Source organism: Streptomyces sp. NBC_00483 (genome assembly GCF_036013745.1).
In the GTDB taxonomy this organism is placed as follows: domain Bacteria; phylum Actinomycetota; class Actinomycetes; order Streptomycetales; family Streptomycetaceae; genus Streptomyces.
Map to the genome: position 1 here is coordinate 4,727,293 of NZ_CP107880.1, position 57,671 is coordinate 4,784,963.

Below are 57,671 nucleotides of genomic sequence, written 5' to 3' on the forward strand. Positions count from 1 at the left end.
CTCCGACGGCGAGGAGGACGGCGCTGAGGGCACGACGAGTTGAGATCATGTCCGGCTAACGGTGGGGCCGGCGGGGCGGATACGGGGTTCGCGGAGCGCCCACCCGTGAGGGCCAATCGTTCGAGTGGGCGTCGTGCTGGTGCGGTCGACGGGTTTCTACGCCTCGGGGCTCTGCCCTGGACCCCGCGAGTCTCGTCCCGGAGCGGGGCTTGATTTTCCGGGGCCAGCCGAAGGTGAAGGACCGCCGGGGCTTGCATTGCCAGGGCCCGCCGGAAGCGCTGAAGCGGTGAGTAGCGTGTGGACCTCTTGGGCTCTGCGGAGGCCCGCCGGGTAGGGGAGGGCTTGGGCCAGGTGGGTTGCGTGGGTCAGGGCTTGGGCGGACTCGGTGGGGGCGAAGAGGTGGGACAGGGCGGCCGCGTGGGCCAGGTGGGCCTCCACCTCGGCCAGGCGTTCGCCGGTTTGTGCGGCGCGGGTGGCTTCCGCTGTCGCGAGTTCCAGGGCGAGGCGGGGGCGGCCCGCGTGGAGTTGGGCCCAGGCCGTCAGGGACGGCGCGGCGTCGGGGCAGTCGGCGAGGGCGCGGAGGGCGGCCTCGGGGTGGCCGGTGCGCAGGGCGAGTTCGGCGCGGGCGGTGCCGACCTCGTAGCGCGCCTGGCGGTCGCCCAGGTGGTCGGCGGCGGGGGCGGCGCGGTCCAGGAGCTCCGCGGCCGCCGACGTGTCTCCGGTACGGAGCCGGACCAGCGCCAGCGTCGCGAGCGCGTACGGCAGGCACCAGGCGCCGTCGCCCTCCGCGAGCGCCACGGATGCCTCGGCGAGTGCGGTGGCCTCGTCGAACTCCTCCAGCAGGAGATGGAGTTCGGCGAGGTTGAGGCGCTCGAAGGAGGCCGCCGTCGGGTTTCCCGAGCGGTCGGCGAGGTCGAGGGCGCGTTCGCCGCTCGCCACCGCCTCACGCAGCCGGCCGTGGCGGCGCGCGTTCTCCCGCAGGGTGGAGAGGACCGTGCCGAGCAGCGTCGGGTCGCCGTACGCCTCGGCCGGGGCGAGCGCGAGGTCGCCGGCCTCGCGGGCCTCGGTGAGCCGGCCCGAGAGGCCCAGGTTGGTGGCCTGGAGGGCGTAGGAGCGGGCGAGCAGGCCCTGGCCGTGCGGGCCGGGGACCTGTCGCGCGGCGTCCAGGGCCCGGCGGGCGGCGGCGTAACCGTCGTCGTAACTGCCCCGGACGCCGTGCAGCATGGCGTGGGACAGGTGGTGCACGGCGAGGGGTTCGGGGGCGGCTTCCGGGGCGGCCGGGTGGGCGCGGAGCGCGTCGGCGGCGGCGTCGAGGGCGCCGGTGCGCACGAGGGACTCGGCGAGCCGGGCCGCCGTGAGCACCGCGTCGTCGTGTGCGCCGCGCCGGACGAACTCGGTCAGGGCCTCGCGCAGTGACGCGGCGGCCTCTTCGAAGTGGCCCATTCTGGCCAGGACCTGGCTGTGGGCCAGGCGGGCGCGGGCCGCGTCGACGTCGAGGCGGGCGACGAGGTCGCGGTAGTAGCGGTCGGCGGTGTCGTTGGCGTAGAGGGCGGCGGCGCGTTCGGCGGCGCGGCGCAGGTACTCGGCGGCGCGCGGGTCGTCGGCGCGGGCGAAGTGCGAGGCGAGTGCGTCGACGGCGTCGGGGCGGCGGGCGAGGACGGCCCGCGCGAACGCGCCGTGCAGCTGCCTGCGGCGGACCGCGGTCAGCCGCTCGTAGCAGGTGAGGCGGACCAGCGGGTGCCGGAAGGCGAGCCCCGGTTCGGGCCGCCCGGCCACCACGACCTGGCGCTCCTCCACCAGCGAGGCCGCGATGGCCCGTTCGACCCCGTCGGCGGCCGCGGCCCCGGTCACCGGCGGATGCAGGCCGCGCTCGGCGACGTCGAGGAGTTCGGAAAGGGCCGCCTCTCCCCCGGCCACGGACAGCGCCTCGACCAGGCGCCGCGCGTCGGGGTCGAGGCGCACGAGCCGGTCCGCCACCAGCTCCCGCACACCCTGGGGCGCTCCGGCGCCGGCCGGTCCCTCGGCCGGGCCACGGGCGAGTTCGAGGGCGAACAGCGGGTTGCCGAGGGAGAGTTCCCACACCCGCTGTTCCTGCCCGGGACGTGGCGCCGCGTCCCGCGCCACCGCGAGGCACGCCTCCCGGTCGAGCAGCCCCAACTCCTCGCGTACAGCGAGCCGTTGACGTACCAGGAAGCTCAGGATGGCGCGCCGTGCGTCGTCGTCGGGAAGTTCCTCCTCGCGGTACGTCACCAGGAAGCGCAGCCGGATCCCGCGGTCCGCGGCGCGGCGGGCGAGGTGGCTCATGAGCTGGTACGAGCCGGTGTCGGCGGCGTGCAGGTCGTCGAGGACGGCGAGCACCGGACGGGCGGCGGCCAGGTCACCGAGAAGCGCGGCGCTCGCCCGGAACAACCGGTCGCGTTCCTCCTCGGGGCTGCGTTCGCCGGATGTGCGGATCTGGCCCAAGGACGGGAGGAACACGGCCAGTTCGGGATACTCGGCGCCGACCCGGGCCCGCTCCGCCGCGTCGTGCTCGGCCAGCCACCCGTCGAGCGCCTCCGCGAACGCCCCGTACGGCGTGTGCCCCTCCGCGTCCTGACCGCCACCCCACAGCACGGCCGTGCCGGAGGCCGCGGCCCGCCGCGCCACCTCGCCCACCAGGCGCGTCTTGCCGACGCCCGCCTCGCCGGTGAGCAGCGTGACCGGCGGCCCCTCGGCGGCGAGCAGCCGGTCGAGCACCGCGTCGCGGCCGTGCAGCGGGGTGGCGGGTGCGGCTCGCAGCGGCGACGGCAACGTTGTCGTGATCGGCACCGGGGCGGGCGCCGCCGCGAGGGCCGCCCGGTGCAGCTGCTCCGTTTCGGGACCGGGGCGGACGCCCAGTTCGGCGTCGAGCGCCTCGCGGCACGCGTGGTACTGGTGCAGCGCGCGCCGCCGCAGGCCCTGGCGCAGGGAGGCGTCGATGAGGACGCGGTGGGCCAGCTCCTCGGCGGGGCTGGTGGCGAGGACCTGCTGGGCCACGGCCGCCGCGTCCGTTGCCGAGCCCGCCGCGAGGTGCGCCTCGGCGAGGCCGAGCAGCAGCCGTTCCCGCAGCAGCGCGAGCCGCCCGCGGCGCTCATCGGCCCAGTCCACGTACCGGTCCTCGGGGAGCAGTTCGCCGGTGAACAGGGCGAGGGCGGCGGCCAGTTCGGCCACCGCTGCCCCCTCCTCGACCACCGCCTCGGTGAGCGCCGCCTCCGCCGCCGTCTCCGCCGCGTCGGCGTCGATCCATACGGTCGCCGGGTCGAGGAGGAGCATGCCGCCGTCGGACAGGAGGTACGACGACGCGGCGCGCGGGGCGAGTTCGGGTTCCAGCGCGTGGCGCGCGGCGTGCAGGGCGACGCGCAGGCTGCCCGCGGCGGCGGACGGGTCGGCGTCGGGCCAGCAGCTGTCCATGGCCTGCTCGCGGTGGAGGCGGTGGCCGGGCACGACGGCGAGCAGCTTCACCAGGGCGCGGGCGCCGGGGCGCGGCCAGCGTTCGGCGAGCGGGGGTCCGGTGTCACGGGTCGCGCTGAACCCACCGAGAAGGCGCAGACGCAGCAGTGGAGCGGCGGGTTCCGTCCCGTTCGTCTGACGTGTGCTCATGAAGGCGACACTGTAACCGAGCACGCCATGAACCCCCTGGGCGAGGCCCAGGGGGTCCGGATCGGTCAGGTCATCCGTCGGTCACGTGCGCGCGGGCTCAGGAGAGCTTGTACGTGGTGACCTGGTGGATGCCGTTGTCGAACACCTGGTAGCCGCCGCCGAGGTCCTCGGCCAGCCGGTCCAGGCCGTAGTCGTCGCCCTGGAGCGAGAGCACCTCGTCGGTGCCGTCGCCGTCGAGGTCGGCGGCCAGGAAGTTGCGGGTGCCGATGGCGTCGGCGTCGCCGAGGGCCTGCTGGAAGGAGTTGCCGTTCTCGAAGAAGTCCGCGTCCCCGGCGTAGGCGGAGACGGAGCCCTCGCTGCCCGCGATCAGCAGCTTGCGGCCACCGGGTCCGGTGGCGAACGCGCCGTTGTAGGACTGCCCGATCACCGAGGCCAGGGCGTCGTCGGTGCCCTCACCGGAGAACCTCCGGAAGGACGAGGTGCCCGCCTGGTACAGCTTGCCGTCGTCGGTGAAGAAGCCGCCGTGCGTCCACAGCCCGCCCATGGTCGTGGAGTGCACCACCTTGCCGGTGCGGCCGTCGCGGATCTCCATGTACGTGTGCGGGGCGCTGGAGTCGGTGGAGCCGACGCCCGCCTGCGACTGGATGTCCCAGGTGTAGACGACCGCGTGGCCGTCCGCGTACGGGATCTCCGGGGAGGCGAAGGTGCCCTTGTACGTGAGCGCGGCGTGGATGACCCCGTCGGTCGACACGTCGGGGACCGGCGGCGCGACGCTCCACTTCGCCTTGCCGTTCTTGGCGTTGAGCGCGACCGCGTTGGCCCCCGGGTCGGCCAGGTTGATCGAGCCGGCCTTGGAGTACGAGGTGTAGACCTTGCCGTCCTCGACCGACGGGTCGGAGAACACCACGTCGCCGAGGTCCTTGGGCGCCGCGTACGACCAGATCTTGTGGCCGTCGCCGTAGTAGGCGTTCAGGGTGTTCGTCGGGACGACGATGTCCTTCTCGCCGTCGCCGTCGAGGTCGGCGAGCTTGACCGAGTGGACGAACTGGCCGCCGCCGTCGATGGTGGCGAGCGTCTTGCCGTTCTTGGCGTTGAGGACGACCACGGCGGAGTCGGCGGCGACGACGATCTCGTCCTTGCCGTCGCCGTTGACGTCGCCCTTCTGCATGTCGTGCACCGCGCCGGGGACCGTGGCCCGCCACAGCTTCTCCGGCTTGCCGTTCATCAGCGAGGGACCGGAGTAGGCCCACACGCCGTTCGACGAACCGGCCATCACCACATCGGACTTGCCGTCCTTGTCGACGTCGGTGCTCTGCGCGAAGGAGATGTCCGCCTGGAGCGGGGTGATCGCCTGCTGCTTGCCGTTGGTGAGCTTGAACGTGCGGATGTTCTGGCTCTGGTCGATGACGCGGACGTGGGTGCCCGCGGCGTCGGTGAAGACGTCCTGGTACATCGGCGCGCCGGTCAGGCCCTTGTTCTGCCAGACGACGGCGCCCTTGCCCGAGTACACGGTCGTCGCGGCGAAGCGGCCGCCGCCCACGTTCTGCGACTCGAGGATCTTGCGGTCGTCGTCGCCCGCGGCGATGAGCTTGCCGTCGGCGACCTGGAGGCGCCAGGTGTTCGGCCCGTTCGAGTTGTTGTCGGCGTCGCGCTTGGTCGTCTGCGACCACAGCAGCTTGCCGGGGTCGGCGCCATTCAGCACGCGCACCGTGTTGGCGTTCACCTGGAGGTAGTTGTCCAGGGAGGACTCGGCGACCGCGTACTCGTCGCCCGCCTTGGCCGTGAGGTCACCGACCGCCAGGGCGGTGGGCAGCACGTTGACCCGGGTCTCCAGCGTCGAACGGTGGCCGTTCTTCAGGTCGTACGCGGCGATCTCGTACTTCACCGCGTCGTTGACGTCGGACTGCTCGACGACGACGAGGCGCCCCCGGCCGGCGTCGACGCGGATCTGGCGGCTGTAGAGCATGCTGTCGGTCTGCCAGGCGACCGAGCCGTCCGCCACGTTCATGACGAGGGTGCGGCCCCGGCCCTCGACGGAGTCGGTCTTGGCCCGGTCCCAGGAGACGACGATCTTGCCCTTGCCGAGGTCCTGGATGTCGCCCCAGACGGAGTCCCCGGTCTCACCGGTGTCGTACGTCCACGTCGACGACGGGGTCAGCTTGCCGTCCGCCGACGAGAAGCGGATGCCGGTCAGCTTCGTCGTGTCGGTGGCCGGCGAGTTCATGTTCAGGCTGGGCACGTCGGCGACGAGCAGCGTGTCGTCGACGACCTTGACCATGGTGGCGTAGTCGTACAGCTTCGACCAGGCCGTCTTGCCGGTCCTGCCGTCGAGGACCGTCACGAACGTGCCGTTGGGCAGCGACGAGCCGGGCGAGGTGAACGGGCGGTAGGACATGATGCCGACGCTCGCCGAGAAGACGATGTCGTCGACGCCGTCGCCGGTCAGGTCGCCCGTCGAGTAGCCGGAGTCGGAGGAGGGCGTGAACGGCGTGACCGCGTTGTAGCCCATCATGATCCGGATCGGGAACGGCTCGGGCTGGTACACGCGCAGCGGCTTGACCTGCCAGTCCTCGTAGTACGAGGTGTTGGTGCGCTCCCACTTGGACTCGCCGTCGGCGGAGTGCAGCTGTACGTTGCCGCGGCTGTGGACGGTGAAGTAGTCGCCCTTCTTGCCGGTCGGCACGGTGGCGCCCATGCCGAGGGCGCCCTCCATCGTGGACTTGCCGGTGAAGGTGACCTTGTCGGAGGCGGCCTTGGTGGTCTTGGCGGCCGGCTTCTTCGCCGTGTCGGCCTTCTCGTCGGCGTCGCCGTACGGGTCGAGGTTGACGTTGGCCTCGAGCTTCTTGGCCTGGGCGTCGGTCAGCTTCATGACGCCGCCGTCACCGCTGTCGGCGGCCAGGGCCGCCGGGGCCGCGCTCAGGCAGAGCCCGGCGGCGACGAGGGCGGAGGCGAGCCTGAGGCCGCGCCGCGTGTGGGTGGGTCTCATGATCAGGCTCCCTGGGTGAAGCGGATGGCCGAACCGCCGGTGACGACCGACTGGTTGAAGGAGTACTCAAGAGCGTCGGTGCCGGCCTGGTTCTGGATGCCGACGGTGGCGCCCGCGCCCTTGTCGGGGACCGACTGGTACTGCAAGGTCACGGAGCCGGTGGCCTCGTCGAAGACGACCTCGAAGGTGGCGCGGTCCGAAGTGCCGTTCCCGTAGGCGGCCTTGTTCCAGACGATCGCGAACTTGCGGCTGCCCTTGGTACCGGTGGTCGCCGTCTGCACGGACGACTTCTTGTCGAGGACGAGGTCGTCCCAGAGCGGCGCGATGAACCCGTTGGGGTTGTACTCGGTGGGCAGCGCGGTGTTCGCGTAGTCACCGACGCGCGGCGCCAGGAAGTTGACCATGCCGTCGGTGGTGACCGACGTGGTCGAGTACGGGACGCCGTAGTGCTTGACCGAGAATGGCAGCGAGATCGTCGTCGCGTCCTCGTCACCGGTCAGGGCGACCTTCTTGGAGCCGGCGATCCAGGAGTACGCGACCGGCTTGCAGCTGTTGCCGGTGGCGTCGGTGCGGGCCGGGACCTGGACGTTCTTCGTGAGGTCGGCGGTGGCGACGGTGAACTCGCCGTTGTAGACGCCGTTGCACACGAGCGGCGCCGTGGGCTTCACGGTCAGCGTGAACGCGCCCTCGGCGACCTTCGGCAGCGTGTACGTGCCCTTGGCGTCGGTGGTGACCGACGGCACCGGGGAGCCGATGACCTCGACGGTCGCGCCGGGCAGGGCCTTGCCGGAGACGTCGAGGACGGTGCCGGTGACCTTGTGCGTGGCGACCGGGGCCATCGCGACGTCCTGGGTCAGCGTCTGGCCGGTGGTGAGCTCGACACCGCCGATCTTGGTCTCGGCGTGGCCGTAGCCGCTGAGCGAGAAGTCGTAGGTGCCGGGAACCAGCGTGATGCGGTAGCCGCCGTCGGCGTCGGTGGTCGTGGTGCGGGTGCCGGTGGTGCCGGTGACCTTGACGACGATGCCCTGGAGCGCGGCCCCGGTGGCCTTGTCGGTGGCCCTGCCGGTGACGATGGCCGCGGTGTGCGGGGCCTTGTCGATCGTGGCGAGGGCGTCGAGCTTGCCCTCGCCCCACACGTTGTTCATGCCGGCGGTGCCGCCGCAGTGGGTGTCGTCGACGTCACGCGCACCCTCGTTGAGGAGCGCACGGGTCTCGTCGATCTTGCCGACCAGCGAGGGGACGGCCGCCCACAGCAGCGCGACGGAGCCCGCGACGTGCGGGGTCGCCATCGACGTGCCCTGGATGGTGTTGTACGCCGAACCCGGCCACGTGGAGCGGATATTGACGCCCGGCGCCGTGATGTTCGGCTTGGCCGAGCCGTCCAGCGGCGAAGGGCCGAAGCTGGAGAAGTTGGCGATCTTGCCGGCCGAGTCGTAGGCGCCGACACCGTAGGACGATTCCTGCGAGCCCGGCGGGTGGGTCGTCGAACAGGTCTTGCCGTTGCCCTCGTTGCCGGCCGCGAAGGCCGCGAAGATGCCCGCGGAGTCCCAGGCGTCGAGGATGTCCTGGTAGAAGGGGGCGGTCCCGTACGGGTCGCCCCACGAGTTGTTGACGATGTTCGGGGCGAGGTCCGGGCGCGGGTTCTGACCGTTGTGGTCGGTCGGCGCGAGGATCCACTGACCCGCGGCGAGCAGGTTGGTGTTCGAGCACTCGTCGCTCTCGCAGCCCTTGGCGGCGATCCACTTCGCGTTCGGGGCGGCGCCGATGCCGTTCTTGCCGACCATCGTGCCCATGGTGTGGGTGCCGTGGCCCGCGTTGTCGCACGGGGTGCCGTCGGAGGGGCAGGTGCCCGACGGGTCGTAGAAGTTGTAGTCGTTCGTGAAGGAGCCGTCGCCGTTGTTGCCCCGGTAGCTGTCCACGAGGTCCGGGTGGTCGTACTGCACACCCGAGTCGACGCTGGCGACGACGATGCCCTCGCCGCGGTCCTTGTACTCGTCCCAGACCTGGTCGGCCTTGATGTCGGAGATGCCCCACTCGGGCGTCTCAGCACTGTCGGCGGACGCCTCGGTCCCCGAGGCGGTGCGCGTCTTGGTGACCTTCTTGTCGGAGGTCTCCATGTCGTCGAGCTTGAACTTCCGCTCCTTGACGATCTGCTTGACGTCGGAGCGCTTCGCCAGCTCCGCGACGAGGTCCTGGTCGCCGGTCACCCGGACGGTGTTGGCGATCCAGTAGTCCGTGTGCCCGACCTTCTCCTTGTCGAGGAAGGAGTTCAGGGAGCGCTGCGAGTCCTTGGCGTGCGCGCGCAGCTCCTTGTAGGCGGCCTTCGCCTTGGCGGCGTGCGTGCGCTGCTTCTTGGCGCCGGACAGATCGGCCTGGTCCTTGAGGACGACGAAGAACGTGGCGTCGTCGCCCTTCGCCACGGCCTTCTCAAGGGCGGAGTCGACCTTGCCGGAATGCGCCGGGGCGGTCGTGTCGGCGACGGCGGGCAACGGACTGCTGAACAGGGCGGCAGTCGCGGTCAGCGACGCCGCCGCCCACACGGCGCGTCTGCGCCGGGACGGTCGGGGCAGGTGCATCGGGTGCGCTCCTCCGGGACGGATGACGGGGAGGATGCACGCTATGAAGGGGCCGTTACTGCGCCATTACTGCCGCCTGCGGACCGCCGTTCGCGCCCGCCGGGGGCAGGGCGGGGCGCACGGTGTGTACGCCCCGGTCACACCCCCACCCCACGCGCCCGCAGCCACGGCAGCGGGTCGATGCCCGAGCCGAACTGCGGCGTGATCCGCACCTCGAAGTGCAGATGCGGTCCGCTGACGTTGCCGGTCGCGCCGGAGAGGCCGAGGACCTCGCCCGCGTCGAGGCGGGAGCCGACCTTCACGCCGATCCGCGACAGGTGCGCGTACTGCGTGTAGTAGCCGTCGGCGTGCCGGAGGACCACCTGGTTGCCGAAGCCGTCGCCGCAGCCCGTGAAGACGACGGTCCCGGCGCCGACCGCGCGCACCGGCGTCCCGGTGGGCACGGCGAAGTCCTGGCCGGTGTGCGTGTGCGCCCACAGGCGGCCGCCCGAGCCGAAGCCCGCCGACAGCGGCGCGGGGCTCACCGGCTTCACCCAGGCCCGCCCCGTCCGCCCCTTGCCGGCCCGCTTCTGCCCGCCCACGTCGCCGCGCGCACAGTTCCCGCCACCCGTCGGCATCGGCCCGGCCGCGGGGACCCGCGCACGGGCCCGCCGCACCTCCGCCTCTGCCTTCGCCAGTTTCGCCTCGATGTCTTCGCGGGCGGCCGACCGGCGCTCCTCCTGCGCCTTGAGCCCCTTCACCAGGCGCGCGGACTCGGCACGCCGGTCGGCGACCCGGTCCCGGGACTCGGTGAGGCGGTCGGTGAGCTGCCGGGCGGCGCGGTCTCCGCGGCTCGCGCGGACGGTGGCGTCGAGGGCCCGCTGCGGGGAGGACGAGGTGAGCAGCGGCAGCATCGTGCCGAGGCCCGAGGCCCCTTGGTACTCGCTGCGCGCCTGGCGGCCGAGGGTGGCCCTGAGCACGTCGAGCCGGCGCTGCTCCGCGGCCTGCCGCCGGGCGACGTCGGCAAGCCGGCGCTCGCCCGTGCGCACGGCGTCCTGCGCCTTCTCGTGCGCCGCGACGGCGTTCGACGCCTCCTGCATCAGCCGGTCGGCGCGGGCCGAGAGCCGTCCGATGCCGGGGCCGTCGTCCGCGGACGCCGGGCCGGTGCCGGAGGCGAGGAGCGCGGCGATCGCCGCGGCCACGCATGCGGCCGTCCCCGTACGCCTCGTTGCGTTCCGTCGTACACATCGCATCGACCGAATGTCGCAAAAAAGACAAGCCGGATGGTTGGACGTCGCCGTGTCGACCGTCCGGAGTCCATCGGACGCACTACACGCGGCGGTGTTACCCGCGGACACCCCGAGATACCTGGAGAGAGATACCCGGGGATACGGAAGCGGCCGTGGGGCCGGTCCTGACACACGGTCAGTCCCGGCCCCACGGCCGCCTTTCTGCCACGCGGTGGCGTCAGCCGTTGCGGCGCCTCCTGACCGCGACCGTGACCAGGACGCCGAGGCCGAGGGCGAGCGCCGCGGCGATGCCGAGGGCCCACGTGGTGGCCGCGGAACCGGTGCCCGGGAGTTCACCGTGCGGCTGGTCCGCGTTCGGGGCCTGCGGGGTGTGCGGGTCGGGGTTCTGCGGGTTGGGGGTGGTGGGCGGGGCGGTCGGGCTCGGGGACGAGGGGTCGGTCGGGGTCGGCGGCTCGGGGACGTCCGTCGTGGTGTTGCAGTCGGGGTCCGTGGAGCCGGGCTCGCAGGTGGAGCCGTCGGGGCCGGTGACCGCGTTGGTCAGCTTCCGGTCGCCCTTGACGGGGTCGCCCACGGTCACGGAGTAGGTCACGGTGACCTTCTTCCCGGCCGGGACGGTGCCGTTCCAGGTCACCTCGGGCTTCGCGTAGGAGACGTCACCGGCACTCGCCTCGGCGTCGCCGTTGTACTCCGCGTCGTCGAGGACCTCGGTGAGGTCGTCGGTGAACGTGGCGCCGGTGTACTCGGCCGGTCCGCTGCTGCCCACGGTCACCGTGTACGTGACCTTGTCGCCCGGCTTCACGGAGTCGCTGGCGTCCGAGGACTTGGCGATCTCCAGGTGGGTCGGCTCGACGCGGACCATGTGGTCCTCGACCTCACCGGGCCCGCCGAAGCCGGTCGCCTTCATGTCCCGGGGAGCCGCGAGGGCCCGGTTGGCGGACGCCTCGCTGTCGTCCCCGAAGATCCGGAGGCGCGCGAAGGTGGTGGACGCCTTCATGGTGTCCAGGCCGTGCAGTTCGAGCGTGGCCTCGGTGGCACCGTCCGGGACGGTCGTCCTGACCATCTCGTCCGGCTCGAACGTGCCGTTCTCGTTCTTGTCGAGCCAGCAGGCGAGTTCGGCGTCCTCACCGGTGGTGTTGGTGACGGGCACCTTCGCGGTGTAGCTGTCCTGGTGCTGGTAGAGGGTGACGGTGCCGAGACCGTCGTCGTCCGAGGCCGAGCGGGCGTCGCGGTGCGGCGTCCCGTCGTTCTCGGCGTTTTCCTCGGAGCCGATCCTGAGGCCGTCGACGATCTCGTGGTACGCGCCCTGGTTCTTCCGCACGGTGCCGTAGCTGTCGGGCGCGTCACCGAAGTCGTAGGACGGCTTCGGCAGCACGGTGGTGCAGTCCGGGTCGGTGCTGTCCGGCGGGCAGTTGGAGCCCGGGCCCTCGACGCCGTTGACGTACTTGCCGTCGCCGCCGTCGCGCGGACCTGTCACCGTGAACGAGTACGTCACCGTGGCGGTGGCGCCCTTCGCCAGGTCCCCGGTCCAGGTCAGCTTCGGCTCCGCGTACGAGACGCGTCCGGAGTCGGCCTTCGCGTCACCGTTGTAGTCGGCGTCGTCGAGGACCTTCGACAGGTCGTCGGTGAACGTCGCGTCCGGGTGGTCCGCTTCACCGTCGTTGCGGACGGTGACCTTGTAGGAGAGGGTGTCGCCGGTCCGCGGCTTCTCCGGCTGGACGGTCTTCTTGATCTTCAGCGACGGAACGCCCGCCTCGGTCGAGCAGTCCGGGTCCTTCGTGCCCTCGGGGCAGTTGGTTCCGGGGCTGGTCGACGTGACGGCGTTCTTCAGGAGCTTGTCGCCCTCCGGCGGGTCCTGCACCGTCACCGAGTACGTGAGCGTGACCGTGGCTCCGGCCGCGACGTTCCCGGTCCAGGCCAGCTCCGGCTTGTCGTAGGAGGTCTTGCCGGCCGTGGCCTCGGCGTCGCCGTTGTACTTCGCGTCGTCCAGCAGACCGGTCAGGTCGTCGCTGAACTTCGCGCCGGGGTAGTCGGCTTCCTTGCTCTCGTTGGTGACGGCCACCGTGTACGTGACCTTGTCGCCGGGCAGCGGCTCCGAGTTGTCCGAGCTCTTCTTGATCTTCAGAGTGGCGACGGAGTCGGTGGTCGTGCACTTCGGGTCGTCCGAGTCCGGCGGACAGTTGGAGCCCGGGGTGTCCGACGTCACCGCGTTGGTGAGCTTCTTGTCGCCCTCGGGCGGCGAGCCGACGGTCACCGAGTACTTGACGGTCACCTTGGCGCCCGCCGCGACGTCCCCGGCCCAGGTCAGCTTCGGCTTGTCGTAGGACAGCTCACCGGAACCGGCCGACGCATCACCGTTGTACTTCGCGTCGTCGAGCACCTTCGACAGGTCGTCCGTGAAGGTCGCGCCCTTGGCGGTGGCCTTGCCGGTGTTCGTGACGGTCACCGTGTACCTGACCTTGCCACCGGGCTTCACGGAGTCACCGGCGTCCGAGGACTTGGCGAAGTCCACCGCGGGGATGCCGTGGCTGGTGGTGCACTTCGGGTCGTCCGAACCCTCGGCGCAGTTGGAGCCGGGCGTACCGACGATCTGGTTCGTCAGCTTCTTGTCGCCCTTGGGCGGCGAGCCGACCTTCACGCTGTACGTGACGGTGGCCTTGCCGCCGGGCTTCAGGTCGCCGGTCCAGGTCAGCTCCGGCTTCGCGTACGAGACGCTCCCGGAGTCGGCCTTCGCGTCACCGTTGTACTTCGCGTCGTCCAGCACCTTCGACAGATCGTCCGTGAACGTCGCGTCCTTGTACTCGGCCTTCCCGGTGTTGGTCACCGTCACCTTGTACGTGACGTCGGAGCCGGGGACCGCGTCGTCGGGCGCGGACGAGGTCTTCTCGTACCGCAGGGAGCCGAGGCCCGTCGTGGTGGAGCACTTCGGGTCGGTGGAACCCTCCTCGCAGTTGGAGCCGGGCGGCCCGGTCACCTTGTTGTCGAGCAGCTTGTCGCCGCGGACCGGGGTGTCGACCTTCACTGAGTAGGTGATGGTGGCCTTCGCGCCGGGCTTCAGGTCGCCGGTCCAGGTCAGCTCCGGCTTCGCGTACGAGACGCTCCCGGAGTCGGCCTTCGCGTCACCGTTGTACTTCGCGTCGTCGAGGACCTTCGACAGGTCGTCCGTGACCTTCGCGCCGTCGTACGCGACACCACCGGTGTTGCTGACGGTGACCGTGTACGTGACCTTGTCGCCGGCCTTGCCCTCCTTCGGCTCGGCCGTCTTGACGATCTCCAGCCCCTTGACGGGCGTGCTGGTGGAGCACTTCGGGTCGTCCGACCCCTCCGGGCAGCTGGAGTCCGGCGGGCCCGTGACCGCGTTGACGAGCTTCTTGTCGCCCTCGGGCGGCGAGCCGACCGTCACTGAGTAGGTGAACGTCCGCTTCTTCCCGGCCGGAACGTCCCCGGACCAGGTCAACTTCGGTTCCTTGTAGGAGAGTTCACCCGCGACGGAGTTCGCGTCACCGTTGTACGTGGCGTCGTCCAGGACCTTCGTCAGGTCGTCGGTGACCTTCGCGCCCTCGTAGTCGGCCTTGCCCGGGTTGGAGAGCGTGACCGTGTACGTCACCTTGTCGCCGGCCTCGACCGACCCGTCGGCGTCGGAGGTCTTGGCGATCTCCAGTCCGCGCAGCGGAATGTCGACCCGGCACTGCGGGTCCTCGGAATCCGGGCCGCAGTTGGTGTCCGGCGTACCGGTGACGACGTTCACCATGTCGAAGTCGCCGGTGATGGGGGCGTCGACGGTGGCCGAGTAGGTGAAGGACACCGTGGAGCGGCCCCGGATGTCACCGGTCCAGGTCAGCTTCGGCTTCTCGTACGAGACCTTGCCGCGGGCCGAGCTGACGTCGTCGTTGTACTTCGCGTCGTCGATGACGTCGCTCAGGTCGTCGACGACGGTCGCGTCGTCGTAGTCGGCCGGTCCGACGTTGCGGATGTAGACGGTGTACTCGACCTTGCTGCCCGGGCCCGCGTCGTACGCGTTGGTCGGCGCCTTGAAGATCTCCAGGGCGGCCATCGGCACACTGGTCGTGCACTTCGCGTCCTGGGACCCCTCGGCACAGTTGGAACCGGGCGGTCCGCTCACGCTGTTGACGAGCTTCTTGTCGCCGCGGGCCGGGTTCTTGACGGTGACGCTGTACGTGATCGTCGCCGAGTCCCCGGGCTTCAGGTCGCCCTTCCACGTCATCTTCGGTTCGGTGTACGAGACGGCGCCCGAGTCGGCCTTCGCGTCGTCGTTGTACGTGGCGTCGTCCAGGACCTTCGTCAGGTCGTCGCTGATCTCGGCGCCCTGGTACGCGGTCTTGCCGGTGTTGGCCACCTTCACCGTGTACGTGACCTTGTCACCCGGCTTGGCGTCCTCCTTGTCGGCGCTCTTGGCGATCTCCAGCGCGGTGAGCTCGGCGGTGGTGGTGCAGTCCGGGTCGGCGGCGGCCCGTGACGCGGGACCCGCGGTGCCTTCGAGGGCCGAACAGTTGGAGATCGGCGGACCGGTCACCTTGTTGGTCAGGGTGCCGTCGCCGGACCCTGCCGCCTTCGCCTTCACCTTGTACGTGAGGGTCACCGTGTCGCCGAGCGGAATGTCACCGGTCCACGTGGCGGTCGTGCCGGCCACGTTCAGCGTCCCGCTGCTCGCGGTCGGTTCACCCTCCAGCGCGGCGTCGTCGAGCACCTTGGACAGGTCGTCGGTGACCGTCTGGTCCTTCAGCGCCGTCTCACCGGTGTTGGCGATCTTCACGGTGTACGTGAGGGTGCCGCCCGGCTCGACCTCGGTCTTGTCCGAGGACTTCGTGATCTTCATCGAGCTCTTCGGCTCGGGCGCCTCGATGGTGACCGGGTGGTCCTCGATCTCGCCCACGCCGTCGAAGGCTCCGGTCGGCTTCGGGTCGGCGACCGTGCCCTCGTACAGGCGAAGGCGCAGGTACGAGTCGCCCGCACTGCGACCGGTGAGCCCCGACCAGTTCAGCTCGGCCGAGGTGGCGTCCGCCTGGACCGGCACGGTGACCCGCTCGCCCGCGTCGAAGGTGCCGTTGCGGTCGAAGTCGACCCACCCGGCGAGGGTGGCCGCTTTGCCGGTCTTGTTGTTCACCGGAACCTTGAGCCCGTAGGTGGCCGCTTCCGCGGGGACGGGCGGCACCGTCGAGAGGGCGTCGTCATCGTCACCGGTGGCGTCCAGCGGGGTCCGTGCGTCGACCTCGGCAGTCACCGTCCTGCCCAGCGTGAGCCGGGCGGGGTCGGCGACCGAACTGGCGCCGCCCTTGGCCTTCGACGTGCCGTAGGAATCGGGGGCGTCCCCGTACTCGTGCGGGCGCAGACATGCCGCGCCGTCGTTGCCGCCCGTCGTGGGGTCGACATGGCTGACGATCTTCGGCTTGCCGAGTTCCGACTCCTGGATCGGGCTCTCGGCTGTCGACGTCGTCATGTCGTAGTGGTAGACGGCGCCGTCGGAGTTACGGACCGCGTAGAAGTTGCCGAGGCTGTCGAAGAAGACACCGCCGAAGGTGTCCTTCGGGTACGTTCCCGCCGTCACCCTCTGGACCTCGGCCGTCTGCGGGTTGAACCGCCTCAGGTTGCCGGTGCTCTCGTCGACCCCGTACAACCAGCCGTCGACCGGGTTGAGGGCGATGTCCGCGACGTCACCGGGAGCGAAGTTGAAGGCGCGCGCGCTCAGCACCTTGGAGTACGTGCTGCTCCCGGGGTCGATGTCGACCGTGACCAGCTTGTCGTTGATGTGGTCGATGGCGTAGGCGCGCGTCCCGGCGAGGTTGGCGGCCAGGGTCTTGGTCCGGCCTCCACTCGGAAATCCGGTCAGCGCCGTCTCGACCTTCTGCCCGGTGGCCGGGTCGACTCGGGTCAGCGTGTCCGCTGGGCCCGGGATGACGTAGAGGTTCCCGTTGAGACGGCTGTACGCGATGCTTCCGCCGACCCGCGGTTCGCCCGGCAGCGGGGTCTGGGCCCCTGTGGCCAGATCGACGGTGAACAGGCTCGCGCCGGAGGGAGTGCCCTGGTTCAGGTACACGGTGTCGGTGCAGATGCTCCGGGGCTCGGTGGGTACCGGCGGCTCGTCGACGGTCACGGTCGCGCACGTAGTCGGCGGCTTGAGCCCCTTCACGTCGGCGAGGTTCTCGGCGCAGTTCTTGTACGCGCCCGCCTTCTTCGCCGTGACGTTCACGCTCAGCGTGCAGGACCTCTGGCCGGCCGTCAGGTCGCCCTTCAGCTGGACCGAGGAGCCGCCGGGCGTCGCGGTCGCCACGCCGTTGGTGCAGGTCGTGGTGGCGGAGGCGGGGTCGGCGACGGTCATGCCCCCGGGCAGGCTGTCGGTGAACGACCAGCCCTTCTTCGCCAGCAGGTCGGAGGTGTTGGTGACGGTGAAGGTCAGCTTCGTGGCGCCGCCCGACGCCATCGTGCTCTTGTCGAAGGCCTTGTCGATCTGCGGCGAGACGTCGAGGACGCGGATGTCGTCGACGGCGTGGTCGTTGCCGGTGGGACTGCCGTTGTCGTTGGTCATGCGGACGCCCAACTGGCTGCCGGGGAACAGCACGGGGGTGTCGGCGGTGAGCTTGGCGACTTCGTTGCGATCAATGGTCTGCGCGTCGGTGGCGGTACAGGGATCCATCACCTTGCTGCTCGCGGGGAGCGCGGTCTGCCCGTCCATCGCGTAGAACCGGAACTTGGGACCCCCGTAGTAACAGGTGGTCCCGGTCGCGACGGCGGTCGCCCCGAAGGTGAGGAACCGGTTGGCGGGGACCTGGATGGTCTTCGCCGTTTCGAACTGGACCTTCTTGGCGCCCGGTCCGGGATTGTCGGTGTAGGCGCCCAGTCCGTGGTTCTCGGCGGAGTCGGCCGAGCCGTTGTACTGGCCGAGCACGTCGGCCAGGTCCCGCATGATGTTCCACCAGCTCGCCTGGGAGCGGCAGGACTTGACGCCCGGGGCATACCCCTCCGAGTCGGCCTTGTTGAGCACCCAGCCGTTGCAGTGCTCCAGCCAGCCGGAGTCGGCCTTGTACGTCATGTTCCGCGGAGGGCCGCCGACGTGGTCGGTGAGCAGCCTCGCGCCTTCTGGAGGATCGTTCTCGAAGTCCTCCTTGAACAACTCGGTCGGGTCGGCGGGCGTGCCCGGGGCGGCAGCCGCGCGCTCCTCACCCGCGGCCGAGGCACCGGCGGCCTCCACCACCGGTAGCGGCGCCGCCACCATCGCGAGCACGGCGCCGAGCACCACCCCCGCCGCGGACGCGCGCCGTGGCACCCGCCAACGTCGCAACCACTGCCTCGGGCCGTCCACCACTCCACCTCCGTCACGGAAAGTAACCAGGAATGATAGAAAGCTCACACGCCGCTTATGTGACGAACGGCACATAAGCGGCCAGCGGCCCGATTCCACCCGGGCGGCCCAAGGAAGATCGAACAGACATCCGCACCGATCCCGTGTACCCTTGACGTGCAAGCGAAGGGGAGTAGCCCCGCAAACCGGTCGTCGACACACTGGAACCCCCGGGTTCCCGGTGGCCGGGCTCGGACCGCCTCGGGCGGGACGGGTGGGCGAGACCTTCGACCAGGCAGAACACAGCACACGTACGCACCCACGCATACGTGTGTCCGCTGCCGGGTCGAGTGGTCCTCCCTACGCAGCGGGGCGGGGTTCACAACGGCCCGGCCCGCACAGAAAGCGCCCCCATGGACCTCGATCCCCTGGCGATCGTCACCGCCTTCGGGCTGATCTTCCTCGCCGAACTCCCGGACAAGACCATGTTCGCCTCACTGGCCATGGGCACCCGGATGAAGCCGCTCTACGTCTGGTTCGGCACGGCGGCCGCGTTCGCCGTGCACGTCGCCATCGCGGTCGGCGCGGGCTCACTGCTCGGCCTCCTCCCCGGCTGGATCGTGAAGCTCGTCTCCGGCCTGATGTTCCTCTTCGGCGCGTTCATGCTCCTCAGGGGCGGCGACGACGAGGACGACGAGGACTCGGCCGGCGCGAAGACCGTCACCGGTTTCTGGCCGGTCTTCGGCACCGCGTTCATGGCCGTGTTCATCGGCGAGTGGGGCGACCTCACCCAGATCACCACGGCCAACCTGGCGGCCACGAACGGCACATGGTCCACCGCGATCGGCTCCTGGGTCGCGCTCATCTCCGTGTCCGCGCTCGCCCTGGTCGCCGGGCGCTTCATCGCCAAGCGGGTGCCGCTGAAGACCGTCCAGCGGGTCGGCGGCTTCTGCATGCTGGCGCTGGCCGTGTGGTCCTTCGTCGAGGTGTTCACCGGCTGACGCACCGGCCGCGCACACCCCTTGTGGATACACGAACGTATCGAATACGTTCGCGTATCCAACCGGGGAGGCGAGGATGCCCGTCACCAAGCGGCGTGCGCGGACGCGACAGCGGCTGCTCGACGCCGCGCTCGACGTGTTCGCCGAGGAGGGCTTCGGTCGCTCCACGGTGGAACAGGTCTGTGAGCGCGCGGGTTTCACCCGTGGCGCTTTCTACTCCAATTTTTCCTCGCTCGACGAGCTGTTTCTCGCCTTGTGGGAGGAGCGGTCCGCGCGGATGCTCGATGATGTGCGGACTGCCCTCGCCGGTGTCGACCCGGACGATCCCGAGGCCGCCGTGCGGGCGGCGATCGACGCCACCCCGGTCGACGACGCCTGGTTCCGGATCACCGCCGAGTTCACCGCGCACGCGCTGCGCAATCCGGGCCTGCGCCGGGTGATGGCCGCCCGCGAGGAGGCCATCCGCGACGCGATCCTGCCGGTGTTCGTGACCGCGCTCGGCCGGCTCGGCCGGCGGGTCACGGACGAACGGGCCCTGGGCGACGCCCTGGTGGCCGTGCACGACGGGACCTCCGTGCAGGTTCTGCTGCAGCCGGACGACGCGGCCGTACGGGCCCGTCGCGAGGCCCTCTTCATGAACGTACTGGACGCCTACAGCACACCGTTGGAGAGCGCATGAGTGACACCACTGCCGATGTCATCGTCGTGGGAGCCGGCCTCGCCGGGCTCGTCGCGACGTACGAACTCACTCGCGCGGGCAAGCGAGTCGTGCTGGTCGACCAGGAGAACGAGGCGAACCTCGGCGGCCAGGCGTACTGGTCGCTCGGTGGGCTCTTCCTCGTCGACAGCCCCGAGCAGCGGCGGATGGGGATCAAGGACTCCTACGAGCTGGCCCTCGCCGACTGGCTCGGCTCCGCCGGATTCGACCGCGAGGACGAGGACCACTGGCCGCGCAAGTGGGCCGAGGCGTATGTGCGGTTCGCGGCCGGGGAGAAGCGGGACTATCTGCAGGGGCTCGGGCTGAAGGTCACCCCGAACGTGGGGTGGGCCGAGCGCGGCTCCGGGACCGCGACCGGGCACGGGAACTCCGTGCCGCGCTTCCACATCACGTGGGGGACGGGCCCCGAGGTCGTACGGGTCTTCCGCGAGCCGGTGCTCGCGGCCGCCGAGCGCGGGCTCGTCGACTTCAAGTACCGGCACCAGGTCGACGAGTTGATCGTGGAGGACGGCGCCGCCGTCGGCGTGCGCGGGTCGCTGCTCGAACCCTCCTCCGAGGCGCGCGGCGTCGCCTCGTCGCGTGAGACCGCGGGCGACTTCGAACTGCGCGCGAAGGCCGTCATCGTGACCTCGGGCGGCATCGGCGCGAACCACGAACTGGTCAGGAAGAACTGGCCCGTTGAGCGGATGGGGACCCCGCCCGAGTCCATGGTGACCGGCGTCCCCGCGTACGTCGACGGGCGCATGCTGGAGATCACCGAGAACGCCGGCGCCTCCCTCGTGAACCGCGACCGCATGTGGCACTACACCGAGGGCCTGAAGAACTGGGACCCGATCTGGCCGGGCCACGGCATCCGGATCATCCCGGGCCCGTCCTCGATGTGGCTGGACGCCGAGGGCAAGCGGCTGCCCGCGCCGCTCTTCCCCGGCCACGACACCCTCGCCACGCTCAAGCACATCACCGGGACCGGGCACGACCACACGTGGTTCATCCTGACCCGCGCCATCGTGGAGAAGGAGTTCGCGCTCTCCGGATCCGAGCAGAACCCCGACATCACCGGCAAGGACCTGAAGCTGGTCCTCCAGCGCGTGAAGAAGGGGGCGCCCGGACCGATCCAGGCGTTCCTGGACCGGGGCGAGGACTTCGTCGTGCGGCGGAACCTGAAGGACCTCGTCGCCGGGATGAACAAGCTGACGCCCGAAGCCCCCGTCTCGTACGAGCAGGTGGAGCGCGAGATCGTCGCGCGCGACCGGGAGGTCGACAACGGGTACTCCAAGGACCTCCAGATGATGGCGATCCGCAACGCCCGCTCGTACCTCTTCGACCGCCTCACCCGCGTCGCCAAGCCGCACCGCCTCCTCGACCCGGCGCAGGGCCCGCTGATCGCCGTCCGCCTGCACGTCCTGACGCGCAAGACGCTCGGCGGCCTGGAGACGAACCTCGACTCGCAGGTCGTGCGGCCCGACAAGTCCGTCTTCGAAGGGCTCTACGCGGCCGGGGAGGTCGCCGGGTTCGGCGGTGGCGGTGTGCACGGGTACAACGCGCTCGAAGGGACCTTCCTCGGCGGCTGCATCTTCTCCGGTCGCGCCGCCGGGCGCGCGCTCGCACGGAGCCTCGCGTGAGTACGCGGGGCACGGCCCTTGTGACGGGAGCCTCTTCGGGCATCGGGGCGGCGGTCGCGGCGGCGCTCCTGCGGCGCGGCTACAAGGTGTACGGGACCAGCCGGGACCCCCGGAAGGTCACCTCGCCGGTGCCGGGCGTGGAGTACCTGCCGCTCGACCTCTCCGACGAGGAGAGCATCGAGACCCTCGCGCGGTCGGTCGGCGAGGTCGACGTGCTCGTCAACAACGCCGGGGAATCGCAGAGCGGCCCGTTCGAGGAGCTGCCGATGGAGGCGGTGCGGCGGCTCTTCCAGCTCAACGTGTTCGGGGCGGTGCGTCTCAGCCAGCTGCTGCTGCCGGGGATGCGGGAGAGGCGGCGCGGCCGGGTGGTCATGGTCGGCTCGATGCTGGCCAGCTTCCCGCTCGCGTACCGGTCCTCCTACGTCGCGTCGAAGGCCGCGATCAAGGGCTTCGCGCACGCGGCGCGGCGCGAGTACGCCCCGTACGGCGTCGGCATCACGACGGTCGAACCGGGCTCCATCGCGACGGGCATCAGCGAGCGCAGGACGCAGTACGTGGCGAAGGACTCGCCGTTCCGCGCCGCATACGACACGATGCTCGCCGCCCTCAACTCCAATGAGGCGCACGGGATCTCGGCCGAGAAGGTCGCCGCGAAGATCGTCTCGGCGATCGAGGCGGGGCGGCCGAGGCCGCTGTACGCGGTGGGCAGCAACGCGCCCCTCGTGTTCGCGCTGCGGCGGGCGCTGCCTCGCTCGGCGACCGAACGGATGGTGGCCAGGAGGCACGGGCTGAAGTAGCGGCGGGGGCTGAAGCGGAGGTTTCGGCGGTCGCGGGCCCCCTGGACGCGGCCGTCGGAACCGCTCCCACGGATGTGCGTAAGGACTGTTCCTGGGCGGGGCACTCGGGCGTACATTCGGTTCACCGTCGCAGCACGCACGGTCGTACGGATGAATTGCGTCGGCGCTGTTCATCCGTCGCCCGCGCGCCGCCGGAGACGGGGAGCAGGCGCCGCACAGCGGGAGTACCTGCGAAGGCCGGCCCGGCCACTCCCCTCGGACACCGTTCCGGTCGGGCCGGCTTCTCGTTTGCCGGGGCGGCCCGACGTAGCGGCACTATGGGGGCATGACTGACAGCAACGGGGCCACGCCCGCCACCGAGTCCATGCCCGACTGGGAGAAGCGGTTCCGGGCGCCGCGTGTCTCCCTGCCCGACTGGGCCGAGGACGCGCCCGACCGCTCCCTGTTCGTGTCGAACGCGACGGGGACGTACGAGCTGTACGCGTGGGACCGCGCCACGGGCGAGCAGCGCCGCGCGACGGACCGGGCGAACGGGACGACGGACGGCGTGCTCACCCCCGACGGCGCGTGGATCTGGTGGTTCAACGACACGGACGGCGACGAGTTCGGGACCTGGCTGCGGCAGCCCTTCGCGGGCGGCGAGGACGTCGAGGCGGTGCCCGGGCTCGCGGCCTCGTACCCGGCAGGACTCGCCCTCGGCCGCGACGGGCACACCGCCGTCATCGGCTGCTCCACCGACGACGACGGCACGACGATCCACGTCGTACGCCCCGGTTCAGACTCCCCCGCCGAGATCTACCGGCACCGCGAGTCGGCGGGCGTCGGCGACCTGTCGTACGACGGGACGCTGATCGCGATCGAGCACACCGAGCACGGCGACGCGATGCACGGAGCCCTGCGCGTGCTCCGGCTCGACGGTTCGACGGTCGCCGAGCTCGACGACTCCAAGGGCGGCACCGAGGACCTCGGCCTGGAGGTGCTCGGCTTCGCGCCCGTGACCGGCGACACCCGGCTGCTCGTCGGGCATCAGCGGCGCGGCCGCTGGGAGCCGATGGTGTGGGACGTCGCCACCGGCGAGGAGACCGACCTGGCGCTCGACCTGCCGGGCGACGTGTCCGCCGAGTGGTACCCGGACGGCTCGGCGCTGCTCGTCGTGCACGAATTCGAGGCGCGTGGCGAGCTGTGGCGCTACGAGTTCGCGACGGGTGCGCTGACGAAGGTCGACACCCCGGTCGGCTCGGTGTCCGGCGCCACCGCGCGGCCCGACGGCAGCGTCGAGTACATGTGGTCGTCGGCCGCCGAACCGTCGGTCGTCCGCTCCACCACGGGTGAGGTCGTCCTCGATCCGCCCGGCATGAAGGCCCCGGCCTCCGTCCCCGTCGAGGACGTGTGGGTGGAGGGCCCCGGCGGCCGCATCCACGCCCTCGTACAGAAGCCGGCCGATGCTCCCGCGGGGCCGCTGCCCACCGTGTTCGAGATCCACGGCGGGCCGACCTGGCACGACTCCGACGCGTTCGCGGCGGGCCCGGCGGCCTGGATCGACCACGGGTACGCGGTGGTCCGGGTCAACTACCGGGGCTCGACCGGCTACGGCCGCGAGTGGACGGACGCGCTCAAGCACCGCGTCGGCCTGATCGAGCTGGAGGACATCGCGGCGGTGCGCGAGTGGGCCGTCTCCTCCGGGCTCGCCGACCCCGCGCGCCTCGTCCTCGCGGGCGGCTCCTGGGGCGGCTATCTGACGCTGCTCGGCATCGGCACGCAGCCGGACGCCTGGGCCGTGGGTCTCGCCGCGGTGCCGGTCGCTGACTACGTGACGGCGTACGAGGACGAGATGGAGGCGCTCAAGGCCCTGGACCGCACGCTGTTCGGCGGCTCCCCGGAGGAGGTGCCCGAGCGGTTCGAGGTGTCCTCCCCGCTCACGTACGTCGACGAGGTGAAGGCGCCGGTCTACATCTCGGCGGGGGTCAACGACCCGCGGTGCCCGCTCCAGCAGATCCTCAACTACGTCGACCGGCTCGAGGCGCGCGGCGCGACCCACGAGGTGTACCGGTACGACGCGGGGCACGGTTCGCTCGTCGTCGAGGAGCGCATCAAGCAGGTCGCGCTCGAACTGGACTTCGCGAAGCGCCACTTGCCGAGCTGACCGGTGCCGCGGGGCAAGGGAGGGGCCGGTGGACGGGTCCTTATTTCGGACCCCGTACCGTGGAGGTGTGTACCGGTTCCTCCTGACCCCGCGCTGGTGGGGGATCAACATCTTCGTCCTGCTCGCGATCCCCGTGTGCATCTTCATGGGCTCGTGGCAGCTCAGTCGTTTCGAGGACCGGGTGCAGGACCACAAGACCGCGTCCCAGCAGACGAAGGTGAACGAGACGGCGGCCCCCGAGCCGCTCGCCTCCGTGCTGCCCGTGGACCAGAAGACCTCCGGGAAGCGGACCACCGCGACCGGCCACTACGGCAAGCAGCTCCTGGTGCCGAACCGCGACCTCGACGAGCGCAGCGGCTTCTACGTCGTGACGCTCCTCAAGGTCGAGGGCTCCGGCTCCGGGAAGGCGCTGCCGGTGGTGCGCGGCTGGGTGCCCGGCAAGGCGTCCGCCGCGAAGGCGCCGGCCGCGCCCAAGGGGAAGGTCACGGTCGTCGGGGCGCTTCAGGCCTCGGAGTCCGCGACCTCGAACGGGGTGACGGCCTCGGGTGGCCTGCCCTCCGGACAGGTCGGCGTGATCAGCGCGGCGTCGCTGGTGAACCTGGTTCCGTACGACGTCTACGACGGGTGGGTCACGCTCGACAAGGCGGACTCCGGGATGACGGCGGTTCCGGCCACGGCGCCCGAGGGCAGCGGTCTCGACCTCAAGGCGTTCCAGAACCTCGGGTACACGGGTGAGTGGTTCGTGTTCGCGGGGTTCGTGGTGTTCATGTGGTTCCGGCTCGTGCGCCGCGAGGCGGAGGCCCTTCGGGATGCGGAACTGGGGATCGCGGAGCCGGTGCCATCGGCGGAGACCGGGGCGTCGGTTTAGCGGCACGGTTCCCTTTTCGGCCGACCGTCCCCACTTCACGGGGCTCCGCCCCGGACCCCGCGCCTCGAACGCCGGCGGGGCTGGAAATGCCGCCGCTTACGACGCGGGGAGCAGGCCCGTGCGGTAGACCGTGCCCTCGCAGGCGTTCGAGATGGTGGTCGCTGCTACCGGGCCGCCCGGTTCCGACGTGTGGGAGACCGCGACGCTGCCTTCGTCGCCGCCGTCCGAGCCGAGCTGCGTCGTCGTCTGGGGGTCGGAGCCGGTCGTGGCGTCGCCGGTGTCGGTGCCGTCACCGGTCGGCGTCGGCGAGGGGGTCGGATCCTCGCCACCACTGCTCCCGCCGCTGCCCCCCGTCGCGGAGCAGGACGCGGACGGCACCCACGCGAACCGCACCTCGTACGCCTTGCCCGGTTCGAGGATCACCTGGCTCGGCTCGGTCGACGGGTCGGGCAGCCCCGAGCCGTCGCCCGACGTGTGGTCGACGACGCTCACCTTGGCCGGATCGGCCGCACCCTGCGCGACGGTGACCACGGACCCTTCGCTGTCCACCGTGCAGTTGGAGCCCGAGACGTTCGAGACGCGGAACGAGCCGTAGACCTTGCCGTCCCCGTCGGGCGCGCCGACGGTGGCCTGCGGCCTGCCCAGCTCACTCGCCTCACAGGTGGGCGAGGTGGCCGCCGCCGTGGAGGCGGGATCGGCCCCCGCGGTGGCGCCGCCCGTGGCCCTGCGCTCGTCGCCCTTCTTGCCCTTCTTGGCGCCCTTGCCCTTGTCCTTGGCGTGCGAGGGCTTGCCCGACTCGCCCTGCCCCGTGCCACCGGACGCCGTGCCCGAGCTCGCCCCACCGCGCGTGGCATCGCTGCTGTTGCCCGCGATGGCCGGCCGCTCGCCGGTGGGGTCGGGGTTCGTCACGTGCAGCACCGCGGGCACCGCCATCGCCGCGAACACACCCACGGCGATCGCACCCACGGCGGCCTGCCGCTTGCGCGCGCGCCGGACGGGCACGGCACGGTGCAGCTCGTCGAGCGCCTGCTCCGAGGGCTCGAGATCCGCGACGGCCTGCCGCATCATCCGCCGCACCGCGAGCTCGTCGTCACCGAGGCCGGGGCCGCCGGGTTCGGGAGCGTCAACAGGCTCACTCACTTCGTCGGCCGCCCGGCCCGGGCCGCCGTCGAGATGGTGGTTCATGCCGGCTCCTCCATGGCGACGCGCAGCGCCGCGATACCTCGCGATCCGTACGCCTTGACCGAGCCGAGCGATATCCCGAGCGACTCGGCCACCTGCGCCTCCGTCATGTCCGCGAAGTATCGCAGGACGAGGACCTCGCGCTGGCGTCGCTGCAGCCCACGCAGCGCCTTCTTCAGGGCGTCCCGCTCCAGGAGGTCGTACGCACCCTCCTCCGCGCTCGCCATGTCCGGCATCGGCTTGGTGAGCAGCTTCAGACCGAGGATGCGGCGGCGCAGCGTGGACCGCGAGAGGTTCACGACGGTCTGGCGCAGATACGCGAGCGTCTTCTGTGGATCGCGCACGCGTTTGCGCGCGGAGTGCACGCGGATGAAGGCCTCCTGCACGACGTCCTCGCAGGAGGCGGTGTCGTCGAGAAGCAGCGCCGCGAGCCCCAACAGGGAGCGGTAATGGGCGCGATAGGTCTCGGTGAGATGGTCGACGGAGGTACCGGCTTCCGTCATCGACTCGTCAGCACCCTGTGCCTGTGCCGGAATGCGCGCCGGTCCCGCCGCTGGCATGGGCGCGATCACCGGCATGCCACCGGCCGCGCGCACGCGACGGGTTCCAAGGGGTGCGAGAGTCGGACGAAGGGCTGCTGCGCCCGTCGCCCGTACCGCTGTGAAGTCCAGTACTTCTGCCACGCCTGTTGGACAAGCTTCCCCCCGTCATGGTTGTACGCGTCAGGCGCCCCATTTGCGACAGGCCTCGTCATCCCCACCGATGACGCCGCCTCGAATGCCGACATGCGCACCACTCTTCCCCTATGCCCCGTATATCCGATGCAGATCGGCTCCCCACCGGGCGACCGCAAAGACGCTCCCCGCCCTGCGCGTGGTTGCAGGACGGGGAGGAAAACCCGCTTACACAAAACTCACACAGAATCTTATGAGCGGATCCACGCTTGGGAAGGGGCTTCCCGCATCGCGGGCACCGAAAGAGCCGCAGCTCACATGGCGGAGAGCTCCGCCGCCACCAGCTCGGCGATCTGCGCGGTGTTCAAAGCTGCGCCTTTGCGCAAATTGTCCCCGCAGACGAAGAGTTCGAGCCCGGCCGGATCGTCGAGCGAACGCCGCACGCGGCCCACCCACGTCGGATCGGTGCCCACCACGTCGGCCGGCGTGGGGAATTCACCGGCGGCCGGATTGTCGAAGAGCACGACGCCCGGCGCGGTCGCGATGATCTCGCGCGCCCGGTCCACGGTGACCTCGTTCTCGAAGCGGGCGTGGACGGTGAGGGAGTGCGTGGTGACGACGGGCACCTGTACGCAGGTGACGGCGACCTTCAGGCCCGGCAGGCCGAGGATCTTGCGGGACTCGTCCCGCACCTTCATCTCCTCCGAGGACCAGCCGTCCTCGCACAGCGTGCCCGACCAGGGCACGACATTGAGCGCGACGGGCTCGAGGAAGGGCCCCGTCCGGTCGCCGACGGCCCGCCGCAGATCGCCGGGGGCGGTGCCGAGCTCCGAACCGGCCACGAGGGAGAGCTGCGCCCGCAGCGTCTCGATGCCGGCGTGGCCCGCGCCGCTCACCGCCTGATAACTGGACGCGACCAGCTCGCGCAGTCCGAACTCGGCGTGCAGCGCCCCGATCGCCACGATCATCGACAGCGTCGTGCAGTTGGGGTTGGCGATGATGCCGCGCGGCCGCACGCGCGCGGCGTGCGGATTCACCTCGGGCACGACGAGCGGCACATCCGGGTCCATCCGGAATGCGGGCGAATTGTCCACCACCACAACGCCCTTGGCGGCGGCGATGGGCGCCCACTGCGCGGACACCTCGACGGGTACGTCGAACATCGCGACGTCGACCCCGTCGAAGACGGACTCCTCCAGGGCGACGACCTCGACCTCCTCGCCGCGCACGGTGAGCTTGCGCCCCGCCGAGCGCGCGGAGGCCACGAGTCGGATCTCGCCCCAGATGTCCGCGTGCTGCGAAAGGATCTGCAGCAGAACGGCGCCGACGCTCCCGGTCGCTCCCACGACCGCGAGCGTCGGACGCCGCACGGGTGCCTCGGCCATCAGCGGCCGGTGCCTCCGTAGACCACGGCCTCGTCGGAGTCCGAGTCGAGTCCGAAGGCGGAGTGCACGGCGCGCACGGCCTCGTTCACATCGTCGGCACGCGTGACGACAGAGATGCGGATCTCGGAGGTCGAGATCAGCTCGATGTTCACGCCCGCGTCGGTGAGCGCCTCGAAGAAGCCCGCCGTGACGCCCGGGTTCGTCTTCATGCCGGCGCCGACGAGGGAGATCTTGGCGATCTGGTCGTCGTAACGCAGCGAGTCGAAGCCGACCGCGTCCTTCTGCTTCTCCAGGGCGTCGATGGCCTTGCGGCCCTCGGTCTTGGGGAGCGTGAAGGAGATGTCGGTCAGGCCCGTGGACGCGGCCGACACGTTCTGCACGATCATGTCGAGGTTGATCTGGGCGTCCGCGACGGCCCGGAAGAGCTTCGCGGCCTCGCCCGGCTTGTCCGGAACTCCGACGACGGTGATCTTCGCCTCGGAGGTGTCGTGCGCGACACCGGAGATGATGGCCTGCTCCACGCCCTTTTCCCCTTGCTGGTTCTTCTCGATCGGCTCGTTGCTGACCCACGTGCCCTTCAGCCCACTGAAGCTGGAGCGGACGTGGATCGGGATGTTGTACCGACGGGCGTACTCCACGCAGCGGTGGAGCAGCACCTTCGACCCGGAGCTGGCGAGCTCCAGCATGTCCTCGAAGGAGATCCAGTCGATCTTCCGCGCCTTCTTCACAACGCGCGGGTCGGCCGTGAACACGCCGTCGACGTCCGTGTAGATCTCGCAGACCTCGGCGTCGAGCGCGGCGGCGAGGGCGACAGCGGTGGTGTCGGATCCACCACGACCCAGGGTCGTGATGTTCTTGCCCTCCTGGCTGACGCCCTGGAACCCGGCGACGATGGCGATGTTGCCCTCGTCGATCGAGGTCCGGATGCGCCCCGGAGTGACGTCGATGATCCGTGCTTTGTTGTGGACCGAGTCGGTGATGACACCGGCCTGACTGCCCGTGAACGACTGGGCCTCGTGGCCCAGGTTTTTGATCGCCATCGCCAGCAAGGCCATGGAGATCCGCTCTCCGGCGGTCAGCAGCATGTCGAATTCGCGCCCGGCAGGGATCGGAGATACCTGCCCGGCGAGATCGATCAACTCATCCGTCGTGTCACCCATCGCGGACACCACAACGACAACCTTGTTGCCGTTCTTCTTGGCGTCGACGATCCTCTTGGCGACCCGCTTGATGCCCTCGGCATCTGCTACGGAGGAGCCTCCGTACTTCTGCACGACAAGGCCCACGTGCGCTCCTCGCTCAGTCCGTCTGTCACCGCATGTACGTATGCGCACTGCGGTCGGCTCAGTTTAACGAGCGGCCGAAATCCGCCCCGGCTATATCACATCGTGAGATGTCCCGCCCACGACCTGATCACCCAGGTTTCCGTTTGCCGACATCCGGCCGCTCGGACAATCGCATGCCCAGACCCTGCCGGGGCAACCGGGTAAGTGGGGCGGGTCACACTCTTGACGCGGGAGCCGTGGTGGACGTTGCGCAGTTCCCCGCGCCCCTGTCGGGGCTACTTCACCGGGCGGAGGCCCAGGGGGCCGGCGATCTCCTCTGCCATGACCTGGCCCGCCTCTTCCTCCAGCGTGCTCTCCGCCGACGAGAGCTCCTCGTCGGTGTCGAGGCCGTCGAGGTCTTCGAGTGGCTGGTTCAGGCGCACGTGGGCGACGAGGGACTGCAGGGCGCGCAGCGTCGCGGAGGCGGTCGACCCCCAGTTGGAGAAGTACGAGAACTGCCACCACCACAGCGCCTCGGTGATCCGGCCCGCGCGATAATGCGCCATCCCGTGCCGCAGATCGGAGACGACGTCCGCCAGGTCGTCCGAGATCCGCGCGGCGACCGGCGCCTTGCGCGGCTCGTACGGGTCGAAGACCTCGGAGTACACGTCGACCGGGTCGAGCATCAAGGCGAGCCGCTCGCGCAGGTCGTCCATGTCCGGCTCGGCGCCCAGGTCCGGCTCGTAGCGCTCGTCCGGGAGGATGTCCTCGTGCGCGCCCAACCGGCCGCCGGCGAGCAGCAGTTGGGAGACCTCGAGCAGCAGGAAGGGCACGGCCGAGTCCGGCTCGTCGCCCTTCGCGATCTCGGTCACGGCCACGATGAACGACTCGACCTGGTCCGAGATCTGGACGGCGAAGTCGTCGGGGTCCTGGGTGGTGGAGTGCAGCGCGACCGCGTCGGGCGTCGACGGCTGCTGTGCCGTCGACGACTTCTGCGGCGTCGGCGACTTCTGTGGCGTTGGCGTCTTAGACATCTAGGAGTCTTCTCCCCTCGAAGGCGCGGCCGAGGGTCACCTCGTCCGCGTACTCCAGGTCGCCCCCGACGGGGAGGCCGCTGGCCAGGCGGGTGACCTTGAGGCCCATGGGCTTGATCATGCGGGCGAGGTACGTCGCTGTGGCCTCGCCCTCGAGGTTCGGGTCGGTGGCGAGGATGAGCTCGGTGACCGTGCCGTCCGCGAGGCGGGCGAGAAGTTCCCTTATCCGCAGATCGTCGGGTCCGACGCCCTCGATCGGGCTGATCGCGCCGCCGAGCACGTGGTACCGCCCGCGGAACTCACGGGTGCGCTCGATCGCGACGACGTCCTTGGGCTCCTCCACGACACAGATCACGGAACCGTCCCGCCGCGGGTCGCGGCAGATGTTGCACAGCTCCTCCTGCGCGACGTTGCCACACGTCGCACAGAAGCGGACCTTCGCCTTGACCTCCATCAGGGCCTGCGCGAGCCGCCGTACGTCGGTGGGCTCGGCCTGCAGGATGTGGAAGGCGATCCGCTGCGCGCTCTTGGGACCGACGCCGGGCAGCCTGCCCAACTCGTCGATGAGGTCCTGGACCACGCCTTCGTACACGGATTGCCTTCGCCTTCAGGTCGTCGTCTGCGGATGCTGCGTCTTGGTACGTACGGTAGTTGGCGGCGGGGTCAGAAGGGGAGACCCGGAATGCCGCTGCCGCCGCCGAGTCCCTGGGCGAGCGGGCCGAGCTTCTGCTGCTGGAGGTTCTGCGCGTTCTCGTTGGCCGCGGCCACCGCCGCGACCACCAGGTCGGCGAGGGTCTCGGTGTCCTCCGGGTCGACCGCCTTCGGGTCGATCACGAGGCCCCGCAGTTCACCGCCGCCGGTCACCGTCGCCTTGACGAGACCGCCGCCCGCCTGGCCGTCGACCTCGGTCTGCGCCAGCTCTTCCTGAGCCTTCGCGAGGTCCTGCTGCATCTTCTGGGCCTGCTCGAGCAGCTGCTGCATATTGGGCTGGCCACCACCGGGGATCACGATCAGCTCCTGTTCCGGTCCGCTTCCGGTCCGTCCACGTCGTCGAGGCGGGGCGTATTTCCGCGACGGATGTCCGCCGATGCCCCTGGATCCGAGCCTACGTGGTCGGGGGGCCGCCCGCCCCGGTGACCTGAAGCCTCACGGGGCATGCGCGACCCCATTTCCGCTCTGCACTCTTTCGAGTGAGATGGGTTGCTTTCCATACCTGATGCGGGACCACTTCCGGGCGGAGATCCGGTGAAAACTGGGGTTCGGCCACCCGTTGGGCGGTAGGAAGATGCTGCACATCAGGCCCTGACGACGAGTGCGGGGCCTCGCCCCAGCCGTGATCTGTCGAGGGAGTTCCGGGTGAGTCAGCCGGAGATGCAGCCCGAAGGTGCGCCCCAGGAGGGGGCGGGCTCGGGCGAGGACGGCGACCGGGGCGGCGGCGGCAAGAGGGTTCCCCGGCAGGGCGACCTCACCGGCCGGGCGCTCCCGCTCGGCGACTGGAGCGAACCCGCCGAGCGGCTCGACGAGCTGTACCGCTGGGTCGAGCAGGGCGCCCTGCGCACGGCGGACTGGTACCTCTCGGACCGGGTGTGGAAGCGGAGGGCCGCGCGGGCGCTGCGTACGGGCACGGTGCTGGGTGCGGTCTGCGGCGGGGTGCTGCCGCTGCTCGACCTGACGGGCGTGCTCACCGGCGCGGCCCCCTGGGGGTATCTGTCGCTGCTGCTCGCGGTGGCGTGCGTCGCGTGCGACCGGTATTTCGGTCTGACGTCCGGCTGGATACGGGATGTGGCCACGGCGCAGGCCGTGCAGCGGCGGTTGCAGGTGCTTCAGTTCGACTGGGCCTCGGAGAACGTACGAGAGGTGCTCGGGCCGACCGAGGGCACCGCCAGCGAGGCGGCCGAGCGGTGCCTCGGGGTGCTGCGGCGGTTCTCGGACGACGTGACGGAGCTGGTGCGGGCCGAGACGGCGGACTGGATGGTGGAGTTCAAGTCCGGCCCCGCGCCCTTGACCATGCAGGCCTCCGTCCCGGCCGCCCGCCCGGCCGACCAGCCGACCAACCGCTTCCCGCTGCCGCCGGGCACCCGCCCCAACATGCCGCGCCAGCGCCCACCGGAGCCGCGGTAGCTCTTTCCAGCCCCGCCGGCGATTGAGGCGCGGAGCCCCGTGGCGTGAGAGCGGTCGGCCGCAACAGTTCCGGTCAGCTGAAGATGAGCATGGAGCTCTGCGCCAGACTCCGCGTAGCCGCCTGGTGAAGCCCCAGCCAGACGTGCCGCTCCCGGGCGAACGGACTGTCGTCCAACGGCACCGCCGCAGCCGGCTCCTCCAACGACGTCGGCGCAACCGGCGGAGCCGGCGGCCGCGGCGGATTCCCCGGATCGATCCCAATCGCCGGCGCCACGAACTCCAACTCCCGCAGCAGCGCATGGCACGACCCCAACGGCCCGCCCCCCGCCAGGAGTTCGTCGTTGGACAACGGCTCGGGAAAGTCCACGGGCACGTACGCCCCCGCATGGTCGTAATGCCAGACCAGATGGGAACTCTGGGCCGTCGACTCGAACATCTCCAGCAACTGCTCGTAGTCACCGCCCAGTTCGTCGACCGGCGTCACGGCGAGGCCACAGATCTGCAAGAGGTACGCCCGGCGCAGGAAGTGCAGCGCGTCGTAGTCGAAGCCCGCGATCGGGGCCACGTCCCCGGACAGGCCCGGCATGTACGCGTGGACCGGAACCGGTGGCAGTCCTGCCTCGTTCAACGCTTTGTCGTAGAGCGCGAGTTCGTCGGCGAACGGATTCTCGGGGCTGTGGCACAGCACGTCGACCAGGGGGACGAGCCACAGGTCACAGGCCAAGGGGGCTCCTCAGTGCTCCGGATCGCTCCGGCGCGATGGACGGTATCGGCGTCAAAACCAGGGTAGTGCGATGCGCGGCAGGGTTGACCTGTCTTGCGCCTACCCGTTGTCCCCGCTCTACCCGCTCAGTTGCCTGTCAGAGCCTCGATCAAGGAAAGCGAGTCGTCGTTGTACGAGGCGATGAGCGCGTGCGCGGCGTCGGAGTCGCGGTCCACGAGCGCGTCGACCAGTTCGCAGTGGCCCGACCACAGCCGGCCCCTGAGGTCGCCCGCGGCGCGCAGGTGCGGGACCGCGCACATCCAGGACTGGACGCGCAGGCGGTGGAAGAAGTCGGAGAGGTACGGGTTGCCGAAGAGGGCGGAGAGCTCGCGCCAGAAACGCAGGTCGTAGCCGATGAGCACGTTCAGGTCACCCGCTCCCGCCGCACGGGACGCCTCCTCGCCGCGGCGGCGGACCCCGGCGAGGTCGGCGGCGGTCTGCGGGGCGCGGGACGGGTCCGCGGCGAGGCCGCGGAAGATTCCGTCCGCGACGAGGCTGCGGGCCTCGATCATCGCCCGGTAGTCCGCGAACGAGTACTCGTGGACACGGAAGCCGCGGTGCTGCGCGGAGTCCAGGAGGCCCTGGGCGCTCAGGTCGACGAGGGCCTCGCGGACGGGGGTGGCCGACACCCCGTACCCCTCGGCGATCTCCTTGACGGTGAACTCCTGGCCGGGGCTGAGGCGTCCCGCCAGGATCTCGTCGCGCAGCGCGTCCGCGATCTGCTGGCGCAGGGTGGAGCGGGTGACGGCGGGGCCGTCAGATACGGGCACGGGTCGGGTCCCCCGGTTCGGCTGGCGTGGTCGTGCGGTGTGGTGTGGCTGGTTAGGTTACGCCTGCGGATTCCGGGGCGGGGGCGGGTGGTGGCCGAGGCACTCGGCCACCACCCGCCCCCGCCACCCGCGAACTACGCCACGTGTTCGTCCGCCACCGTCAGCGCCGCGTCCAGCGCCGAGAGGCCCTCCTTGGCCTCCGATTCCGTGATGTTGAGGGCCGGGACGACGTGTGTGCGGTTCATGTTGATGAAGGGCCACAGGCCGTTCGCCTTGGCGGCGGCGCCGAACGCCGCCATCGGGGCGTTCGCCTCACCGGCCGCGTTGTACGGGACGAGGGGCTCGCGCGTGGAGCGGTCACGTACGAGCTCCAGGGCCCAGAACATGCCGACGCCGCGCACCTCGCCCACGGACGGGTGCCGCTCGGCCAGGTCGCGGAGGGCCGGCTCGATGATCTCGGAGCCGAGCTTCGCGGCGTGCTCGACGATGCCCTCCTCCTCCATCACGTTGATCGTGGCGACGGCCGCCGCGCAGGCCAGCGGGTGACCCGAGTACGTCAGGCCACCCGGGTACGGGCGCTTCGCGAACGTTTCGGCGATGGCCCCCGAGATCGCTACGCCGCCCAGCGGGACGTAACCCGAGTTCACGCCCTTCGCGAAGGTCAGGAGGTCCGGCGTCACGTCGTACAGGTCGGCCGCGAACCACTTGCCCGTACGCCCGAAGCCCGCCATGACCTCGTCGAGGATGAAGACGATGCCGTAGCGGTCGCAGATTTCGCGGACGCCGGCGAGGTAGCCCTTCGGCGGGAGCATGATGCCCGCCGTGCCCGGCACCGTCTCCAGGATGATCGCCGCGATGGTCCCCGGGCCCTCGAACTGGATCGTGGATTCCAGGTGCTCCAGGGCGCGGGCGCACTCCTGCTCCTCCGTCTCCGCGTAGAAGCGCGAGCGGTAGAGGAAGGGGGCCCAGAAGCGGACGACCCCGGCGGTGCCGGTGTCGCTGGCCCAACGGCGCGGGTCGCCGGTCGCGTTGATGGCCTGCTGGGTGCCGCCGTGGTACGAGCGGTACGCGGACAGGACCTTCGGGCGGCCCGTGTGCAGACGGGCCATGCGAAGGGCGTGCTCGACCGCGTCGGCGCCGGCGTTCGTGAAGAAGATCTTGTCGAGGTCACCGGGAGTGCGCTCGGCGATGAGGCGTGCGGCCTCGGAGCGCGACTCGATGGCGAAGGCCGGGGCGAAGGTCGTCATCTTCCCCGCCTGCTCCTGGATCGCCGCGACGACCTTCGGGTGCTGGTACCCGATGTTCGTGTAGACGAGGCCGGAGGTGAAGTCGAGGTAGCGGTTTCCGTCGTAGTCCCAGAAGTAGGAGCCTTCGGCGCCGGCGACGGCCAGCGGGTCGATCAGCTCCTGTGCCGACCAGGAGTGGAAGACGTGCTTGCGGTCCGCGGCCTTCACGGCGGCGCCGACCTGGGGATTCGGCTGAGGGGTCATGGGGCCGAGGGTAAATGCGCGATGCACCGGCACACCATCGGCGTCCTGTCTGTGGGACGCCGTCGAACCCGACAACCTGTCGCCCCGCACCGGAACCGCACCACGACGCCCCCTGTGAAGCCCGCTCCAGGACCCCTCCTGAGCTGCTTTTAGCGTGGCGTTAGGAAACCGTCGGGCAGGCTGGTCCGCATGAGACAGCCGATCGCGCACCGCTGGCGCAACGTAGCCGTGACCGCGGCCTGGGTCGCCGTGGGAACGGCCGCGGGCGCCCTCGGCGCCTGGCAGCTTGCGGGCACCGACGCGAACGCCGGGACCGGCACCCACGGACATCCCCTCGACGACGCGGCGGTGCACCGCGCCCTGGCGTCGGCGCAGGCGTCGACACCCCGCGCCGACACCTCCTCCGACGCCCCGGCCCCCGCCGACCAGCGCCGCACACTCCGCTTCACGGGCGGCTCCGCGACGGTCGAGTGCGGGGCGGACGGCAGCGTCTACCTGGTGTCGTGGAGCCCCTCGGACGGCTACGAGATCGATGACGACGACGTCGTACGCGGACCTGGCCGCGTGGCCCGGCTCGAGGCGGAGCCCTCCGACGACGATGACGGCCCCGACCGGCACTACGAGATCCGGTGTGCGGCGGGCTCCGGCACGCCCAAGGCCGTACTGGTCCCCGACCACGACGATGACGACGACGACTGACGCCGGGACGACGACCGACACCGGGACGACGACCGACACCAAAAGGACCCGGTCGGGGGCGCTCCGACGCACCCACTTACGGTGATCAAATGCCCCATCTCCTCGTCGTCGAAGATGATCCCGCCCTGCGGAACGCCCTGGTCCGCGCCCTACGCGACCGGGGCCACGCCGTCGCCACCGCGGCCACCGGCATGGCCGGCCTCGACGCCGCCGTCACCGACCGGCCCGATCTGGTCGTGCTCGACCTGGGCCTGCCCGATGTCGACGGCGCGCAAATACTGCGGATGCTGCGCGCGGTGAGCGACGTACCGGTGATCGTGGCGACGGCCCGCGACGAGGAGGGCGAGATGGTCGCGGTGCTCGGGGACGGGGCCGACGACTACATCGTGAAGCCGTTCGGCGCGGCCCAGTTGGACGCCCGGATCAAGGCGGTGCTGCGCCGCCTCGGGCTGCCCGGTGACATCGACGAGCCGCTCACGGTCGGCGGACTGGTGATCACTCCCGCCTCCCGAGAGATCACGCTCGACGGGCAGCCGCTCGACCTGACCCCCCGCGAGTTCGACCTCCTCGCCTATCTCGCCCACCGCCCCAGCCAGGTCGTCTCGCGCCGCGAACTGCTCGCCGAGGTGTGGCAGCAGCCGCTGGGCGGCGCCGACAAGACGGTGGACGTCCATCTGTCGTGGCTGCGCAGGAAGTTGGGCGAGTCGGCCCAGTCGCCGCGCTATCTGCACACCGTACGCACGGTGGGTGTGAAGCTGATGGCCCCCGAGGCCGGGGACGCCTCGTAATGCGCCGCACCCTGCTGCTGCTCACCGCCGCCACCACCGCCCTCGTCCTGACGGCGCTGCTCGTCCCGCTGACCCTGCTCACCCGCAGCCACGCCGCGGACCGGACGACCGCGGAGGCGACGGCCCGCGCCCAGTGGGTGGCCGCCGCGATGGGCCCCACGCTGCACAGCGCGAACGAGCGGGCGGGCGCGGAACAGGCGGTGGAGAGCGTCAACTCGCCCTCCCAGCCCGACACTTCCCTTATCTTCGCCGACGGCAGGGTGATCGGCGCCCCGACCGCCGTCACCGACGCCGTACGCCTCGCGAGGGCGGGGCGCGCGTTCACGTACGAGCCGCCGGGCGGCGGGCGGCAGGTCCTGGTGCCGGTGCAGGGCGCGGAGGGCGGCACGGCCGTCGTCCAGGTCAGCCTGACCAACCGGGAGCTGTACGACGGGGTGCTCTCGTCGTGGCTGACGCTGGCCGGTATCGGGCTCGGGCTCGTACTCATCGGGCTGCTGCTCGCGGACCGTCTCGGGGCGCGGCTCGTCGGGGCGACGCGTGCGCTGGCCGGGACGGCGGACCGGCTCGCCGGCGGCGATCTGACCGCGCGCGCCGAGCCTCAGGGGCCGCCGGAGCTGCGCTCCGTGGCCGCCGAGCTGAACCATCTCGCCGCCCGCATCGACGAGCTGCTCACCGCCGAGCGGGAGAACGCGGCCGACCTCGCGCACCGGCTGCGCACTCCCGTCGCGGCGCTGCGCCTGGACGCGGAGGGGCTGCGGGACGCGGAGGAGGCCGAGCGGATCGCGGCGGGGGTCGCGTCGCTCGAAATGGGCGTGGACGAGGTCATCCGCAAGGCCCGCAAGCCGCTCCGCGGGGTGGCGGGGGTGGACCTCGCGGCGGTCGCCCGTGACCGGGCGGCGTTCTGGGAGCCGCTCGCCACGGACCAGGGGCGGGAGCTGGGCGTCTCCGTGCCGGACACGCCGGTTCCGGCTCCCGTGCCGGAGGACGAACTCGTCGCGGCGCTCGACGCGTTGATCGGCAACGTGCTCGATCACACCCCGCAGGGGGTCGGCTTCCGGGTCTCCGTCCGGGCGGAGGGCTCCGCCGTGGAGCTGGTGGTCGCGGACGACGGGCCCGGCATACCGCCGGAGTCCGAGGAGCGGGGGTCCTCCGGTGGCGGCTCCACGGGCCTCGGCCTCTCCATCGTCCGCCGCACGGCCGAGGAGACCGGGGGGACGGTCTCCTTCGGAAACGGGGGGCCGGGGGCGACGGTCACGTTGCGGTGGGGCACATCTAGCCCCGCCGGCGATTGAGGCGCGGGGTCCGGGGCAGAGCCCCGAGTCCGCGCCCCCGTGCGACCGCCACCGGCACCGTCCTCCGCCCTGGGGCTCCGCCCCAGACCCCGCTCCTCAAACGCCGGAGGGGCTGGATTGCTCACACGGTCGAAGGCCGCGGGAACGCCTCCCGCACAGCCCGCGTCCACCGGTTCACGCCCAACTCCGGGCGCAGCGCAGCGAATCCGCCGCAGTACTTCGTGAACTCGGCCGCCCGCACCCCGAATCGGTGCAGCATCCGGTCCGCCTCGGTCAGCGACCCCCGCGTCTTCGTCTCCACGAGGACAAGCCCACCGTCCGCCCGGACCGTGCGACCGTCGGAGAGATCCCGGACCACGAGCCCGGCGTCACACGTGATCCGCTGCCCGTCGGCGACGAACGTGGCGCGCTGGTAGTCCGTGACCAGCGAGGGAGCCAGGCCCTCCGGCGCCTCGATCCCGTACGCCCCGCCGAGCACACCGGCGAGAAAGCCCTGCTGCGCGGCATCGAGCGGACGCTCCTCGCCCTCAAGCCGGCGACGGTGCTTGACGGTCTCGCCCCGCCCGTTCTTGAGCTTGATCTCGAACTGCCGCTCCCCCGTGTCCTGGTAGGTGCGCTCCCGGATCTTGTAGCGGAGCCGGCGACCCTGCCGGTGGTCGTGATAGGTGCGCAGGTCGGCGGTGTCGTAGTAGGTCGATCTGTACGAGAACCAGCGCCGGCCGTTCACGGAGAGCGAGCGGAAGGGGCCCTCGGGGCGCCGCGGGTCGGTCAGCAGCGCCGCGAAGTCCTCGAAGACCTCAACCGGCACCAGATAGCTGTTGTCGTAGCGGGCCAACAGCTCGGCCCTGTTGTTCAGTTCGTCCAGCGACAGCGGCTTGGCGGCGAGTGCGGCGCGCCCGATGGCGCGTACGGCGGGGATCACACGGTCTCCTGGTGATAGGCGGCTGCGGTCTTCGTCGTACTGCGAGGCTCATGACGCTCATGAGCACCCCTGGGGGTACGAGAGGTACGTATGGGCTCCTCCGATCGTTCCCGCGCATCCGGCTGGCGGAATCTGACTTCCACGACCATCAAGTCGCGTACGTAGTCGATCTCCCGCACGGTCCAACCATGCGGCTGCCCCAACCGCCTCGCCAGTTCGGACCGCAGCGCGTCCTCGTCGACGTACACGGCGTCGAGGGTGACGACGGCCCGGCGGTCACGGGCGTAGAGGCGCGGATGGTCGGCTATGTAGACGACCACGAGCAGCAGCGCGGCGAGCGCGGCGGTCACTCCGAGGCCGAGTGCGCGCAGTCCGCACAGCAGCCCGAGGACCAACGTGACGAAGTAGTACGCCACTTCCTGGTGCCGCAGCGCGTCCGAGCGCAGCCGCACGATCGACAACACCCCGAACAGGCCGAACCCCAGGGCGAGACCGCCACCCTTGCCGACCTCGCCGAGCGCGGCGACGACCGCGAACAGGGCGACGTTCAGCGCGAGATACGCGGGCACGAGCTCGCGCCTGCGGTGCCGCGGGTAGAAGATGCCGAAGGTCAGCAGCGTCACGGCGAACAAGTCGAGGCCGAGATGGGCGCCGAGCTCCGCCACAGGTGGGATGTTGTCCATGCCCCAGACGCTACGAACGGCCAGGTTAACGCCGCGCTTGGTGACGGTTAACGATCCGCGCGGACGTACCCGCGTCACACATCGGCGTCACGTACCCGCGTCAACGTACGTCGACGAACGGAACCGTTGAAGCCGCGAGGGCCCTCTCTGTCGTATGTCCGCATTATTCTCAGTTCGTTGCACACATACCGGGGGAGGGTGGCGCGACATGGAGGGTATGCAGAGGATCGGCGCGTATCGACTGCTCGGCCGGCTCGGCGCGGGCGGCATGGGCGAGGTGTATCTGGCGCGCTCGGCGCGCGGTCGCACGGTCGCCGTGAAGGTCGTACGTGAAGAGCTCGCCGAGCAGGAGGAGTTCAGGAACCGGTTCCGGCAGGAAGTGGCGGCCGCGCGGCGGGTCGGCGGCGCGTGGACGGCTCCGGTGCTCGACGCGGACACGGACGCGGAGATTCCCTGGGTGGCGACCGGGTACGTGGCGGGGCCCAGCCTCCAGCAGGTCGTCTCGCACGACTACGGCGCGCTGCCCGAGCGCTCGGTGCGCATCCTCGCGGGCGGCCTCGCGCACGCGCTCAAGGACATCCACGCGGCGGGCATCGTCCACCGCGACCTCAAGCCGTCGAACGTGCTGATCACCATCGACGGTCCACGCGTCATCGACTTCGGCATAGCGCGCGCCCTGGAGTCGGTGACCGACGGCGGGCTCACCCGCACCGGGGCGCTCGTCGGCTCGCCCGGTTTCATGGCGCCCGAGCAGCTGCGCGGCGACCGGATCACCCCTGCGTGCGACGTGTTCTGTCTGGGGTCCGTCCTCGCGTACGCGGCGTCGGGGCAGTTGCCGTTCCGTACGTCCACCAGCGGGGTGCACGCCCTGATGTTCCGTATCGCGCAGGAGCCGCCGGAGCTGGACGGGCTGCCGGAGGGGCTGCGGGATCTCGTACGCGAATGTCTGCACAAGCAGCCCGGCGACCGCCCCACGCTCGACGAGATACTCGAACTGACCGGCGCCGACGACACGTTGGGCGACGAGGGTCGCACCCGCGATCCGTGGCTGCCGGGCGCTCTAGTGGCCCAACTCGGGCGGCACGCCGTGAAGTTGCTCGACACGGAGGACCCGGAGCGCACGTCCCGGACTCCCTCGCCGGCGCCGCCACCCGACACTCCGACGGCCTCTGCTCCGGCGCCGCCACCGCCCGGCGCTCCCGGCCCGCCCGGCGCGGGCTCGCTGAACCACCTGCCGACCGTGGTCTCCCACGAAGCCCCGCCGCCGCCCGCACCCGCGCCGCAGTACGGCTACCCGCACCCCTCCCAGCCCCAGCCGCTCCCGCAGCCGCCCGCCTACGGCCAGCCACCCGGAGGTTGGGGCCAGACTCCGGCCTACGGCCCGCCGCCGCCCGTGCCCCCGCGCCGGAACCGCTCCACTCCGGCGCTCATCGTGGTCGCGCTGATCGTGGCGCTCGGGGCGGGCGGGTCGGTGTACGCCTTGATGAACGGCCAGGACAAGCAGGCGGGCCGGGCGGACGCCAAGGTCTCCCCCACGTCCGCGACCTCCGCCCCGGTCTCCCCTGCCGCGTCCGCCCCGGACTCCCCGGACTCCCCGAGTCAGGAGGCGTCCTCGCCCCCGGAGGAGTCCCCGCAGTCCGCCGCGGGTGACATACCGACCGGGTTCCTCGGCACGTGGGAGGGCACGATCGACAACGCCAACGGCCACCACTCGCGCAGCATCACGCTCCAGCAGGGCGCGTCCGGCGACACGGTCTTCTCCCTCACGGCGGACGGCTACCAGAAGGACGGCTCCCCCTACCACTGCGTGTTCCAGGGCCAGTTGGAGTCGGCGACGTCCTCCACGGTCCGGATCGGCCCCACCGACCCGACGATCGCGCAGCCGAGCGGCGCCTGCGACCCGGGCGAACCGAGCACGATCACCCTCACCACGACCGGCGGGCTGAGCCGCGCCATGTCGGGGGGCGAGGCACCGCTGACGTACGACAGGACGGGCTGAGGGCCTGTCTTCAAACTCCCGTCGTCGCCCGGAGGGCGGGGGCGGAACGCGAACGCCCCGGCCCGCCGAAGCGGACCGGGGCGCGAAAGCCGGTGAGGGCTTACAGGAACGAGTTGACCTGGATCGTCTCGTCGCGGCCGGGGCCGACGCCGATCGCCGAGATCGGGGCGCCGGACATCTCCTCCAGCGCCTTCACGTACGCCTGCGCGTTCTTGGGGAGGTCGGCGAAGGTCTTGGCCTTCGTGATGTCCTCCGACCAGCCCGGCAGGTACTCGTAGACCGGCTTCGCGTGGTGGAAGTCGGTCTGGGAGTACGGGAGCTCCTCGACGCGCTTGCCGTCGATCTCGTACGCGACGCAGACCGGGATCTGCTCCCAGCCGGTGAGCACGTCGAGCTTCGTCAGGAAGAAGTCGGTGAGGCCGTTGACGCGCGTCGCGTAACGGGCGATCACCGCGTCGAACCAGCCGCAGCGACGGTCACGGCCGGTGGTGACACCGCGCTCGCCACCGATGCGGCGCAGGTCCTCGCCGTCCTGGTCGAAGAGCTCGGTCGGGAACGGGCCGGCGCCGACACGCGTCGTGTAGGCCTTGAGGATGCCGATGACGCGGCTGATCTTCGTCGGGCCCACGCCCGCACCCGTGCAGGCGCCGCCCGCGGTCGGGTTCGAGGAGGTGACGAAGGGGTACGTGCCGTGGTCGATGTCCAGGAGCGTGCCCTGGCCGCCCTCGAACAGCACGACCTTGTCCTCGTCGAGCGCGTCGTTGATCACCAGGGTGGTGTCGGCGACGTAGCCCTTGATCTTGTCCGCGTAGCCGAGGAGCTCCTCCACCACCTGCTGCGCCTCGATGGCGCGGCGGTTGTAGAGCTTCGTGAGGAGCTGGTTCTTGACCTCGAGGGCCGCCTCGACCTTCTGGGTGAGGATCGACTCGTCGTAGAGGTCCTGGACGCGGATGCCGACGCGGTTGATCTTGTCCGCGTACGTCGGGCCGATACCGCGGCCGGTGGTGCCGATCTTCCGCTTCCCGAGGAAGCGTTCCGTCACCTTGTCCACCGTCACGTTGTAGGGCGTGATGATGTGCGCGTTACCGCTGAGCAGGAGCTTCGACGTGTCGACGCCGCGCTCGTTCAGACCGCTCAGCTCGGAGAGCAGGACCGACGGGTCGACGACGACACCGTTTCCAATGACCGGCGTGCACTCCGGCGAGAGGATTCCGGAAGGGAGGAGATGCAGCGCGTACTTCTGGTCGCCTACGACAACCGTGTGGCCGGCGTTGTTGCCGCCCTGGTAGCGCACTACATAGTCCACGGATCCACCGAGCAGGTCGGTGGCCTTTCCCTTGCCTTCGTCACCCCACTGAGCACCGAGCAGCACAAGTGCGGGCACAGGCGTACACCCCTTCCGGGCGGGGCATGTCCAAGGTCAGGGGCTGTGGCCGCGGCTGTGCGGCATGCCTTTGTGAGCCTTGGGGTGCCCCGGAATAGACGAAGCCCCTGGCGCAATAGCGCAAGGGGCTCTTGCACAAAGATGCTACCCGAGGAAGCGAGGCAAGGCCGAGGTGGCGGCTTTGGACCATCCATCTGACCGTGCGGACGACGCGAGCGGGAGGCTGTCACGGCAGCTTCTGGTGATCGTCGATCCGGTCGCGATGCGTGCCGACGGGGAGTCCGTGCGCATCGCCAAGGACGTGTTGTGTGCGGGTTCGACGGCGAAGGTGTGCCTGCCGGAGGGCCCCGCTGATTTTGCGAAAGTGCTGGCCAAGAGGGGTGTGAGACGGCCCGTCGTGGTCGGCGACGACCGGGCGCTGCTGCGTGCGGTGTCGCTGCTGCACCGGGAACGGGAGCTGGCCGGAGCGGTGTTCTCGATGGTGCCGGTGGGGACGTCGGTGTCGCTCGCGCACTCCCTGGGCGTGCCCGCGGGGACGGTGGAAGCGGCGCGCTCGGCGCTCGACGGGGCGCCGCGGCGGCTCGATCTGCTGGTGGACGACAGCGACGGGGTGGTGCTCGGGGGCCTGAGCATCCCGCCGATCGCGGATCCCTCGGACTCGGGGCCGCAGGACGGCCGCCACTGGTGGCGGACGTGCGGCTCGCTCGTCCGGAACCTCGCGGCGCGCTCGCCGCTCGGTGCCGAGGGGGACGAGGCGCCGGCCGCGCGGTTGCGGATCGAGGTGGACGGGGCGACGCTCGTCGACCTCGACCAGCCGGTGCGGGGGGTTTCGGTGTCGCCCTCCGCCGGGGACGGGCTCGCGCGGGTGGAGGTGCGGAGGGATGGGGCGGGGCCGGTGTGTGTGCGGGCCCGTACGGTCACGGTGACCGGGACGGATTTCCGGTACCGGGCGGATCAGGTGACGATCGGGGGGCCGGTGCGGAGGAGGACGTGGTCCGTGCGGGCTCGGGCGTGGGGGTTGGCGCTGCCCTGACCGTTGACCGGCGCCGGGGTTGCGGACTCGGGGCTCTGCCCCGGACCCCGCGCCTCAAACGCCGGCGGGGCTGGATTTGCCCGGCTTAGTCCAGATCCAGCGTCTTCCGGTGTTCGCGCCAGCGGCCCATCACCTCGGTCATCTCGCTCTGCACGAAGTCGAAGAACGCCAGCGTCTCGTAGATGCGGCGGCCCGCGGGGGTGTCCTCGCCGAGGCTGTCCACGCCCTCCTTGAGCGTGCCCCGCCAGCGGTTCAGGACGCTGTCGCGGTTGGTCAGCGCCTCGTACCACTGGTTGCTGTGGACCCGGAACAGGTCGCGCCGCGTTCCCGGCTCGCGCTCGCGCGTGACCATGTGCTGCTGGGTCAGGTAGCGCACCGCCCCGGACACCGCGGCCGGGCTGACCTGGAGCTGTCCGCCCAGTTCGGCGGAGGTGAGGGCGCCTGAGTCGGAGGCGAGGAGGGCCGCGAAGACGCGGGCGGGCATCCGGGTCATGCCGGCCTCGACGAGCTCGGCGGCGAAGCGCTCGACGAACCGGGAGCGGGCCTCGTCGGCCGCCCGTGCCTGCGTCTCGTCCATGCCCTGCGCGCTCATGTCCCGATCCTCTCCCCTTGCCCGGTCTGCGACGTCAGTTTATACGCTTCCTTAACTTCACAAGTTTGTGAAGTGCGCGTAGCTTCAAAAGCATGACGAAGGCAATCACGGTCTCCGGACTGCACAAGTCGTTCGGCAGGACCCACGCGCTCGACGGTCTCGACCTTGATGTCGAGGCCGGAGAAGTGCACGGTTTCCTCGGGCCGAACGGAGCGGGGAAGTCCACCACCATCCGCGTCCTGCTCGGTCTGCTGCGCGCCGACTCCGGCGCCGTCCAGCTGCTCGGCCGCGACCCCTGGGCCGACGCCGTGGAGCTGCACCGCAAGGTCGCGTACGTACCCGGTGATGTGACGCTGTGGCGCAACCTCAGCGGTGGCGAGGTCATCGACCTCTACGGGCGGCTTCGCGGCGGGCTCGACAAGAAGCGCAAGGCCGAGCTCATCGAGCGCTTCGAACTCGACCCGACCAAGAAGGGCCGCACGTACTCCAAGGGCAACCGGCAGAAGGTGGCCCTGGTCGCCGCGTTCGCCGCGGTCGACATCGACGTGCTCATCCTCGACGAGCCCACCTCCGGCCTCGACCCGCTGATGGAGGACGTCTTCCAGTCCTACGTCGAGGAGGCCGCGCGCGAGCACGGGCGGACGGTGCTGCTGTCCTCGCACATCCTCAGCGAGGTCGAGGAGCTGTGCGACCGGGTCAGCATCATCCGCAAGGGCGTGACCGTGGAAAGCGGTTCGCTCGCTGAGCTGCGGCATCTGACGCGGACCAGCGTCACCGCCGAACTCGCGGGCGAACCGGGCGGGTTGGGCGACCTTCCCGGTGTGCACGATCTCAACGTCCAGGGCAAGCGAGTGAAGTTGCAGGTCGACACCGACAAGCTGGACGCCGTCCTGCGCTCGCTCGCCGAGTCCGGTGTGCGCTCGCTGACCAGCACGCCGCCCACCCTGGAAGAGCTGTTCATGCGGCACTACCAGGACGACGTGGCGGCCGTGCGGAGCGACAACGAGAAGGAAGCGGTGTCGCGATGACCACCCTGACCTCCGCGTACACGCCGCGCACCGGCGGCGCGCGGCACCTCGCGGGCACCGGGACGCTGCTCAGGCTCGCGCTGCGGCGCGACCGCGTGATGATGCCCGTATGGATCGCCATCACCGCGGTGATGGTCGTGTCGATGCCGAACTCGCTGGAGTCGGTGTGGCCGACGGCCGCCGAGCGGGCCGACATCGCGGCGTCCATGAACACCAACAGCTCGATGCGCGCGATGTACGGGCCGGTGTTCGGGGATTCGCTCGGCGCGCTGACGGCGTGGCGCGTGGGCACGTTCGCCGCCGTCTTCGCCGCGATTATGAGCCTGCTCATCGTCGTGCGGCACACCCGTGACGAGGAGGAGAGCGGGCGGCAGGAGCTGGTGTCGTCGGCGATGGTGGGGCGGCGCGCGCCGCTGACCGCCGCGCTGCTCACGGCCCTCGTGGCCAACGGGGTGCTCGCGCTGCTCATCGCCGGCGGGCTCGCTTCCCAGGGCGGCTCGGGGGCCCTCGCCCTCGGACTCGCCGTCGGCGGCTGCGGGATGGTGTTCGCGACGATGACGGCGATCGTCGCCCAGTTCACGGAGAGCGCGCGACTCGCGCGCGGCGCCACCTCGGCGCTGCTCGGTGTGGCCTTCGTGCTGCGCGCGGCCGGCGACTCCGGCACGAACGACGGCTCGTCCCCGCTGACCTGGATCTCGCCGATCGGCTGGGTCGAGAACGTCCGCGCCTTCGCCGACGAACGATGGTGGGTGCTCGGGCTGTTCCTCGCGGCCGTCCTGATCCAGGGCGCGGTGGGCTACGGTCTTGCCGGGCGGCGCGACATCGGCATGAGCTTCCTGCCGACCCGGCCGGGTCCTGCGAACGGGCGCCTCGGCACGGCGGGTTCGCTGGCCTGGCGGCTGCAACGGGGCAGCGTGATCGGCTGGTCGATCGGGTTCCTCGCGGCCGGTGTCGTCTTCGGCGGGATGACCGAGGGGGCGGCCGACCTGGTCGGCGACAGCGAGAACACCATGGAGATCATCGAGCGGATGGGCGGCCAGTCCGGCATCACCAACGCCTTCCTCGCCACGATGGTCGGCATGCTCGGGATGGTCGCCGCGCTCTACATCGTGCAGGCGGTGCTCCGGCTGAACGGCGAGGAGACCTCGCAGCGCGCCGAACCGATCCTCGCGAACGCGGTGGGCCGGATCGCCTGGGCCGGCGGCCACCTGGTGATCGCCTTCGCGGGAGCCGCGCTCATCATGCTCCTCGGCGGTGTCGGCCTCGCGATCGGCTACGGCCACGAGTTCGGCGCGGTCATCGGCGCCTGCCTGGTCCAGCTCGCCGCGATCTGGACGCTCGGCGGGGTGGCCGTGCTGCTGTACGGGGTGTGGCCGCGGGCGGCCGTCGCCGCGTGGGCGGCGGCGGGGGCGGCGCTCCTCATCGGCTGGATCGGCCCGGCCCTGAAGCTGCCGCAGGCGGTCATGGACATCTCCCCGTTCGGCCACCTGCCGAAGCTGCCGGGTGGGGACATGACGTGGGGCCCGGTGCTCGTGGAGGTGCTGCTCGCGGCGGTGTTCGTGGGCGTGGGCCTGGTCGGACTGCGGCGGCGGGACATGTCCAACTGACGGTGCCGTCACAGCTCCACGGCAAGCCCCTCAAGACCCCGGATGACGAAGTTCGGCTTGCGCTGCGGCTCCGATGCGAGCCGCAGCGTCGGCGCCTGCGTGAGCAACGCCCGCATGGACGCGGCGAGTTCGATGCGGGCGAGCGGGGCGCCGATGCAGTAGTGGATGCCGGCCGAGAAGGAGATGTGCGGGTTGTCGGGGCGGGTCAGGTCCAGGCGGTCCGGGTCGGTGAAGACCGCCGGGTCGTGGTTGGCCGAGCCGAAGAGGAGGGCCACCTCCGATCCTGCCGGGATCGTGGTGCCCGCGACCTCGATCTCGTCGAGCACCCAGCGTTCGAAGAGCTGGAGCGGGGTGTCGTAGCGCATCAGCTCCTCGACCGCGGTGGGGATCAGGGAGTGGTCCGCGCGCAGGGCCGCCAGCTGTTCGGGGTGGCGGAACAGGGCCCACCAGCCGTTCACGGTCGCGTTGACCGTGGCCTCGTGTCCCGCGTTGAGGAGCAGGACGCAGGTGGAGATCATCTCCTGCTCGGTGAGGCGGGCCGGGCGGGTGCCGTCCTCGTCGTCGTGGGCGGCGATGAGACCCGAGATGAGATCGTCGGTGGGGCATGCGCGGCGGGCCGCGATCAACTCCCGTAGGTACTCGGTGAATTCGAGCGACGCGGTGACCGCCGCCCGCGCCGTCTCCTGCGAGGGGCTCAGCTCGTACATCCCGCAGATCGCCGCCGACCAGGGCCGCAGCGGCGCCCGGTCCGACTCGGGGATGCCGAGCATCTCGGCGATGACGGCCACCGGGAGCGGTTCGGCGACGGCCGTGAGCAGATCGCCGCCGCCGTCCGCGACGAGCCCCGCGACCAGCTCGCCCGCCAACTTCTCTACGTAGGGCTGGAGTTGCTGCACCGTGCGCGGCGTGAACGCCTTCGACACCAGGCGGCGGATGCGCGTGTGGTCCGGGGGCTCCAGGTCGAGCATGCCGTGGTCGTTGAGGGTGTGGAACGGCTCGTGCTCGGGTGGCGGTGCCGTGCGGCCGAAGTCCTCGTGGGCGTAGCGGTGTTGGTAGGTGCGGCCCAGGCGGCGGTCGCGCAGGAGCGCCGAGACGTCGGCGTGGTGCGGGATCAGGTACTGGTTCGAGGGCTCGAACCAGTGCACCCGGCCGGCCTCGCGCAGGGCCGCGTAGGCCGGGTACGGGTCGGCGACGAAGGCCGGGGACCAGGGGTCGAAGGCAGCGGCGTTCATGCGCGGACGTTAGCCCCGCTCAGCCCGGCGTGACCAGACGTGCCTCGTACGCGAACACCGCCGCCTGTGTCCGGTCGCGCAGCCCCAGCTTCACCAGGACCCGGCTCACATGCGTCTTGATCGTCGACTCGGCGACCACGAGCCGCTCGGCGATCTCGATGTTCGACAGGCCCTGCGCGATCAGGACGAGCACCTCCGTCTCGCGCTCGGTCAGCTCCCCGTACGCGCCCGTCTGCCGCCCCACGGGGAACCTCGACGTCTCGGACAGCTTGGCGAACTCGGTGATCAGGCGGCGGGTCACGGTCGGCGCGAGGAGGGCCTCGCCGCTCGCCACCACCCGTACGCCGTCGGCGAGTTCGCGTGCGGAGGCGTCCTTGAGGAGGAATCCCGAGGCCCCGGCCCGCAGCGCCTGGTACACGTACTCGTCCAGGTCGAAGGTGGTCAGGACGAGCACCTTCGTGCCAGCGTCCGCCGCGACGATCTCGCGGGTCGCCTCGATGCCGTTCAGCTCCGGCATGCGGATGTCCATCAGGACGACGTCGGGGCGGAGTTCGCGGACCTTGGCGATCGCCTCCACGCCGTTGACCGCCTCGCCGACGACCTCGAAGTCCGGCATGGCGTTCAGCAGGACCGAGAAGCCCTCGCGGACCATCATCTGGTCGTCGGCGACCAGCACCCTGATCACGCCTCGCCCTCCGTCCCGGTGGCCACGGCGCGGGCGACGGGGATGAAGACCGTCACCTCGTACCCGCCGTCGGCCGTCCCCTCCGCGGTCATCTCGCCGTCGAGCATGGAGACGCGCTCGCGCATCCCGGTGAGGCCGTGTCCCGCTCCAGGGCTCGGCTTGACCAGCCCGGTCGACGGGCCGTTGACGATCCTGAGGCCGAGGCCCCCGAGGACGTACGACACCTCGACCGCGGCCCCCGCACCCGGCGCGTGCCGCAGCGCGTTGCTCAGCGCCTCCTGCACGATCCGGTACGCCGACAGCTCGACGCCCTGCGGGAGTTCACGGGCCGCGCCCGTCACCGTCCGCGTCACGGTCAGGCCCGCCTCCCGCACGTTCTCCAGAAGTCTGTCGAGGTCGGCGAGCGTGGGCTGCGGGGCGTCGGGCGCCTCGTAGTCCTCGGCCCGTACGACACCGAGGACGCGGCGCAGCTCGGTGAGGGCCGCCACCGCGTTCTCCCGGATCGTGACGAAGGCCTGCTCCAGCTCGGGCGGCGGGTTCTCGACGCGGTAGGGCGCGGCCTCGGCCTGGATGGCGACGACCGACATGTGGTGCGCCACCACGTCGTGCAGTTCGCGCGCGATGTTCGTGCGCTCCTCGAGGAGCGTGCGCCGGTCCCGCTCGACGGCGGTGACCGTACGCTCCTGGACGACCTGGCGCCGCGCGGTCCTGTTGACGTGGACGAGCGCGACGATCCCGATCCCGATGCCGGAGAGCACCGCCATCGGGACGGCGATGCCGCCGTCCAGGCCGCCGAAGACCGCCGCGGAGAGCAGCGCGTACAGCGTGGACAGGGCCCACATCCAGGCCGCCGTACGCGGCCGGGTGCGCGCCGCGACCACCATCATCACGATCGTGTGCCCCATGAGGCTGCCGGCCGACCACGGGTAGAGGTCGTCGCTCGTCACCCAGACCAGGACGGGGGCGACCGCCAACGACAGCCACCAGGCGAGGATCGGGCGGAGCAGGGTGAGCGCCACGGGGACCGACACCATCAGCCCGGCGACGAGGGCGTAGATGCTGTCGTCGAGGGCGCCGTAGCTTGCCATGCCCGTGATCAGCGTGAGCCCGGCCAGGCCGAGCACGACGGCGTGCGGCAGCAGCCCCAGGCGCTTGCGGAAGCGGTCGGGGAACTGCCGGGCCCACGGCCCGTCCGTGCCCGCCCGCGGCATCGGCCGGTACGCGAGCACCCCCCGGAACAGGTCCTCGCGCAGCCCCCGCAGCGCCGACTTCGCGAGATTGATCTCAGGGCTGTGCTCGCGTGGGCCCTGAATGATGGTCGTGTCGGTCATGACACTCACGGTAGGACGCGGGTGCACCGCCCCGCGTCCGTACGAAGGAGGGTTCGCCGACGTCCGTCGCAAGGACTAGAGCCTGTCGTTTGGATCAGGCCCTGATGGCCGAGGAACCGCGGTCACCAGGCCAGTTGCGCGATCTCCTCCGCGACCACCGCGCAGGCGTCCGCCGCCGGATCGATCACCGGGAAGTGGCCGACCTCCTCCAGGAACGTGACGCCCACGACCTCGCCGGCCTTCGCCGCCGCATCCGCGTACGCCTCGGCCAGTTCGAACGGCACGGTCGTGTCCGTACGCCCCTGGACCAGGGTCGTCGCGACGCCGGTCGGCAGCAGTTCCACGGGGTCCGCGTACGGGCGGCGCTCGTCGAACAACTCCCGCATCCCGCCCAGGAACTGGACACACGCGCCGTCGCAGACCCCGAGCTCCTCGGCGAGCACGAAGCCCGCGAGCGGGGCGATGGCGACGACGCCGCGCAGCGCCGCCGAGTTCGGGGTGCGCCAGGGCGCGCCCTCCGGCAGCACGTGCCGGGCCCCCGCCCACAGCGCGAGCTGGCCGCCCGCCGAGTGCCCGGTGACGACGGTGCGGCGCGGGTCGGCCGACGGCAGGTGCTCGGCGGCGAGCGCGGGCATCGCGTCGAGCGCGGTCGCCACGTCGTCGAAGGTCTCCGGCCAGCGCCCCGCGACCGGCCCCTCGGCGCCCTGATGAGGCACCGCCGTGCCCGGTCCCCGCCGATACTCGACGTTGGCGACGGCGAACCCGCGCCTCGCGAGGAAGTCGCAGAACGGGGTCAGGTACTGCCGGTCGTACGGCGCCCGCCACGCGCCGCCGTGCAGGACCACGACGAGCGGGGCCGCGGTCGCGCCGTTCCTCGGGGCGTAGAAGTCGACGATCTGATCCGGGTGATCGCCGTACGCGGCGCTGACGTCCGGCGGCACGGCAGGGTGCGAGAAGGCCGACGCCTCCTCCGCCTCCTCGCGGGCGGCGCCGGACTTGTCGGGGTCTGGCATGCTCCAACCTCTCGACGTCGTGCGGAACTTGTGGTTACGGGTATGCGGACGCTACCAGGCCCGTGACGTGCGTCAACACGTACAGTGACCGCACAAACGGTTCCTTCGTTCCGTTACCCTGGCGGTCATGAGCAGCGAGCAGAGCGCCGCGTCCACCGATGCGCCCGAACCCGGCACGCTCCGTCCCGGCGGGCGCACCGCCCGTGTCCGCGCGGCGGTGCTCGACGCGGCGGGCGACGTCCTCGCCGAGCACGGCTTCGACCGGCTCGACCTGGGCGACATCGCGCGGCGCGCGGACGTCGGCAAGACGACGGTGTACCGGAGGTGGGGCTCGCCGACGGGCCTCGTCGCCGACCTCCTCGACCAGATGGCCCAGGAGTCGCTCCCCCGCACGGAGACGGGAACCCTCCACGGCGACCTGACCGCCAACGCCCGCCTGGTACAACGCACGTTGGCGGACGCGCGGCAGGGCCCCCTGTTCCGCGCGGTCATCGCCGCGGCCGCCTGCGACGAACGCACGGCATCGTCCCTCGCCCACTTCTACGAGGTCCGGGTGGCCGAGTGGTCCCCCTGCGTGGAACAGGCGGTGTCCCGCGGCGAACTGCCGTCCGGCACGGACCCGTCCGAGGTCATCCGCGCGGTGTCCGCGCCGCTGTACTACCGCCTGCTGACGACGGGGGCCGCCCCCACGGAGAGGGACGCGGAACGCGCGGTGGCGGGGGCTGTCGCGGGGGCGGTGGCGGGGGTTTATGTGGGGTGAGGGCGGGGGCGCGGCGGGACTCGGCGGGGTGGGTCGGCGGGGTGACCGATGGGCCGAACGCCGCACACCGGGCCACCGGCCCGCCGGGCCGCCGGGCCACCGGGCCACCGGGCCACCGGGCCACCGGGCCACCGGGCCACCGGGCCACCGGGCCACCGGGCCACCGTATGGGCCGAACGGACATCGGGCCGCTTGCCCGCCCATCTCCCACCCACCCGCCCCCTCCGGGGGCTCCGGCCCGAAGCCCCCGGGCCCGGCCGTCCCGGCCCACACCGGGCTGATCCCTGCCGCCACGCACGGCTCCCCACCCGTGGCGATCGACCACCACCTCGGGCAGACCCCGCCAACCACGGCTCCCACCCATTTACGAACGACCGCCGCCGCCTCGGGCAGCCCCCGTCAACCATGGCCCGCACCCATTTGCGCCCCCACCTCGGGCAGACCTCGCTGACCACGGCTCCCCACCCCTGACGGCCGACCCGCCCCCGCCATGGGCAGCCCCACCCACCACGGCTCCCCACCCGTCACGGTCGACCGCCGCCGCCTCGGGCAGGCCCCGCCAACCACGGCCTCCCACTCGCTGCGAACTGCCACTACCGCCACGGGCACCCCCGCCAACCACGGCTCCCCACCCCTGACGGCCGACGCCGTCCCCGCCTTGGGTGAACCCCGCCAGCCGCGGCTCCCCACCCGTTGCGGTCGGCCGCACGCGCCTTGGGCAATCTGCCGCAGGCACGGCTCCCCCGCCATTGGCGGTCGACGCCACCGCCGCCTTGGGCAATCTGCCGCCTGGGGCGGCAGGGTGGGCAAGGCGGCCCCCGGTGCCGCGCAACGAAAACGAACGGCCCCGGCCCCGGCCCCGGCCCCGGCCCCGGAAGAGCACAGCCCCCGCGCCGCGCAGCCATCCGAACAGACACCGCCCCCGGCACAGCCCCCGGGCCCCGGACGGGCCGACGCCCCCGGAGGGGGCGGGCGGGTGGGAGATGAGCGGGTACCGGCGCAGCCGGGCAAGGGCCGGTGCGGCGCGACAGTCACCTCAGGCGCCGGCCACGGCTCAGCCCCGCAGCCCCTCGCCGCGCGACAGTCACCTCACACGTCGGCCACGACACAGCCCCGCAGCCCGACGCCGCGCGCCAGTCACCTCAGGCACCAACCCCGGACCCCGGCATGGCCCCCACCCACAACGGCCGGAGGCCCCACGCCGCCAAAACGGATGACGCTAGGACAGCCCCCGCGCCAACACCCGCGCCGCCCCCTCCACATCCACGAAGGACAGGTACAACGGCGTAAAGCCAAAGCGCAGAACATCCGGCGCCCGGAAGTCCCCGACGACCCCCGCCGCGATCAACCGCCCCATCACCTCCCCCGCATCCGCACACCGCAACGCCACCTGACTCCCCCGCTCCCCGTGCGCCCCCGGCGTCACCACCTCGACCCGGCCCCCGGGAACGTACGCCTCGACGCACTCCACGAAGAAGTCCGTCAGCGCAAGGGACTTGGCCCGCACCGCATCGACGGAGACATCGGGGCGCGCCCACACCTCAAGGGCCGCCTCAAGCGCCAGCATCGACAGGATGTCCGGCGTACCGACCCGCCCTCGTACGACCCCGTCCGCGGCCTCGTACTCGGAACGCATCCCGAACGGCTCGGCGTGCGAGTTCCAGCCCGGCAGCGGCGAGTCGAAGGCAGCCTGGTGCTCGCGCCGCACATACAGGTACGCGGGTGAACCCGGGCCCCCGTTCAGGAACTTGTACGTGCAGCCGACGGCGAGGTCGACCCCGTGCGCGTCGAGCCCGACCGGCAGGGCCCCCGCGCTGTGGCACAGGTCCCACACCGAGATGGCCCCCGCGCCCCGGATCGCCGCCGTCAGCGAGGGCAGATCGTGCAACCGGCCGCTGCGGTAGTCGACATGGTTCAGCAGCACCGCCGCCGTACGCGACGAAAGCGCCCCCGGCACCTCCCCCGGCTCCACGGCCCGCACCGAACAACCCGTCATCCGCGCCGCGGAGGCCGCGATATAGCCGTCCGTCGGGAACGTCGCGGCATCGACGAGAATCTCGTCCCGCCCGACCTCCGGCCCGCCCGACAACCGCACCGCACCCACAAGTGCCTTGAAAACATTGACACTTGTGGAGTCACCAACCACCACCTGCCCGCTGCCCGCGCCCACGAGCGGCGCGATCAGATCGCCGATCCGCTCGGGCGCGGTCCACCACCCCGACTCGGTCCAGGACCGGATCAGCAACTCGCCCCACTGCCGCCGGACGACGTCATCGACCCGCCCCGGCACATTCGCGGGCAACGCACCGAGCGAGTTCCCGTCCAGATAGACAACCGCGTCATCCAGAACGAACTCCCCCCGCACACCCGCGAGTTCATCCTTCGCATCCAGCTCACGCGCCCGCTCGTACAGATCAGACATGAGACCTCGCCGTCCACAGCTCGGGGAACACGTTGCCGCGCGCCCGCTTCTCCAACCACGCCACACCGGCGGAGCCCCCCGTGCCCGCCTTCGCGCCCATCGCGCGCCGCGTGGCCACCAGGTGATCGTTGCGCCAGCGCCACACCAGCTCGGCGACATCGGTCAACGCCTCGCCGAGACGGGCGAGTTCATCGTTCTCGTCGCCCGCGTACAGGCGCGTCCACACCGCCTCGACCTCCGCCGACGGCTCGTACTTCTTCGACACGTCACGGTCGAGCACGGCCCGCGGCACGGCGTGCCCGCGCCGGTGGAGCAGCCGCAGCACCTCGTCGTACAGGCTCGGCTGGTGCAGCGCCTTCTCCAGCTCGGCGTGCACCCGGGGCGCGCCGCGGTGCGGCACCAGCATCGACGCCGACTTCTCGCCGAGCAGGAACTCCATGCGCCGGTACATCGCCGACTGGAATCCGGAGCCCTCGCCGAGCGCGGACCGGTACGAGTTGAACTGGGCCGGAGTGAGCTGCGCCAGCGGCCGCCAGGAGTCGTTCAGCGCCTGCAACTCCCGTACGGAGCGCTTCAGCGCGGCCACGGCGGTCGGCACGTCATCGGCGGACAGGGCCCGCGAGGCGGTCTCCCACTCGTGCACGATGACGGTGAACCACAGCTCCATGACCTGGGTCGTGACCAGGAAGACCATCTCGCCGGGATCGTCCGAGCGCAGGTGCTGGAGGTGGGTGAGGACGTCGGCCTGGACGTAGTCCTCGTAGGGCGTGGTGCCCGCGAAGTCGAGATGCGGGGTGGCGGGGACTTCCGCCTCGTGATCCGCGTCGTGGGACATCGCTGTCTCCTGTTGTACTCCGGGTAGCGGTCCGCCCTGCCGTTACCGACACGGGGCCCCGGTCCCCACGGGCATCCTCCGCAATCGTCCCCGGAAACGGCAAGGCCCGCCTGGTCACAATGGACCGGGCGGGCCTCACAGCACCACAAAACCTCAGGTCAGCGTCTGCGCCGCCGCCTCCGAGGAGTCCTTCAGGAACTGCGTGCAGCGCTCGTACTCCTGCTGCTCACCGATCTCGCCCGCGGCCCGCGCGAGGGCGTGCAGCGCGCGCAGGAAGCCGCGGTTGGGCTCGTGCTCTCAGGAGAATGGCGGAAGTTGTGCCCGAATGACGCTATGACCTGGGAGGGGCGGAACATGACCGAGCAAGAATGGCTGGACAGCGTCGCAGCACAGTTGCCGGAACGGGACATCGAATGGGTCCTGGACCTCGCCAGAATCTGTTCTACGGAATGGGCGGGCGACAAGGCCCCGACAGGCGAGGCATCTACCACCACCGGCGCCTCCGAGTAGCGCACAAGAGGAAGGCCGGGTGTCGACCGTCTCGACGTCGCGCCCGTCGAACTCATCACGGGGCGAAGCTGTCGACCATGGCCACCCACGCCCACGACAATTGAGGTACCGGCAGTAACGTAAGAACATGAGGACTGCTGAACTCGCCTTTGCCATAGAGGACTTCGGGCATCTGGTCGCCTACGTCGAGACCACCGGAAGGCGTGTCACGATCACAGACGAGGGCCGGCCCACCAGTGTGCTCTTCCCCGCCGCCGAACTCGTCGAGCTCAACCACTGGGCCCAACGCCCATACGGCACCCTCCTTCCCCTGCCGAGCGCGACTGAGAGATTTCCGTGCGGCCCGACACAGCACGGCGTGTATATGCAGTACGTGCACGCAGGCGGAGGTCGAATGACGTTCACGCGTGACCGAGTCGTAGTCGCCGAGCTGCGTCCCGTCGACTGGCTCGAGCGGCTGGAGCGGCGAGCGGGCCGCGACCGATCAGTGAACTGACAGAGTCGCCGGATACGAATCACAAGGGACACCCGTTGGGGAGGCCGGAAACACAGTCCGACTCCTGGACGCACTCCATTGTGGTGTGAGGCCAGAGTCAGAGCGACGTGCGGGGTGCCCTCATCCGGCGGCGGTCCCTGCCGACGTCATGCCGCGACACCGACAGTGCCCGACTGCCCCCGATGCGCCCGGGCGATGGCCCTCCCGCCCTGGGACGTCCTCAACCAGCCCACCGGCACCCACATCGCCGTCTGCAGCCGCTGCCAGACCGCCTCCCTGACCACGTGACTGGTCACGGTTCCTTCGTTGCCCCTGGATCGACCACCCGGGGCGGTGGGAGTAGGGCAGCGAGATGGCGCCCGGTATGCGCAGCTGGCTCAGGACGCATACGGTTGCGCCCTTTCCGTGAGGAACCGAAGGAGGTTCTGCCGGTCGTACGCCCGGGCCCGGTGGAGCATCGTTTTGCCAGTATGAGCGATACCGCGCGCACCCAGCAGTTGGCTGAATTGTCCGAACCGTACTGGATGGACTCCCCTGTGCTTCGGCACGGGTTGTCCGCCTGTGCATGCGATCTTCCCGAACCGCCTCGGAACCGGGTCGGCGCGCTGCGCTCCACCCTCGTCGGTCTGGCCGGCGGGCTGGTCGTCCTGGGGCTGGCGGTCACCTTGATGACCTAGGCTCGCCCCACGCCCGGCCAGGTGGCGGGGCATCGACGTTCTGGCCACAGGCGGGCAGTTCATCCGCATGCAGGTGGGGCTGCTTGGGGAGTGTGGTGTCGGCGACGGCAGTCCCGTCCCGTATCGGGTGTAGCGCGAGCGAGTTAC

The 57,671-nt window shown here is 71.0% G+C and carries 44 protein-coding genes and 1 pseudogene (1 of these 45 running past the window's edge); 18 read left to right on the forward strand and 27 right to left on the reverse strand.

Features of this window, described 5'->3' with window-relative positions; translation table 11 throughout:
• From OHA73_RS21060 to OHA73_RS21085, 6 genes are all read right to left on the reverse strand, one after another.
• Positions 1–49: the start of a hypothetical protein gene (locus OHA73_RS21060; protein ID WP_267070006.1), read on the reverse strand. The gene continues 224 nt to the left of window position 1, outside the view; only the first 49 of its 273 coding nucleotides appear in the window; its start codon is at positions 47–49; the stop codon falls past the left edge of the window.
• A gap of 107 nt (positions 50–156) precedes the next feature.
• A complete protein-coding gene (locus tag OHA73_RS21065) occupies positions 157–3,618 on the reverse strand; it encodes an ATP-binding protein (RefSeq protein ID WP_327655815.1) in 3,462 nt (1,153 codons plus the stop codon).
• 97 nt (positions 3,619–3,715) lie between these two features.
• Entirely contained in the window at positions 3,716–6,604 is a 2,889-nt protein-coding gene (locus OHA73_RS21070; protein ID WP_327655816.1) for an FG-GAP repeat domain-containing protein, read from the reverse strand.
• Between the two features lie 2 nt (positions 6,605–6,606).
• Positions 6,607–9,180, reverse strand: a complete 2,574-nt coding sequence (locus OHA73_RS21075; protein WP_327655817.1) for a S8 family serine peptidase — start codon at positions 9,178–9,180, stop codon at positions 6,607–6,609.
• 137 nt (positions 9,181–9,317) lie between these two features.
• Positions 9,318–10,361 carry a peptidoglycan DD-metalloendopeptidase family protein gene (locus tag OHA73_RS21080; protein WP_323187261.1) on the reverse strand — a complete coding sequence of 348 codons (1,044 nt, stop codon included), beginning with the start codon at positions 10,359–10,361 and terminating at the stop codon, positions 9,318–9,320.
• 265 nt (positions 10,362–10,626) lie between these two features.
• Positions 10,627–17,724, reverse strand: coding sequence for a DUF7927 domain-containing protein (locus OHA73_RS21085; protein WP_267070002.1), 7,098 nt, complete (start codon positions 17,722–17,724; stop codon positions 10,627–10,629).
• 392 nt (positions 17,725–18,116) lie between these two features.
• Between OHA73_RS21085 and OHA73_RS21090 the strand changes: the two genes are divergently transcribed.
• From OHA73_RS21090 to OHA73_RS21115, 6 genes are all read left to right on the forward strand, one after another.
• On the forward strand, positions 18,117–18,704 hold the full coding sequence (locus tag OHA73_RS21090; RefSeq protein WP_267070001.1) for a TMEM165/GDT1 family protein: 588 nt from the start codon (positions 18,117–18,119) through the stop codon (positions 18,702–18,704).
• A gap of 76 nt (positions 18,705–18,780) precedes the next feature.
• Complete coding sequence (locus tag OHA73_RS21095) at positions 18,781–19,383, forward strand: TetR/AcrR family transcriptional regulator (RefSeq protein WP_266711558.1); 603 nt, start codon at positions 18,781–18,783, stop codon at positions 19,381–19,383.
• Positions 19,380–21,044 carry an FAD-binding dehydrogenase gene (locus OHA73_RS21100; RefSeq protein WP_327655818.1) on the forward strand — a complete coding sequence of 555 codons (1,665 nt, stop codon included), beginning with the start codon at positions 19,380–19,382 and terminating at the stop codon, positions 21,042–21,044. Before OHA73_RS21095 ends, OHA73_RS21100 begins: the two co-directional genes overlap by 4 nt.
• The gene (locus tag OHA73_RS21105; RefSeq protein WP_327655819.1) at positions 21,041–21,841 is read left to right on the forward strand and encodes an SDR family oxidoreductase; all 801 of its coding nucleotides are present in this window, start codon (positions 21,041–21,043) and stop codon (positions 21,839–21,841) included. Before OHA73_RS21100 ends, OHA73_RS21105 begins: the two co-directional genes overlap by 4 nt.
• Before the next feature lie 325 nt (positions 21,842–22,166).
• The gene (locus OHA73_RS21110) at positions 22,167–23,984 is read left to right on the forward strand and encodes a S9 family peptidase (RefSeq protein ID WP_327655820.1); all 1,818 of its coding nucleotides are present in this window, start codon (positions 22,167–22,169) and stop codon (positions 23,982–23,984) included.
• 67 nt (positions 23,985–24,051) lie between these two features.
• Complete coding sequence (locus OHA73_RS21115; RefSeq protein WP_267069997.1) at positions 24,052–24,852, forward strand: SURF1 family protein; 801 nt, start codon at positions 24,052–24,054, stop codon at positions 24,850–24,852.
• A gap of 96 nt (positions 24,853–24,948) precedes the next feature.
• Here OHA73_RS21115 and OHA73_RS21120 read toward each other — a convergent pair whose 3' ends face one another.
• From OHA73_RS21120 to OHA73_RS21150, 7 genes are all read right to left on the reverse strand, one after another.
• Complete coding sequence (locus OHA73_RS21120) at positions 24,949–26,037, reverse strand: hypothetical protein (RefSeq protein ID WP_266711568.1); 1,089 nt, start codon at positions 26,035–26,037, stop codon at positions 24,949–24,951.
• Positions 26,034–26,717 (reverse strand): SigE family RNA polymerase sigma factor, encoded by a 684-nt coding sequence (locus OHA73_RS21125; RefSeq protein WP_371590805.1) that lies wholly within the window; start codon positions 26,715–26,717, stop codon positions 26,034–26,036. Before OHA73_RS21125 ends, OHA73_RS21120 begins: the two co-directional genes overlap by 4 nt.
• A gap of 305 nt (positions 26,718–27,022) precedes the next feature.
• Positions 27,023–28,093, reverse strand: a complete 1,071-nt coding sequence (locus OHA73_RS21130; protein WP_266711570.1) for an aspartate-semialdehyde dehydrogenase — start codon at positions 28,091–28,093, stop codon at positions 27,023–27,025.
• Positions 28,093–29,379 carry an aspartate kinase gene (locus OHA73_RS21135; RefSeq protein ID WP_266711572.1) on the reverse strand — a complete coding sequence of 429 codons (1,287 nt, stop codon included), beginning with the start codon at positions 29,377–29,379 and terminating at the stop codon, positions 28,093–28,095. Before OHA73_RS21135 ends, OHA73_RS21130 begins: the two co-directional genes overlap by 1 nt.
• Before the next feature lie 275 nt (positions 29,380–29,654).
• The gene (locus tag OHA73_RS21140; protein WP_327655821.1) at positions 29,655–30,392 is read right to left on the reverse strand and encodes a DUF5063 domain-containing protein; all 738 of its coding nucleotides are present in this window, start codon (positions 30,390–30,392) and stop codon (positions 29,655–29,657) included.
• Positions 30,385–30,984, reverse strand: coding sequence for a recombination mediator RecR (gene recR, locus OHA73_RS21145; RefSeq protein WP_266711576.1), 600 nt, complete (start codon positions 30,982–30,984; stop codon positions 30,385–30,387). Before recR ends, OHA73_RS21140 begins: the two co-directional genes overlap by 8 nt.
• Positions 30,985–31,055: 71 nt before the next feature.
• Positions 31,056–31,400 carry a YbaB/EbfC family nucleoid-associated protein gene (locus OHA73_RS21150; RefSeq protein ID WP_266711578.1) on the reverse strand — a complete coding sequence of 115 codons (345 nt, stop codon included), beginning with the start codon at positions 31,398–31,400 and terminating at the stop codon, positions 31,056–31,058.
• A 348-nt stretch (positions 31,401–31,748) separates the two neighbouring features.
• On the opposite strand from OHA73_RS21150, the gene OHA73_RS21155 reads away from it, so the two are divergent.
• Positions 31,749–32,513, forward strand: coding sequence for an SLATT domain-containing protein (locus tag OHA73_RS21155; protein WP_327655822.1), 765 nt, complete (start codon positions 31,749–31,751; stop codon positions 32,511–32,513).
• A gap of 73 nt (positions 32,514–32,586) precedes the next feature.
• Here the strand turns inward: OHA73_RS21155 and OHA73_RS21160 are convergent, their stop codons facing one another.
• The 3 genes from OHA73_RS21160 to OHA73_RS21170 form a co-directional block, all read right to left on the reverse strand.
• On the reverse strand, positions 32,587–33,237 hold the full coding sequence (locus tag OHA73_RS21160) for a hypothetical protein (RefSeq protein ID WP_327655823.1): 651 nt from the start codon (positions 33,235–33,237) through the stop codon (positions 32,587–32,589).
• 125 nt (positions 33,238–33,362) lie between these two features.
• Positions 33,363–34,046 (reverse strand): GntR family transcriptional regulator, encoded by a 684-nt coding sequence (locus tag OHA73_RS21165; RefSeq protein WP_266711584.1) that lies wholly within the window; start codon positions 34,044–34,046, stop codon positions 33,363–33,365.
• 134 nt (positions 34,047–34,180) lie between these two features.
• Positions 34,181–35,536 (reverse strand): aspartate aminotransferase family protein, encoded by a 1,356-nt coding sequence (locus OHA73_RS21170; RefSeq protein ID WP_327655824.1) that lies wholly within the window; start codon positions 35,534–35,536, stop codon positions 34,181–34,183.
• A gap of 189 nt (positions 35,537–35,725) precedes the next feature.
• Between OHA73_RS21170 and OHA73_RS21175 the strand changes: the two genes are divergently transcribed.
• From OHA73_RS21175 to OHA73_RS21185, 3 genes are all read left to right on the forward strand, one after another.
• Positions 35,726–36,235 (forward strand): hypothetical protein, encoded by a 510-nt coding sequence (locus OHA73_RS21175; RefSeq protein ID WP_327655825.1) that lies wholly within the window; start codon positions 35,726–35,728, stop codon positions 36,233–36,235.
• Between the two features lie 89 nt (positions 36,236–36,324).
• Positions 36,325–37,023 carry a response regulator transcription factor gene (locus tag OHA73_RS21180; protein ID WP_267069991.1) on the forward strand — a complete coding sequence of 233 codons (699 nt, stop codon included), beginning with the start codon at positions 36,325–36,327 and terminating at the stop codon, positions 37,021–37,023.
• Positions 37,023–38,315 (forward strand): sensor histidine kinase, encoded by a 1,293-nt coding sequence (locus tag OHA73_RS21185; RefSeq protein WP_327655826.1) that lies wholly within the window; start codon positions 37,023–37,025, stop codon positions 38,313–38,315. Before OHA73_RS21180 ends, OHA73_RS21185 begins: the two co-directional genes overlap by 1 nt.
• A gap of 121 nt (positions 38,316–38,436) precedes the next feature.
• On the opposite strand, the gene OHA73_RS21190 is transcribed toward OHA73_RS21185, so the two are convergent.
• Positions 38,437–39,237: a polyphosphate polymerase domain-containing protein gene (locus tag OHA73_RS21190; protein ID WP_327655827.1), complete on the reverse strand. Its 801-nt coding sequence runs from the start codon at positions 39,235–39,237 to the stop codon at positions 38,437–38,439.
• Positions 39,234–39,920, reverse strand: coding sequence for a DUF4956 domain-containing protein (locus OHA73_RS21195; RefSeq protein WP_327655828.1), 687 nt, complete (start codon positions 39,918–39,920; stop codon positions 39,234–39,236). The genes OHA73_RS21190 and OHA73_RS21195 overlap by 4 nt, the downstream gene beginning before the upstream one ends.
• A gap of 217 nt (positions 39,921–40,137) precedes the next feature.
• On the opposite strand from OHA73_RS21195, the gene OHA73_RS21200 reads away from it, so the two are divergent.
• A complete protein-coding gene (locus OHA73_RS21200; protein ID WP_327658496.1) occupies positions 40,138–41,919 on the forward strand; it encodes a protein kinase domain-containing protein in 1,782 nt (593 codons plus the stop codon).
• A gap of 100 nt (positions 41,920–42,019) precedes the next feature.
• On the opposite strand, the gene OHA73_RS21205 is transcribed toward OHA73_RS21200, so the two are convergent.
• Entirely contained in the window at positions 42,020–43,303 is a 1,284-nt protein-coding gene (locus tag OHA73_RS21205; protein ID WP_266711597.1) for an adenylosuccinate synthase, read from the reverse strand.
• Positions 43,304–43,565: 262 nt separating this feature from the next.
• On the opposite strand from OHA73_RS21205, the gene OHA73_RS21210 reads away from it, so the two are divergent.
• A complete protein-coding gene (locus OHA73_RS21210) occupies positions 43,566–44,336 on the forward strand; it encodes a diacylglycerol kinase (protein WP_267072862.1) in 771 nt (256 codons plus the stop codon).
• 85 nt (positions 44,337–44,421) lie between these two features.
• Here OHA73_RS21210 and OHA73_RS21215 read toward each other — a convergent pair whose 3' ends face one another.
• Complete coding sequence (locus OHA73_RS21215; RefSeq protein ID WP_267069987.1) at positions 44,422–44,928, reverse strand: GbsR/MarR family transcriptional regulator; 507 nt, start codon at positions 44,926–44,928, stop codon at positions 44,422–44,424.
• Between the two features lie 92 nt (positions 44,929–45,020).
• Between OHA73_RS21215 and OHA73_RS21220 the strand changes: the two genes are divergently transcribed.
• Together OHA73_RS21220 and OHA73_RS21225 are read left to right on the forward strand one after the other, a co-directional pair.
• Positions 45,021–45,956 carry an ABC transporter ATP-binding protein gene (locus tag OHA73_RS21220; protein WP_327655829.1) on the forward strand — a complete coding sequence of 312 codons (936 nt, stop codon included), beginning with the start codon at positions 45,021–45,023 and terminating at the stop codon, positions 45,954–45,956.
• Positions 45,953–47,563 carry an ABC transporter permease gene (locus OHA73_RS21225; protein ID WP_327655830.1) on the forward strand — a complete coding sequence of 537 codons (1,611 nt, stop codon included), beginning with the start codon at positions 45,953–45,955 and terminating at the stop codon, positions 47,561–47,563. Before OHA73_RS21220 ends, OHA73_RS21225 begins: the two co-directional genes overlap by 4 nt.
• Before the next feature lie 8 nt (positions 47,564–47,571).
• Here OHA73_RS21225 and OHA73_RS21230 read toward each other — a convergent pair whose 3' ends face one another.
• The 4 genes from OHA73_RS21230 to OHA73_RS21245 form a co-directional block, all read right to left on the reverse strand.
• Positions 47,572–48,795 (reverse strand): cytochrome P450, encoded by a 1,224-nt coding sequence (locus tag OHA73_RS21230; RefSeq protein ID WP_327655831.1) that lies wholly within the window; start codon positions 48,793–48,795, stop codon positions 47,572–47,574.
• A gap of 19 nt (positions 48,796–48,814) precedes the next feature.
• Entirely contained in the window at positions 48,815–49,480 is a 666-nt protein-coding gene (locus OHA73_RS21235; protein ID WP_266711607.1) for a response regulator, read from the reverse strand.
• Positions 49,477–50,811, reverse strand: a complete 1,335-nt coding sequence (locus OHA73_RS21240; protein WP_327655832.1) for a sensor histidine kinase — start codon at positions 50,809–50,811, stop codon at positions 49,477–49,479. The genes OHA73_RS21235 and OHA73_RS21240 overlap by 4 nt, the downstream gene beginning before the upstream one ends.
• A 122-nt stretch (positions 50,812–50,933) precedes the next feature.
• Positions 50,934–51,824 (reverse strand): alpha/beta hydrolase, encoded by an 891-nt coding sequence (locus tag OHA73_RS21245; protein ID WP_266711611.1) that lies wholly within the window; start codon positions 51,822–51,824, stop codon positions 50,934–50,936.
• Positions 51,825–51,951: 127 nt separating this feature from the next.
• Here OHA73_RS21245 and OHA73_RS21250 point away from each other — a divergent pair, with 127 nt between their 5' ends.
• Positions 51,952–52,584 (forward strand): TetR/AcrR family transcriptional regulator, encoded by a 633-nt coding sequence (locus tag OHA73_RS21250; protein WP_266711613.1) that lies wholly within the window; start codon positions 51,952–51,954, stop codon positions 52,582–52,584.
• Between the two features lie 1,219 nt (positions 52,585–53,803).
• Here OHA73_RS21250 and kynU read toward each other — a convergent pair.
• The 3 genes and pseudogenes from kynU to OHA73_RS21265 form a co-directional block, all read right to left on the reverse strand.
• The gene (gene kynU / locus OHA73_RS21255; RefSeq protein WP_327655833.1) at positions 53,804–55,006 is read right to left on the reverse strand and encodes a kynureninase; all 1,203 of its coding nucleotides are present in this window, start codon (positions 55,004–55,006) and stop codon (positions 53,804–53,806) included.
• Positions 54,999–55,841, reverse strand: a complete 843-nt coding sequence (locus OHA73_RS21260) for a tryptophan 2,3-dioxygenase family protein (RefSeq protein ID WP_266711617.1) — start codon at positions 55,839–55,841, stop codon at positions 54,999–55,001. The genes kynU and OHA73_RS21260 overlap by 8 nt, the downstream gene beginning before the upstream one ends.
• Positions 55,842–55,994: 153 nt before the next feature.
• Positions 55,995–56,138: pseudogene (locus tag OHA73_RS21265) on the reverse strand (DUF3151 family protein); the annotation flags it as partial.
• Positions 56,139–56,195: 57 nt separating this feature from the next.
• Here OHA73_RS21265 and OHA73_RS21270 point away from each other — a divergent pair.
• From OHA73_RS21270 to OHA73_RS21280, 3 genes are all read left to right on the forward strand, one after another.
• A complete protein-coding gene (locus tag OHA73_RS21270) occupies positions 56,196–56,351 on the forward strand; it encodes a hypothetical protein (protein WP_327655834.1) in 156 nt (51 codons plus the stop codon).
• Positions 56,352–56,478: 127 nt separating this feature from the next.
• Entirely contained in the window at positions 56,479–56,847 is a 369-nt protein-coding gene (locus tag OHA73_RS21275) for a type II toxin-antitoxin system prevent-host-death family antitoxin (RefSeq protein ID WP_327655835.1), read from the forward strand.
• Between the two features lie 470 nt (positions 56,848–57,317).
• Positions 57,318–57,524 carry a hypothetical protein gene (locus tag OHA73_RS21280; RefSeq protein WP_327655836.1) on the forward strand — a complete coding sequence of 69 codons (207 nt, stop codon included), beginning with the start codon at positions 57,318–57,320 and terminating at the stop codon, positions 57,522–57,524.
• Positions 57,525–57,671 lie beyond the last annotated feature (147 nt).

Bases quoted from the DNA above. Each gene is read 5' to 3' on its own strand.
- OHA73_RS21095 (WP_266711558.1), top strand. From the start codon at position 18,781: ATGCCCGTCACCAAGCGGCGTGCGCGGACGCGACAGCGGCTGCTCGAC.
- OHA73_RS21250 (WP_266711613.1), top strand. From the start codon at position 51,952: ATGAGCAGCGAGCAGAGCGCCGCGTCCACCGATGCGCCCGAACCCGGC.
- OHA73_RS21215 (WP_267069987.1), bottom strand. From the start codon at position 44,928: ATGAGCGCGCAGGGCATGGACGAGACGCAGGCACGGGCGGCCGACGAG.
- OHA73_RS21090 (WP_267070001.1), top strand. From the start codon at position 18,117: ATGGACCTCGATCCCCTGGCGATCGTCACCGCCTTCGGGCTGATCTTC.
- OHA73_RS21070 (WP_327655816.1), bottom strand. From the start codon at position 6,604: ATGAGACCCACCCACACGCGGCGCGGCCTCAGGCTCGCCTCCGCCCTC.
- OHA73_RS21175 (WP_327655825.1), top strand. From the start codon at position 35,726: ATGAGACAGCCGATCGCGCACCGCTGGCGCAACGTAGCCGTGACCGCG.
- OHA73_RS21120 (WP_266711568.1), bottom strand. From the start codon at position 26,037: ATGAACCACCATCTCGACGGCGGCCCGGGCCGGGCGGCCGACGAAGTG.
- OHA73_RS21245 (WP_266711611.1), bottom strand. From the start codon at position 51,824: ATGCCAGACCCCGACAAGTCCGGCGCCGCCCGCGAGGAGGCGGAGGAG.
- OHA73_RS21200 (WP_327658496.1), top strand. From the start codon at position 40,138: ATGCAGAGGATCGGCGCGTATCGACTGCTCGGCCGGCTCGGCGCGGGC.
- OHA73_RS21210 (WP_267072862.1), top strand. From the start codon at position 43,566: ATGCGTGCCGACGGGGAGTCCGTGCGCATCGCCAAGGACGTGTTGTGT.
- OHA73_RS21065 (WP_327655815.1), bottom strand. From the start codon at position 3,618: ATGAGCACACGTCAGACGAACGGGACGGAACCCGCCGCTCCACTGCTG.
- OHA73_RS21270 (WP_327655834.1), top strand. From the start codon at position 56,196: ATGACCGAGCAAGAATGGCTGGACAGCGTCGCAGCACAGTTGCCGGAA.
- OHA73_RS21130 (WP_266711570.1), bottom strand. From the start codon at position 28,093: ATGGCCGAGGCACCCGTGCGGCGTCCGACGCTCGCGGTCGTGGGAGCG.
- OHA73_RS21170 (WP_327655824.1), bottom strand. From the start codon at position 35,536: ATGACCCCTCAGCCGAATCCCCAGGTCGGCGCCGCCGTGAAGGCCGCG.
- kynU (WP_327655833.1), bottom strand. From the start codon at position 55,006: ATGTCTGATCTGTACGAGCGGGCGCGTGAGCTGGATGCGAAGGATGAA.
- OHA73_RS21075 (WP_327655817.1), bottom strand. From the start codon at position 9,180: ATGCACCTGCCCCGACCGTCCCGGCGCAGACGCGCCGTGTGGGCGGCG.
- OHA73_RS21185 (WP_327655826.1), top strand. From the start codon at position 37,023: ATGCGCCGCACCCTGCTGCTGCTCACCGCCGCCACCACCGCCCTCGTC.
- OHA73_RS21230 (WP_327655831.1), bottom strand. From the start codon at position 48,795: ATGAACGCCGCTGCCTTCGACCCCTGGTCCCCGGCCTTCGTCGCCGAC.
- OHA73_RS21240 (WP_327655832.1), bottom strand. From the start codon at position 50,811: ATGACCGACACGACCATCATTCAGGGCCCACGCGAGCACAGCCCTGAG.
- OHA73_RS21110 (WP_327655820.1), top strand. From the start codon at position 22,167: ATGACTGACAGCAACGGGGCCACGCCCGCCACCGAGTCCATGCCCGAC.
- OHA73_RS21280 (WP_327655836.1), top strand. From the start codon at position 57,318: ATGAGCGATACCGCGCGCACCCAGCAGTTGGCTGAATTGTCCGAACCG.
- OHA73_RS21260 (WP_266711617.1), bottom strand. From the start codon at position 55,841: ATGTCCCACGACGCGGATCACGAGGCGGAAGTCCCCGCCACCCCGCAT.
- OHA73_RS21180 (WP_267069991.1), top strand. From the start codon at position 36,325: ATGCCCCATCTCCTCGTCGTCGAAGATGATCCCGCCCTGCGGAACGCC.
- OHA73_RS21225 (WP_327655830.1), top strand. From the start codon at position 45,953: ATGACCACCCTGACCTCCGCGTACACGCCGCGCACCGGCGGCGCGCGG.
- OHA73_RS21195 (WP_327655828.1), bottom strand. From the start codon at position 39,920: ATGGACAACATCCCACCTGTGGCGGAGCTCGGCGCCCATCTCGGCCTC.
- OHA73_RS21275 (WP_327655835.1), top strand. From the start codon at position 56,479: ATGAGGACTGCTGAACTCGCCTTTGCCATAGAGGACTTCGGGCATCTG.
- OHA73_RS21140 (WP_327655821.1), bottom strand. From the start codon at position 30,392: ATGTCTAAGACGCCAACGCCACAGAAGTCGCCGACGCCGCAGAAGTCG.
- OHA73_RS21100 (WP_327655818.1), top strand. From the start codon at position 19,380: ATGAGTGACACCACTGCCGATGTCATCGTCGTGGGAGCCGGCCTCGCC.
- OHA73_RS21220 (WP_327655829.1), top strand. From the start codon at position 45,021: ATGACGAAGGCAATCACGGTCTCCGGACTGCACAAGTCGTTCGGCAGG.